Raw genomic sequence first — 47,638 nt, 5'->3', positions numbered from 1 at the left:
TCAATTTTTGTTTTTGTTTTTTTTTTTTTTTTTTTTTCTCCCTTTCCAACACTTCCACCGTTAAAACCGTAAATTTTCTCCCGCGGGGCGCCCCACATTGGGGGGCCCCCCGGCGCCACAAACGTACGTCCGGTCAGGCCGGAACGATGTTGACCAGTTTAGGTGCCCGCACGATCACCGTGCGGAGGGCCCGCCCGTCGAGGGCCCGCTGAACGTTTTCCGAGGCCAGCGCCAGTTCGCGCAGTTCATCCTCGGAGACGTCCGGGGAAACCTCCAGGCGGTCCCGCACCTTGCCTTGCACCTGGACCACGGCAATAACCGTGTCCTCCACCAGCAGCGCATCGTCGTGCGTGGGCCAACCGGCGTTCGCGACCGATGCGGGGTGTCCCAGAACGTTCCACAGGTCCTCGGCGGTGTAGGGCGCAAACAGGCTCAGGATGACGGCGACGGCTTCCACGGCTTCGCGCACCGCTGGGTCGGCTCCGCCGGCACCGGCGGCTGCGTCAATGGTTTTGCGGGTCGCGTTGACCAGCTCCATCAGTTTGGCCACCACCACGTTGAACTTGTTGTGGTCGAGCAGTGACTGCGCGTCGGCAATGGTGCGGTGGGTCACCGTGCGCAGGGCACGGTCACCGGTCGAGAAGTCGACGCCGGGTTCGCTCGTCACGTCCTGGCCAAGCCGCCACGCGCGGGCGAGGAACTTCGCAGAGCCCGACGGCGAGACGTCCGCCCAGTCGACGTCGTCCTCCGGCGGCGAAGCGAAGATCATCGTCAGGCGTACGGCGTCCACGCCGAACTTGTCCAACTGCTCGCCAAGGTCCACGCCGTTCCCAAGAGACTTGCTCATGGCCTTGCCGCCGTTGAGCACCTGCCCCTGGTTCAGCAGCGCCCGGAACGGCTCATCAGCGTCGATCATCCCGAGGTCGTGGATGACCTTGGTGAAGAACCGTGCGTAGAGCAGGTGCAGGATTGCGTGCTCGACGCCTCCGACGTACTGGCCTACCGGCATCCAGTCGTTGATCTTGGCCGGATCAAACGGGCCTTCGGTGAACTGCGGGGAGACAAAGCGCAGGAAATACCAGGACGAGTCCACGAAGGTGTCCATGGTGTCCGTGTCGCGCTTAGCCGGGCCGTGGCACTTCGGGCACTCGACGTTGACCCAGTCAGCGGCGGCGGCAAGCGGAGACGTGCCCTTCGGGGACAGGTCCTCGCCGCGCAGGTCCGCCGGCAGGGTCACGGGCAGTTGCTCGTCCGGGACGGGCACTTCACCGCAGGCGGGGCAGTGGATGATGGGGATCGGTGTGCCCCAGAACCGTTGCCGGCTCAGCAGCCAGTCACGCAGGCGGAAGTTCACGAACTTCTCGCCGGTGCCCTGCTGCTCCAGGATTGCGATGGCGGCCGGGATGGCCTCGGCTTTCGGCAGCCCGTCCAGTGTTCCGGAGTTGATCAGGGTGCCCTCACCGGCCGTCGCCCTGCCTGAGAGTGCGGGGTCTTCCTCGCCGGTGTCGAGCACGGCCCGGACCGGCAGGTCAAAGGTCCTTGCGAAGTCGAGGTCGCGCTGGTCATGGGCCGGAACGGCCATAATGGCGCCCGTGCCGTAGTCGGCCAGGACGTAGTCCGCAGCCCAGACGGGCAGCTTCTCGCCATTGAGCGGATTGACCGCGTAGCGGCCGGTGAAGACGCCGGTCTTTTCGCGTTCGGTGGACTGGCGCTCGATCTCGGACAGGGCCTTGACCTGTTCACGGTAGGCGTCCAGGGCGCCCGCGTGCTCTTCGGTGACGAGTTCGACGGCGAGCGGGGCATCCGCCGCGACAACGAAGAACGTGGCGCCGTAAAGGGTGTCCGGGCGGGTGGTGAAGACGGTGACGTCCTTGGCGGGCTTGCCGCCGTCGGCCTCAATCACGAAGTTGACGTGCGCACCCTCGGAGCGGCCGATCCAGTTCTTCTGCATTGCCAGGACGCGTTCGGGCCAGTGGCCGCGCAGTTCATCCATGTCATCGAGCAGCCGGTCCGCGTAGTCGGTGATCTTGAAGTACCACTGGTTTAGCGACTTCTTGGTGACGGGCGTGCCGCAACGCTCGCAGGCGCCGTTGACGACCTGCTCGTTGGCCAGCACCGTCTGGTCCTTGGGGCACCAGTTGACCGGCGAATCCTTGCGGTAAGCCAGTCCACGCTCGTAGAAACGCTTGAACAGCCACTGGGTCCAGCGGTAGTACTCCGGATCCGAGGTGTGCAGCCGGCGGGACCAGTCGGCTGAGATCGCGTAGCGCTTGAACGACGCCGCCTGGGTGTCGATGTTGGCGTAGGTCCATTCGCTGGGGTGTACGTTGCGCTTGATCGCGGCGTTTTCCGCCGGCAGGCCGAAGGAGTCCCAGCCGATCGGGTGCAGCACGTCGTACCCCTGCTGGCGCAGGTATCGGGCCACGACGTCGCCCATCGCGAACGCCTCCGCGTGGCCCATGTGAAGATCACCGGACGGGTACGGGAACATGTCCAGCACGTAGCGGCGTTCCTTGGTGCCGTCGTCGAGCGGTGTGAAGACCTTCAGGTCTTCCCAGACCTGCGGCCACTTGGCTTCCATCGCCGCGAAGCTGTAGGCACCTTCCTCGGGCGCCTCCGCCGCGGCTCCTGGTGATCCGGTCTGTGTTTCCGGCTGAACGCTCACTGCTGGCCTCTTCTGTTCTATACGGCCTGTTATCCCAAGCCTGTCTACCATCAGGCCCGCCTGCCGCCAGGCCTGTTTACCTTCAAGTCTGCACTGTCCGGGCCGGCTGCCCGGCACTGATTGGTTGCCGCTGCCGCCACACAGCCCCAGACACACAAAAGCCCCTCGACATGGAGGGGCCGCCGCTCGGCAATCCGAAGTCTTCGGGATCAAGGTCTTCGGGGTCAAGGCGTCGGGATGCCGGGCGGCTAGCTAAGCAGGAGCACAGCGCGCATAGCACCACTTTAGCCCCTCGGGCCCGATTGCGCTGAACCCCAGCCCGGACGGGCCCCGAACGTGCCGGACACATAGGGCCGGCCCGCGGCCCAGGCTCCCGTACTCGAAATCGTTACAAATGCCGCCGCCGCCCGTCCGCGGTATCCACCTGTCCATAGCGGAAGGCACCGCGCGGGTGTTTGCGGCCGGATTCAGGTAGCCCTCCCGGCGAAAGCACGCAGGTCACACTTCACTACCCGCGCAGGTCCGGGGGCGGCCTGGACAGTTCCGCGAAGCCCCAAGTGACACGGCGCATTATGAGCCCCCTAGCTGGGAATTTACCGGGAGCGGACTAGCAATTCGCACAAAATTTTGTCCTTGCCAAACGGTTCAGGGCCGGAGCACTATTCGAAGAAGACCAGCAAGTGGGGTCTCTTGGGGGGATTCGCAATTGGTCTCGGGTTGAGGAGCCTGTCATGAATCACTTGCGCCATTCTTCCTTGCAACTACCAAGAACCACCGCTGCCCGCCGGTACGACGTCGGCGCCCTGGAAAAGGGCTAGTCATGTTCGGCTGGATTACCCGGTTCAGTATGCAGTTCCGCATTCTGGTTCTCGCCGTGGCCGCCGGACTTCTTGCCTTCGGACTGGTGAACGTCCCGCGGATCGCCGTCGACAGCATGCCCGAGTTCGCGCCCGCGCACGTTGAGATCCAGACCGAGGCCCTGGGCCTCTCAGCAGCCGAAGTCGAGCAGCTCATCACATCTCCGATGGAAGCCGACCTCCTCAACGGGGTGGCCTGGCTCGATGAAATCCGATCCAAGTCTGTTCCCGGCCTGTCCTCCATTGAGCTCGTGTTCGAGCCGGGAACGGATCTACTGCGCGCGCGCCAGCTTGTGGCCGAACGCATGACCCAGGCGCACGCTTTGCCGAACGTCTCGGCGCCGCCGCTGATCATGCAGCCGCTGTCCTCAACCAGCCGCGTGCTCATGGTCCGGATGAGCTCCCAGCAGCTCTCCGGCATCGAAATGTCGGTGCTGGCGCGGTGGAAGATCAAACCGCGGCTGATCGGCATTCCCGGTGTGGCTAATGTTTCCATCTGGGGCCAGCGCGAGCAGCAGCTCCAGGTCGAGGTCACCCCGACGCAGCTGCGGGACAAGGGCATCACCCTCGAACAGGTCATTAAGACCACTGGCAACGCCGTCTGGGTGTCCCCCTTGAGCTTCCTTGAGGCGTCAACCCCCGGTACCGGCGGATTCGTCGAGTCGCCGAGCCAGCGTCTGGGTATCCAACACGTCCTTCCAATCCGGACCCCCGCGGATCTATCCAAGGTCAGCGTCGAAGAGGCCGCATCTCCCATGCTCCTGGGCGACGTCGCCCAGGTGAAGGAGGACCACCAGCCACTGATCGGCGACGCCGTCGTCGGACAGGATGCAGGCCTTCTCCTCGTCGTGGAGAAGTTCCCCGGAACCAGTGCCCTGCAGGTCACCAAGGACATCGAGGCCGCCCTGAACGACATGCAGCCGGGGCTTTCCGGTATTCAGATGGACACGTCCGTCTTCCGGCCCGCGTCGTTCCTGCAAGATGCCGTCGACGGCCTGGGGGTGGCCCTGTTGGTGAGCCTCCTGATCACAGTCCTGCTCTTCTGGGTGCTTTTCCGCTCCTGGCGGGTGGCCGTGATCGCCCTCGCGGCCATCACCACCACGGTCATGTCGGCGGGTGTGGTCCTCTATCTGCTCGACTCCACGCTGAATATCTCGATCCTGGCCGGCATTGTGCTGGCTGTTTCCGTGATCGTGGGTGACATCGTGGAGGACGTCCAGGCGCAGCGGCGCCGGCCCCTGCGGACCTCGGAGACGGAGACTGATGTCACCATCAGGTTCCGCATGGTCCGGCTCGTCCGCAGCGTCCGCACGCCGCTGTTCCATGGCACCCTCATCATGGTCCTGGCGCTCGTTCCGACGCTGTTCGTCACGGGAGTCGGCGGTGCGTTCTTCCAGCCACTGTTCTGGTCCATGGCGCTCACCCTCGCCGTGGCACTGCTGGTGGGCTTGTCCGTGACGCCGGTCCTGGCGTATCTCCTGCTTCCCCGTGAGACGTCGCGGCGGGCAGAGTCGCCCGCTGTTGTCCGGGCAAGGCAGTTCTATGACCGGGCGCTCGAGGGTTCACGCTCCCGCACGGCGCTGGGAGTCGTAGCCGTCGCCGTCGTGGGCCTGCTGGGCCTCGCGGCCGCATCCCAGCTGGTTGGCAACCGGCCGGTCGTTCCGACAGTCCCGGACCGTACACTCCTGGTGCAGTGGGACTCCATGGCGGGCACGTCCACCGACGAGGTCCGCCGGGTCGCCGCGAAGGCGTCCGATGAGCTCCGGGCCCTGCCGGGCGTGTCCGGCGTCGGCGGCCACATCGGCCGGGCCATCTCCTCCGACCAGGTTGTCGGGAACAGCTCCGCGGAACTCTGGGTGTCCATCACACCTGATGCGAACTTCAGCGAGACTGAAAAGGCAGTCCGCGACGTCGTCCAAGGCTACCCGGGCATTGCTCACAACGTGGTGAACTACTCCCAGCAGAAGATCGGCCAACAGCGCGACAGCATGGACCCGGGCTTCGCAGTCCGTGTCTACGGCACTGACATGCCGGTCCTGCGCGAGAAGGCCGAAGAGGTCCGCAAGGCCATCGAAAAGGTCGACGGCGTGCAGAACCCCACCATCAACGCCAGCGCCATGACGCCGATCGTCGAAGTCGAGGTCAACCTCGAAGCGGCGCAAAAGGTCGGTATCAAACCCGGCGACGCACGCCGTGCCGCCGCGGCCCTGATGCAGGGCATTGTGGTCGGCAACCTCTTCGAACAGCAAAAGGTCTTTGAAGTGGTGGTCCGCGGCGCCGTGGACGTCAGGGATGACCTGACCAGCATCCGCGAGCTTCTGCTCGACACGCCAAACGGCGGCCAGGTCCAGCTGGGCCAGATCGCCGATGTCCGGCTCGTTCCCAATGAAGTCATCATCATGCACGACGACACTTCGCGCAGGATCGACGTCGTGGCCGATGTCAGCGGACGGCCGCTGGCGGATATCCAGCGCGACATCACCGCGGCGGTGAAGCAGATCCAGTTCCCGCTGGAGTACCACGCCGAAATCCCTACCAAGTACAGCGAACAGCTGGCCGGGGACAACCTCGTTCTGTGGATCGGCGCAGCGGCCCTCATCGCGATCCTGCTACTTTTCCAGACCGCCGTACGAAGCTGGAAGCTGGCGCTCGCCGTCTTCCTGTCCCTGCCGGCGGCACTGGCCGGCTCAGCGATAGCGGCGTGGCTCGCAGGAGGCGCCGTAACGGTGCTGGCGCTTACGGCTTTTGTTGTGGTGCTGGCCATCGCCAGCCGCAATGCGGCGCTGCTTTCGGCCCGCGCGGACGAGCTGTGGAGGACGGCCCCGCAGGAGCCCCCTGGAAAGGTCATCATGATGGCGGCCCGGGACCGGATATCGCCCATCCTGAAGTCCACCCTGATCACTGTGGCGATCCTGATCCCGCCGGGACTGTTCGGCGGCGCAGTCGGCGAGGCCCTCTTGGGGCCAATGGCCCTGATCATCATCGGTGGACTCATCACCACAACCCTTATCGGGATCTTCGTGCTCCCCCTGCTCGCGCTTTGGTTCGGACCCCGGTCCGCTCCCGAAGAGTGGGCTGATGTCTACGAAGCCGAAGCCCCCGTCCAGTCCGTTATGCAGGAAAAGGTGGAAACAAAATGACCAGCCAACAGCCCCCGCGGCGCCTGCCTCTGGCGGCCGCTGCCTGCGCAGCAATCCTGTTCGCACTGCCCGCGTGTGCCCAGACGACGGCGGCGACTCCCGCCGCGGTCTCGGCTAACGAACCCGCCAAGGTGGAGAAGAACGCCGCAACAGGCATTGCGAAACTGACCCTGACCGAAAAGGGACTGGAACGCCTGGACCTGAAGACCGATACCGTCAAGGCGGCCACAGGGACGTCCGTCACTCTGCCGTACGCGGCGCTGCTCTATGACTCCAGCGGAAAGACCTGGGTTTACACCAACCCGGCCCCGCAGGTCTACCAGCGCCAGCCGGTCACAGTATCCAAGGTGGAGTCCGGGGTGGTCACCGCCTCGGCCGGCCCAGCGGCGGGCACCGTCGTCGTCACCGTCGGCGCGGCTGAACTGTTCGGCGCTGAATTCGATACGGCCCATTGATATGCGCCGGATTGTCGCTGCAAGCCTGAGGTTCCGGTCGATCATCATTGCGATGGCGGCCGCCCTCATGATCGTGGGCGGCGCGCAACTGAGCAGTGCTTCGGTGGATGTTTTCCCGGAGTTCGCACCGCCCCGTGTCGAGGTCCAGACGGCGTGCCTGGGCCTCACAGCCTCGGAAGTTGAGGAACTCGTCACGGTTCCGATGGAGGAGGCCTTCAACGGCATTGACGGCCTGGACCAGATGCGGTCGAAGTCCGTGTCCCAGCTGTCCGCCATTGTCATGGAATTCAAGCCGGGAACCGACCTGCTCACCGCCCGGCAGCTGGTCTCGGAGCGCATGGCGACGGTTATCCCGACCCTGCCCACGTGGGCGGCCCCGCCGGTGATGCTCCAGCCGTTGTCCTCCACGAGCCGTGTCATGAAGATCGGGCTCTCCTCCGATACCCGGTCCCTGATTGAGATGTCCATGATCTCCTACTGGAACATCAGGGCACATCTGCTGCGGGTGCCGGGCGTGGCAAATGTGGCGATCTGGGGCGAGCGCCTTCAGATGCTCCAGGTCCAGGTGGACCCGGCCAAACTGGCGGCCAACGACGTCACGCTGGATAACGTCATGAACACCACGTCCGATGCTTTGGACGCGGGCCTGCTCAAGTACTCCCCCGGCGCCCTGATCGGGACCGGCGGAGCGCTCGAAACGCCAAACCAAAGCCTGGGCATCAGGCACGTCCAGCCCATCACCTCGCCGGCGGAGCTCGCCCAAGTGGCATTGGAGGAGCGGGAGGGAAAACCGCCACTGCGGCTTGCCGACGTGGCCAACGTAGTGGAAGACCACCAGCAGCTCATCGGCGATGCGGTGATCAACGGCGGCCCCGGCCTCATGCTGATCGTCGAAAAGCTGCCGTGGGGCAACACGCTCGAAGTGACGCGCGGGGTTGAGGAGGCCCTCAACGAACTGCAGTCGGGCCTGACCGGCATCGAAGTGGACACGACGTTGTTCCGTCCGGCCTCGTTCATCGAGGAATCCCTCGGCAACCTGAGCGTCGCGCTCCTGCTGGGCTGCTTCCTGGTGGTCCTGGTGCTGAGCGTGTTCCTGTTCCAGTGGCGGACTGCGCTGGTCAGCGTGATGGCCATCCCGCTGTCCCTCACTGCCGCGGCCCTGGTGCTGTACTGGACCGGAGGAACGATTAACACGATGGTGCTTGCCGGGCTGGTGATCGCCGTCGGGGTGGTAGTCGACGATGCCATCATCGACGTCGAAAACATCGTCCGGCGATTGCGGCACCACCGCGCCAGCGGGGGAACCGAAAGCACCGCCAGGGTGGTCGTCAATGCCTCCCTGGAGGTTCGGGGCCCGATTGTCTACGCCACGTTGATCATCGTTGCAGCCACTGTGCCGATCTTCTTCCTGGACGGACTGACGGGCGCCTTCTTCCGTCCACTGGCCATCTCCTACACCCTTGCCGTGATGGCCTCCATGCTGGTGGCCCTCACCGTCACACCCGCCATGGCGTACATCTTCCTGCGCAATGCCAAGCTGGAAGACCGGGATCCGCCCGTGGTCCGGGTGCTGAAACGCTGGTACGGCGCCGCTCTGCGGCCTATTGTGAGGCGGCCGCTCCCCGGCTACCTAGCAGTGGCGGCGTTAGGCGTCGTGGGAATCCTGGCGGCCCCGCTCCTGGGCCAGTCGCTACTGCCCTCGTTCAAGGAACGCGACTTCCTCATGCACTGGGTCACGCAACCAGGCACCTCCAACGCCGAGGAAGTGCGCGTAAGCCAGCTGGCCTGCAAGGAACTGATGACCGTCCCCGGCGTCAACAACTGCGGGTCCCATATCGGCCAGGCCTTTGCCGCCGACGAGGTGGTGGGCGTTAACTTCGGTGAGAACTGGATCAGCGTCGACCCTTCGGTCGACTACGACAAGACCCTGGCCTCCATCCAGCAGATCGTCGACGGCTACCCGGGCATCCACCGGGATGTCCAGACGTACCTCAAGGAACGTGTCCGCGAGGTGCTGACCGGCACGGGCTACTCGATCGTCGTCCGCGTCTATGGAGATGACCTGGACACCCTGAAGAAGCAGGCGGATAAGGTCAAGGCCGTTCTGGGCGGCATCGAAGGGGCAATCGGCGCCAAGGTTGCCCTCCAGGTCAACGTGCCTCAGGTGGACGTCGAGGTGGATCTGGACGCGGCCAACCGTTACGGACTGAAGCCTGGCGACGTCCGGCGTGCCGCGGCAACCCTGGTGTCCGGTGAGGAGGTCGGGGACGTCTACCGGGACGGCAAGGCCTACGACGTCCAGGTCTGGAGCGCACCGGAGCTCAGGACCAGCGTCACCAGCATCCAGAACCTCCCCCTGGACACCCCCAGCGGACAGAGGATCCGGGTGGCCGACGTCGCCAAGATCTCAGTGAAGCCAACGCCGAATGTCATTGAGCGGTCAGAAGGGTCCAGGCGTCTCGACGTCAGCGCCAACGTCAAGGAAGGCGATCTCGCCAAAGTCGTTGAAAAGCTCGAGGCCGACCTCCAATCGGTGGAGTTCCCCACCGGCTACAGCGCCGACATCCTGGGCGAATACGCCGAGCGGCAGGCTGCCTCGCAGCGGCTGCTCCTCTTCGCGATCGGCGCCGTCATTGTGGTGTTCCTCCTGCTGCAGGCGGCATTCCGCAGCTGGCGGCTGGCCATCCTGGCCATGCTGACGTTGCCGGTTGCCCTCGTGGGCGGGGTGATCGCCGCGCACATGAGCGGCGGAATCCTGTCCCTCGGCTCACTGGTCGGATTCCTGACAGTGATGGGCATCGCCGCCCGCAACGGCATCCTGCTCATCAACCACTGCCAGCATCTGGAGCAGTTCGAGGGCATGCCGTTCGGCCGGGACCTGGTCCTGCGGGGCGCAGCCGAGCGCTTGTCACCGATCCTGATGACGACGCTTGCCACCGCGCTCGCCCTGGTCCCGCTGGTCGTGATGGGCGCCCGGCCCGGCCATGAGATCGAGCACCCGATGGCTGTGGTGATCCTCGGCGGGCTGGTGACCTCGACACAGGTCAACCTGTTCATCGTTCCGTCGCTCTACTTGCGGTTCGCCAAGAAGGGTCCGGACCGTGAGCGCGGGCCCCGCCAGCCCGAAACCGCAACCGCCGTGTAAGGGCAAGAACCGTACGGGGGCAAGAAAAAGCTCCGGCCAGCATGGCTGGCCGGAGCTCTTCCTCGCCTGTCCAGACGCCCAGAAAGGCTACCTGACGTCGTCGTCCACCCACCCCATGGACTTGGTAACGGCCTTCTTCCAGAGGCGGAGCTGGCGATCCCGCTCGCCGGCTTCCATGGCGGGCTCCCACCGCTTGTCCTCCGCCCAGTACTGGCCGACCTCCTCGGTGTCCTTCCAGAAACCCACTGCCAGGCCGGCCGCGTAGGCAGCACCCAGCGCGGTGGTTTCAACGATCTTCGGGCGGATGACCGGGATGCCCAGGATGTCCGCCTGGAACTGCATCAGCGCGTCGTTGGCGACCATCCCGCCGTCGACCCTCAGGTCCTCCATATCCACCCCTGAATCGGCGTTGGCGGCGTCCAGGACCTCGCGGGTCTGGAATGCCGTAGCTTCCAGGGCGGCCCGGGCAATGTGCCCCTTGTTGACGTAGCGAGTCAGTCCCACGATGACGCCGCGGGCATCGCCCTGCCAGTAGGGGGCGAACAGGCCGGAGAAGGCAGGGACGATATAGACGCCGCCATTGTCTTCGACCGTCTTCGCCAGCGTCTCCACCTCGGGGGCGCTGCTGATCATGCCGAGGTTGTCCCGAAGCCACTGGACCAGGGAGCCGGTGACCGCGATGGAGCCTTCCAGGGCGTAGATCGGTTTAGCGTCGCCGATCTTGTAGCAGACGGTGGTCAGCAGACCGTTCTTGGAGTGCACGATCTCCTCACCGGTGTTGACGATCATGAAGTTGCCCGTGCCGTAGGTGTTCTTGGCCCCGCCCTTCGCGAAGGCGGCCTGGCCGAACGTCGCCGCCTGCTGGTCGCCCAGGATGCCGGCGACCGGAACTTCACGCAGCAGCTGGGACGTGTGCACGGTGCCGTAGACCTCGGAGGAGGACTTGATGGCCGGCATCATGGAGGCCGGGACCCCGAAGGCATCCAGGATTTCCTGGTCCCAGGACAGCGTTTCGAGGTCCATGAACATGGTCCTCGAGGCGTTTGTGACATCCGTGACGTGGACGCCGCCGTCGGTCCCGCCGGTCAGGTTCCAGAGCACCCAGCAGTCGGTGTTGCCGAACACCAGGTCCCCGGCCTCGGCTTTGGCGCGGGCGCCCTCGACATTGTCCAGGATCCACTTGATCTTGGTGCCGGAGAAGTAGGTGGCCAGCGGCAGGCCGACTTTCTGCTTAAACCGCTCCGGCCCCCCGTCCTTGGCAAGCTCGTCCACGATCGGCTGGGTGCGGGTGTCCTGCCACACAATCGCGTTGTAGACGGGTTTGCCGGTGGTCTTGTCCCACACGACTGCGGTTTCGCGCTGATTGGTAATGCCGACGGCCGCGATGTCGTGGCGGGTCAGGTTCGCCTTGGACAGGGCGGAGGCGATGACCTCGCGGGTGTTGTTCCAGATTTCGGCGGGGTCGTGCTCCACCCAGCCGGCTTGCGGGAAGATCTGCTCGTGCTCCATCTGGCCCGAGGAGACGATGCTGCTGCTGTGGTCGAACACGATGGCGCGCGTGCTGGTGGTGCCCTGGTCAATTGCTATTACGTACTGGTTCATGTTGACGTCCTTGTCTGTTTGGCGTGGCAGGTGAATTGGCGGTTACTGAGGGATTACAGGGACGATGATCGGGACGACGGCTGCCACAAGGCCGCCGAGTGCGCCGCCGATGAGGGGGCCCACCACCGGGATCCAGGAGTAGCTCCAGTCGCTGGAGCCCTTGCCCTTGATGGGAAGCAAGGCGTGCGCGATGCGGGGGCCGAGGTCACGGGCGGGGTTGATGGCGTATCCGGTGGGGCCGCCGAGCGAAACACCGATGCCGACCACCAGCAGCGCCACGGACAGCGGGCCGAGTCCGGAAGGCGTCCCGCCGAAGGTCAGGATGACAAACACGAGGACGAAGGTGCCGACGATTTCGGTGATCAGGTTCCACTGGTTGGAGCGGATCGCCGGGCCGGTGGAGAACACGGCCAGCTTGCTGGCGGGCTCGGGCTCGAGATCAAAGTGCTGCTTGTGGGCGAGCCACATGACGACGGCACCCAGGAAGGCACCGGTCAGTTCACCGCCGAAGTAGGTCAGGGTCGAGGCGACGTCGACCGGAACGCCGGGAGCGTACAACCTCTTCCCATTGACCAGCAGGCCAAAGGTCACGGCCGGGTTCAGGTGCGAACCTGAGATGGCAGCAACATAGACACCGGCGAAGACGGCGATGCCCCATCCCCAAGTCACCATCAAGAACCCGCCGTTATTGCCCTTAGTGCCTTTAAGCGCAACGTTGGCCACCACACCGCAACCCAGCAGGGTCAGCATTGCGGTGCCGAATACTTCGGACAAGAAAACTATTCCAAGAGACATCTTTGACTCCTCCATTTTCTGTTGTCGGCCTCCGCGAGTTTTGGGGCCGTGGGGCCTGCGGCATCTTCATGCTGCCGGCCAGCCACTGCGCCGGCCGCCGGGGCGGACCGCGCAGTGCTTGCACCCGGACTTCCCTTCCCGGGCACGCAAGTTTGTATCAGGCGACCAGACTGTGGACCCGGACACCGTGGAACCGCTTTAGCACCTCCTGCGCGTGGCTGATTTCCGTGGCGCGGCGCGCCGCGTCCCAGCCGAGAGGGCCGGAAAGGATGTCGGCGACTTCGTTGAGCAGTTCCCCGGTCACGAGGCCCCGGAACGCCAGGGACGTGCGCCGGATGAGCACGTCCACGAGGTGCCCGATCTGCTCATGCCCCGCCATGTACTCCAATTCCCGGGTGCTCAGCTCGCGCGTGGAGTGCAGGAGCCGGTCCGGGTTGGCGGTCCCCGCGCCGTCCAGGAAGCGGATGACCTCCTCGGCACGGGTTCCGTAACGGGTCAGCAGCCCGGTGGCCCGGGCGGCGTCGCGGCCGGCCGACATGTGGGCCTTGATCCAGCGCTGGACCCCGTCCTCGCTGTCCGGGAAACCGGCGCCGCCGCCGATGGCCAGCTTCGAGGTCGAGACCTTACGTTCTCTGCCGAGCTCGGCCAGAACGTCGTTGCTCAGGTGCTCGGCAAGGGCACGGAACGTGGTCCATTTGCCGCCCACGAGGCTCAGCACTGCCCCGCCCGTTGCAGGGCGGCGTTCGATCCGGTAGTCCCGGCTGACAAAGCCCGGCTGGGTGGCGTCATGCTTCGGCAGCGGCCGCACACCGGAGAACGTATAGACGATCTGTTCCCGGCCCACCTCGATGTCCGGGAACACATGGCCGATCAGGTCAAAGAAGTAGTCGATTTCCGCCTCGGTGCAGACGGCGTCCTCAGCCATGTCGGCGTCGACGTCGGTGGTGCCGACCAGGACGCGGTCCCCCATCGGATAAATCAGCACAATCCTGCCGTCAGTATGTTCGAAGAAGATCTCCCGGCCGCCGCACGCAGCCAACAGCTCCGGGTGGTCCAGCACAATGTGCGAACCCTTCGTTCCGCCCATGAACGACGACGCCGCCCCCATGGCCCCGTTGGTCAGGTCGACCCAGGCGCCGGTGGTGTTCACGATGACGTCGGCGGTGAAGTCGAACATCTCGCCGGTCAGCTCGTCGCGCAGCTGGACAGTGGTTCCGGTAGATGTACCGGGGGTATCTGCCGAAACGAGGGAAACGTAGTTGCTGGCCCGTGCCCGGTGGCTGACCGCCCCGCCGGCTCCGGCCTTTTCACCGTCCTGGAGCACATCGAGGGTGAGGCGCTCGGGGTTGTGGACGGAGGCGTCGAAATAGGTGGCCGCATACTTGATCCCCGGGTGCAGGCGGGGCAGCTCGGCCAGCGCCCGCTTGCGGCCGCGGAACTGGTGGCGCGGGACTGTGCCGCCGTCGCGGGAGAAGAAGTCGTACATGCTCAGGCCAAGCTTGATCAGGAACGCCCCGCGCTCCGTGGGCTTGCCCTGTTTGTGGGTCAGGAAACGCACGGGGGCGGCCAAGACCCCGGAGAACGTGCTGAAGATCGGGATGGTGGTCTGCAGCGGCTTGACGTAGTGCGGTGCGATCCGCAGGAGCCTGTTGCGTTCGACAACGGACTCCCGGACGAGGCGGAACTCGCCGTTTTCGAGGTACCGGATGCCGCCGTGGATCATGTGGGAGGAAGCCCCGCTGGCGCCCTGGCAGTAGTCGCCGCGCTCCACGAGCGCGACGTCGACGCCCTGAAGGGCGAGGTCCCGGAACGTGCCCACCCCGTTGATGCCGCCCCCGATGATCAGAACCTGGGCGTGCCGGCGTGTGCGCAGCTTCTGCACCGAAGCGCGCTCGTTGGCCGGTTTACGGGCTGAGTCCTTCTGTCCCAAAATTGCTCCCTTGGGTGTGTTGTCGTGCGGAACGCCCCGGGGCGCGGCACCGTTTCAACTCTATTGTTTGGAATAATGGAAAATGGAGTCAAGCACTATGCACAAACGTGCAGACGGGAAATTTATTGATGCCTTCTCGCCAGTCCGACGCCCTCCGCGCGGCCCAGTTGTATTACCTTCAAGACCTGACCATGGACGCCATCGCGCGCGAGCTCCGCACGTCCCGGTCCACGGTTTCGCGGCTGCTCTCGGCGGCGCGTGATTCCGGCCTGGTGCAGATCCAAATCCGCAGCCCGTTGGATACCGGGCCCGAACTTGAAAGCATGATCCGGGCCGAGTACAAGGTGGATGTGCACGTGGTGCCCGTGGTGGACACGCTCAATGAGGCGGAAACACTGGACCGTGTGGCCATGCAGGCCGCCCGGACGATCGGGCCGCTGGTGGACTCCAATGCCATCATCGGTGTCGCCTGGGGCTCGACCTTGAGCGCCGTGAGCCGGCACCTGACCCGCAAGATCACCCATGACAGCGTGATCGTCCAGCTCAACGGTGCCGGGAACATGCAGACCACCGGCATCACGTACGCCTCGGACATCATGCGCCGGTTCGGTAGCGCCTACGGGGCGCGGGTTGAACAGTTCCCGGTGCCGGCGTTCTTCGACCACGCGCCGACCAAAACGGCCATGTGGAATGAGCGCAGTGTTCAGCGCATTCTCGACCTGCAGTCCCGGATGAGCATCGCCATCTTCGGGGTCGGATCGGTCGACGCCGACTACCCCAGCCACGTCTATGCCGGCGGCTACCTTGATGAGGACGACCTGAGCGTCCTCGCGAGTTCCGATGTGGTGGGTGACGTCGCGACGGTGTTCTTCCGCGCCGACGGGTCCTCGGACGGCATAACGCTCAATGAGCGGTCCACCGGCCCGGACCTCGCCCAGCTCCGACTGGTGCGGCGCCGCATCTGCGTGGTGTCCGGCGCCTCCAAGATCAACGGGCTCCGCGGGGCGCTCGCGGCGGGGCTGGCCACTGACCTGATCCTCGACGAAGCCAGCGCCCGGAGGCTTGTCCGGTACGACGGGCTGGCCTGAGCCGCGGCGGCGCAGGAGGACCCGCGGCGCCGGAACCCCTGTCCGGCGCCCGGGAGCGCCAGTGGGTAAAGTCAGTGTCATGAGAATCTCCCCCCGGCTGACCCTGAATAACGGTGTGAAGATCAACCGGCTGGGATTCGGACTGTATAAAGTGCCTCCTGCGGACGCCGCGAATCTGGTGACAATGGCCGTCGAGGCCGGCTATCGCCATTTCGACACCGCCGCCATGTACGAGAATGAAACCGGCGTCGGCAAGGGCATCGGCGCCCTTGCCGGATTCGAGGGCACCGGCGGAGAACCTGGGGAAACTGCGCCCTACGTGCCGCGCGAGGATCTTTTCGTCACCACCAAGGTCTGGAATGACGACCACGGCTACGACGCCACGATGCGGGCGTTCGACACGTCGATGTCGAACCTCGGCCTGGAATACATCGACCTTTACCTGATCCACTGGCCGTGCGCCCGGCGTGGCCTCTTCCGGGAAACATACCGCGCCCTGGAGACCCTCTACCGCGAGGGCAAGGTGCGTGCCATCGGCGTCTCCAACTTCCAGCCGGAGCACCTGGACCGGCTCCTGGATACCGCGGAGGTCGTGCCCGCCGTCAACCAGATCGAACTGCATCCCTGGCTGCAGCAGGAACAGCTGCGGGAAAAGCACGAGGTGCTGGGCATCCGCACGGAGGCGTGGAGCCCGCTGGGCCGCGGCCAGGTCCTGAAGGACCCGGTGATCCTGGCCCTCGCTGCCGAACACGACCGGACGCCGGCGCAGGTGATCCTCCGCTGGCACCTGCAATTGGGGAACATCGTCATCCCCAAGGCCAGTTCTTCCGGGCGGATCAATGAAAACCGCGACGTCTTTGATTTTGAGCTTTCCCCGCCGGACATGACGGAGATCGCCGCCCTTGAGCGCGGCTTCCGCACCGGCTCACACCCCGACAACGTTAACTAGGATTCGAACGCATGGAACAAGTGGATACCGGCGCCTCACGCGCGCCCCTGCTCAGCACCGGGCTCGCCGCCCGCACACGGGCCGCCTCCGTGACGGTCGGCGGCACGGCAATTTCCTACTGGGTCTACGAACCCGTCCGGGTCACGCCCGGGACCCGCACCATCCTGGTGGTGCACGGCTTCCGCGGCGACCACCACGGACTGCTCCGCGTTGCCGACCAGCTGACGGACATGCGCCTGATCATGCCGGACCTCCCGGGCTTCGGCGCGTCGGCCGCCCTCGAGGGCACTGAGCACACTGTGGACGCCTACGGCGGATTCGTCGGCGGGTTCATGGCCGCGCTGGGCCTGGGCACGGACACGGTCCTGCTGGGGCATTCATTCGGTTCGATCGTGGCGAGCCACTTCGTGGCGGCCAACCCCGGTGCCGTCGCCGAACTGATCCTGGTCAATCCCATCGCGGCGCCCGCCCTTGAGGGACCCAAGGGCTTGATGACCAAACTTGCGGTGTTCTACTACGAGGCCGCGGCGCGGCTGCCCCAGCGGCTCGGACTGGCCCTGCTGCGCAGCCAGGCGATCGTGCGGGTGATGAGCGAGGCCATGGCCAAGACCAGGGACAAGGAGATCCGCCGGTTCGTGCACGCGCAGCACAGCGCCTACTTCTCCGCCTTCGCGGACCGGGACAGCCTGCTCCAGGCCTTCAAGGCCTCGGTCGGCAGCAACGTCTCCGAGGTGGCCGGCCAGCTGACGCTGCCCGTGCTGCTGATTGCGGGTGAAAAGGACGAGATCGCCTTGCTGGCGGACCAGCACAAACTCGCGGCGCTCCTGCCGGACGGGACACTGGAGGTCATTCCCGGCGTCGGGCACCTGATCCACTACGAGACCCCCGAACCCGCCGCCCGCTACATCCGACGATTCCTGAAGGACCACGCCGCGTGAAGATCCTCATTGATGCCCGCTTCACCCGGCTGGACCACCACGACGGCATCAGCCGTTACGGCGCCAGCCTGATCGCGGCGGCCGCCAAGATCGCCGACGTCTCGATGCTGGTCAGCGATCCCCGGCAGCTCGCGCTGCTGCCGGACGTTCCCTACACGGTGATCAACAGCCCGCTGTCCCCGGCGGAACTCTTCGTCGCCGCAAAGGTCAACCGGCTCGGTGCGGACGTGGTGGTCTGCCCCATGCAGACGATGGGCAGCTGGGGCCGCAAGTATGCCCTGGTACTGACCCTGCACGACCTCATCTACTACGAACACCCCGCGCCTCCAGGCTTCCTCCCGGCCCCGGTCCGGGTTCTGTGGCGCCTCTACCACAAGGCTTTCTGGCCGCAGCGGCTCCTCCTGAACCGGGCAGACATCGTCGCCACCATCAGCTCCACCACCGAGGCCTTGATGGCGAAGTACCGGCTCACCCGGCGTCCCGTTCGGATCGTGGGCAACGCCCCGCAGCGTGGCCACACCCCGCGGAACCCCGAGGCGGGCGCGGACAAGACGCTGCTCTACATGGGCTCCTTCATGCCCTACAAGAACGTGGAAACCATGATCCGCGGCATGGCGGAGCTGCCGGACATGACATTGCACCTGCTGAGCCGCATCACTGCGGAGCGCCGGGCCGAACTCGAGGCACTGGCTCCGGCGGGGGCCAACATTGTCTTCCACAGCGGCGTGACCGACGCCGAATACGAGGCCCTCCTGGCCCGCACCACCGCCCTGATCAGCCTGTCCCGCGCCGAGGGCTACGGGTTGCCCCTCGTCGAGGCCATGTCCCACGGCACACCGGTGATCGCCAGCGACATCCCCATTTTCCGGGAGGTCGGCGACGACGCCGTCAGCTACGTGCACCCGGACTCGCCGGCGGAGTTTGCCGAGGCGGTGCGCAAGCTCGAGGACCCGGCGGTGTGGCAAGACCGTGCACGCCGTTCACTGGAGCGGGCCTCGGACTTCAGCTGGGACGAGTCGGCACGCCGGCTGGTGGCGGTCGCCGAAGAGGCCGTGGCGATCCGCAGTCGGCGTAAGGGCAACTGGCACAAAGGCTAAGTCACCGCCCCGGCCGCGCTACAGGACGTCCACACCGTCAAGACGCAGTTGTACCGGGTAGTCGCTGCGTTTGGCTGCGGCCGCCGCTTTGACGGCCCGCAGCGCTGCAGTGACGCCGGCGGCCTGCGCGTAGGGGACGAACAGCAACGTCCTGACCTCATCGCCATACTCCCTGGGCCCTGGGGTCCGTGCATTGCGGCCGGTTCCGGCCGCCGCCAGCACCAACGGCGCGGGCCCGGCCACCCGCAGGACGGTTCCCTGCGCCGCCAGGCGCTGTTGCACGGCTTCGGTGAAGTGCCCGACGGCGGTCCGGCCGCCGGTGATGGAAGCGACCCGCACGGCGGGCGGCAGCTGCAGCTCCTGGCGCAGGGCCAGTTCACGGCCGGCGTAGCCGGCAGGATCCCAGCGCAGCAGGGCACCGACTCCAGCCGCGTCGTCGGCGGTAATAACCACGAGGCCGCCCTCCGGTGCCGGCCGCACCAGGGCCGCGGCGTTGAACCACCGCCGGACGGCGTCCTCCCCCGCACGCAGGTTTTCCCGGCGCAGCAGCGAGTCGCCATCGAGCAGCAGGGCCGCGGCGTAGCCGCCCGGAGCGACGGGCTCGGCCCCGACCGTGGCAACAACCAACGCCTTCGCATCCGGAACAGTGGCCTTGACCTGGTCCCCGGACGAGGTGATCACGGGCTTGCCCGGGAAGGCCCGGCCCAGCTCCTCCGCCGTGCGGAGGGCTCCGGTGGCGCCACGCCGGAGCCGGACCCCGTTGCACGTGCCGCAGCGCCATGCCGGGGCCTGGGCCGAACACCAACGGCACTGCGGGACGGGGGTGCCGGCCGAGGGACCGGCGATGGCCAGCGGCCCACTGCAGACCGGGCAGCGCGCCGGCTCCCGGCAGCTCTCGCACACCAGCGAGGGGGCGTAGCCGGCCCGCGCCACCTGGACCAGGACCGGTCCCCGTTCCAGGCCTTCCTTGGCGGCCCGCCAGGCCGCGCCCGGGAGGCGGGCAATGCGGGCCAGCGGGTCACGCTCCAGTTCAAAACTGTCCGCCGTGTTCAGCACCCGCGCCACCGTCCGGCGGACGACGCTCCGTTCCGCCTCCACCGGCCGCGCCCAACCCGACCCGACCAGGCGTTCAGCTTCGGTGCTGCGGGAATGCGCCGCGAGCAGGCACCCGGCACCTTCCAGCCCTGCACGGAGCAGAAGCACTTCGCGCGAGTGCGCATACGGGGAGCGTTGCTCGATGTGGAGGTCGTCGCCGTCGTCCCAGCAGACCACGAGACCGAGGTTCCGCACGGGTGCGTAGGCTGCCGACCGGGTGCCCACCGCGACCCCGGCGGCGCCGCTGAGCAGGCGGAGGAAACTGCGGTACCGGGGTGTCGGCCCGTCGTCCGCGGTGAGCCGGGCGACGTCGTCGGGCGGCAGGAGTTCCAGGAGGGCGGACTCCACGCGGTCGAGGTCCCGGTAGTCGGGCACCACCACAACGGCGCCCCGGCCGGAGAGCCGCACCGCCGCCACGGCTTCGGCGACCATCCGCGGCCAGCCGCCGGGACCGTAGCCCTGCAGGGCCGTCAGGACGGCGCGCGGGCACTCCCCCGCCCCGAGGTGCGACAGGAACGCGGGACCGTTGCGGTAGGCGGCCCAGGCGCTGGCCGTCCCGGGCCGCGGAAGGGCCCAGGCAGAATCGGACCCAAACAGCCCCGGGTCGAGCAGGCCATCCGGAGCGAATTCCTTTTCCAGCCTCGCCATGCGCGGCGGCACTGCGACCCGCAGGACGTCACTGACGGTCCCGGCGTACCGGGCGGCTACCCGGCCGGCGAGGTCGGCAACCGCGGGGGTCAGGACCGGGACGGACGAGACCACTTTGTGCAGAGGCACGAGAGGGTGGCCGGCGTCGGACACGTCGGTGCGCTCCAGAAGGTATCCCGGCAGCTCCTGGCCGTTGAACTTGACCTTGAGCCGGACGCCGGGCCGGGCCGCGGCGTCGAGGGTTGCGGGCACACTGTAATCGAAGGGCCGGTCGAGGTGCGGCAGGGACGATTCGATCAGGACGCGGGCCACGGGCAGGTGCGCGGCCAGGGCGGGTCCGGATGCCTGCGCAGTTTTGGATGCTTGCGCGGCGGAGGCCGGAAAGCCCTGGAGCAGGGAGAGCTGCTGCGGCTCACCGGAGTTGCGCCCGGCCGAATGGGGACTCACTGCTGGCACCTCCCCTCCGGATCTTTCGTCTAACTACGCTGTAAACGCCCTGCGTCTGGATGCCCGACAGCTAAAGCTGTTCAGCCAAAAAGCCTGTAGCCAGGCCACCGTGAAGGCGGCCTGGCTACAGCAGATCACAGGGCACTGACAAAACAGGCTTCCGCCAGGGCGGACGCGGCTTTAGGCGTTGAAGAACGCCTTCAACTCGTCCACCCGGTCCAGGCGTTCCCACGTGAAATCCGGTTCTTCGCGGCCGAAGTGGCCGTGGGCTGCGGTCTTCGCGTAGATCGGGCGCTTGAGGTCGAGCGCGTCGATGATGGCCCGCGGGCGGAGGTCGAAAATCTCGGCGATCGCCGCGCTGATCCGCGCCGGGTCCACGGTTTCGGTTCCAAACGTCTCCACGTAGGTGCCCACCGGGCGGGCCTGTCCGATCGCGTAGGCGATCTGGATTTCGGCGCGCTTGGCCAGGCCTGCCGCCACCACGTTCTTGGCGACCCAGCGCATGGCGTAGGCGGCCGAGCGGTCCACCTTCGACGGGTCCTTGCCCGAGAACGCGCCGCCGCCGTGGCGGGCCATGCCGCCGTACGTGTCGACGATGATCTTGCGGCCGGTGAGGCCGGCATCGCCCACGGGTCCGCCAATGACGAACGCGCCCGCGGGGTTGAGGATGTTGCGGGTCCGGGAGATGTCCAGGTTGGACAGCGCCATCACCGGCTCCACCACGTGCGTGGCGAGATCGGCGCGGAGTTGCTCCAGGCTGGCGCCTTCGGCGTGCTGGCTCGAGATGACGACCGTCTCGACCGAGACCGGCCGGTCGCCGTCGTAGCCCACCGTGACCTGGGTTTTGCCGTCCGGGCGCAGGTACGCGAGTTCGCCGTTCTTCCGGACCTCGGTCAGGCGCTCGGAGAGCCGGTGCGCGAGCCAGATCGGCACGGGCATGTAGGACGGGGTCTCGTCGCTGGCGTAGCCGAACATGAGTCCCTGGTCGCCGGCACCCTGGAGGTCGTAGTCGTCTTCCTGGCGGCCTTCGCGGGCCTCGAGGGAGTTGAACACGCCACCGGCGATATCGTTGGACTGCTGGCCGATGGACACCGAGACGCCGCACCGCGCCCCGTCAAAGCCGTTGGCGGAAGAGTCGTACCCGATGCCCAGGATGGTCTCGCGGACGATCTGCGGGATTTCGACGTAGGCGTCGGTGGTGACCTCGCCGGCCACGTGCACCAGCCCGGTGGTGGCCAGCGTCTCCACAGCCACCCGGGATTCCGGGTCTTTGTCCAGCAGGGCGTCGAGGATCGCATCGCTGATCTGGTCGCAGATCTTGTCAGGGTGCCCTTCGGTCACCGACTCGGACGTGAAGAGCCGGAGCGCGGCGGGCGTGGACCCATGGAAGTCAGGGATGTGCAGCGGTAAAGTCACTCAACTACCTTACTGGTTGGAAAACGGACGTCCGGCGGCGTGTGTCCCCATGCTAAGGAGACCTTGGTTACGCCGGGCTTAGACCGGCGGCACAACCCGGGCCAGCTCTGCGCTGATCCGGTCGATCACGGCAGCCGCGACGTCGGATTTGGAACCCGACGCCTCTTGGGGTTCGGCGCCGGCGCGGGAAAGGATGACCACGGAGTTCGTGTCTTCGCCGAAGACTTTGTCCCGGCCCACCTGGTTGACCACCAGCAGGTCGCAGGCCTTCCGGCGCAGCTTGGCCCGGGCGTACTCCAGAACGTCACCGCCGGCATCACCGGTTTCGGCGGCAAATCCGACGACCAGCTGATTCCGGGCCGCGGCGTCGCGGACCTCGACGAGTTCGCGCAGGATGTCGGGGTTCCGCACGAGGTTGATCACGGGGTCCGCGACGTCGTCGCGCTTTTTGATTTTGGTGTCGGAGACGTCCGCCGGGCGGAAGTCCGCGACGGCAGCTGCCATGATGACGACGTCGGAGTCGGCGGCGGCGTGCAGCGCCGCCTTCCGCAGTTCCAGGGCGGTTTCGACCTGGATGAGCTCGACGCCGTCGGGTGCGGGGACCTCCATGTGCGCGGCCAGCAGGCGGACCCGGGCGCCAGCGTCGCGGGCGGCCGCGGCCAGGGCTGCGCCCTGTTTCCCGGAGGAGCGGTTGCCGAGGAACCGGACGGGGTCCAGCGGTTCGCGGGTGCCTCCGGCGCTGACGGTGACGGTGAGACCGGCCAAAGGCCCGGCCGCAGATGCTCCGGCGGCCGCATCTTCGGTGTTCGGGTGGGGCTGGCTGCCAGGACCGGCAGGCTGGCCTGCCGGGGCGGCGGATGCGCCGGCGAGAGTCATGGCGGCGGTGAAGATCGCCCCGGGCTCGGGCAGCCGGCCGGGACCGGAGTCGGCGCCGGTCAGCCTGCCACTCGCGGGTTCCAGGACAGTGACGCCCCGGCTGCGCAGGGATTCGACGTTGGCCTGGGTGGCCGGGTGCTGCCACATTTCGGTGTGCATGGCCGGGGCCATCAGCACGGGGCAGTCGCCGGCCATCAGGAGCGTGTTGGTGAGCAGGTCATCGGCCTGCCCCGTGGCCGCACGGGCCAGGAGATCGGCCGTGGCCGGGGCCACGACGATCAGCTCGGCCTGATGGCCGAGGCGGACATGGTTGACGGTGTCGACGGCGTCGAACACGCTGTTGCTGACCGGGTGCCCGGAAAGGGCCTCCCAGGTGGCTACGCCGACGAAGCGGGTGGCGGCCTCGGTGGGAATGACGGTGACGTCATGGCCGGCTTCAGTAAAAAGCCGGAGGAGCGACGCCACCTTATAGGCGGCAATCCCTCCCCCGACTCCGAGGACTATGCGCACGTGATCTCCGTCACCCAGCAGCCTGTTTACTTTGCTCTTCCCGCAGGGGACTTTACTCTGCGGCTTCGATCGGCGTGGAAACGAGCTTGCCTTCGTTGATCTCACGCAGGGCGATCGAGAGGGACTTCTCGTTCAGCTTGGTGTCAACCAGCGGACCGACGTACTCGAACAGGCCCTCGTGCAGCTGGGCGTAGTACGCATTGATCTGGCGTGCGCGCTTGGCACCGAAAATCACCAGTCCGTACTTCGAGTCGGCGGCCTTCAGCAGCTCGTCGATCGGCGGGTTGATGATGCCTTCAAGGTTCGTGGACACGAATTCTCCAAATTCTAACGGGCCGATCCGACCCGGCGGCTAGTGCGGGTGCGGGGTGAGCCCCATGAGTGAAACAAGCTCGTCCGCTGCGCGTCGAACGTCATCATTGATGACAGTGTGGTCGAACTCCGGCTCAGCGGCAAGTTCTACTTTACCGGTTTCCAGCCGTCGCTGCTGTTCCTCGGCTGATTCCGTGCCACGGCCCACCAGCCGGCGGACCAATTCTTCCCAGCTGGGCGGGGCCAGGAAGACGAACTGCGCGTCCGGAACGGCCTGCTTGACCTGCCGTGCGCCCTGCAGATCGATCTCCAGCAGCACCGAGCGGCCCTCGGCGATGGCCTGGTTTACGGTGCTCTTCAGCGTCCCGTAGGTGTTTTGCCCATGCACCACGGCCCATTCCAGGAGTTCGCCGGCGGCCACCAGGGACTCGAACTCCTCCTTGGACTTGAAGAAGTAGTGCACCCCGTCGATCTCGCCGGGCCGCGGGGCGCGTGTTGTGGCTGAGACGGAAAGCCAGACTTCGGGGTAGTTGTCCCGGATGTAAGTGGACACGGTGCCTTTACCAACAGCCGTCGGACCGGCGAGGACTGTCAGTCCCGGTTTCTTGCTCACATATTCCTTTGGGCAGTGGAGGGGCAGCTCGGCGGACCGAACTATTTGTCGTCAATAAAATCTACCAGCGCCCGGCGCTGGTGGACTCCCAGGCCGCGGACCCGCCGCGACTGCGCGATGCCGAGCTGGTCCATGATGGCTGCCGCGCGGACCCGGCCGATTCCCGGGAGGGCTTCGAGCAGCTCCACGATCCTCATGCGGGCTATGGCGTCGTCGGTTTCCGCGGAACTGATGACCTTGGCGATGGTCAGCTCCCCCGTCTTGAGGCGCTCCTTGGCCTCCGCCCTGGTGGCCCGTGCGGCGGCAGCCTTATGTAGGGCGTCGGAACGCTCCTGCGGAGTGAGGGGTCTCAAAGTCATTGAAGTCCTCCCTGCATGGCCGGACGGGGCACCCGTGCCCTTGCCCTGAACCTACTTCCGGCGACGGCAGAAATCAATGGAAATCTGCGCAGTCGGGCTGTAGTCCGGCAACTGTGCGGCGAGAGCCTGCCTGCCCGGGACCAGCCCATGCGGTCCCGGGCCGGCAGGCGCCCGCGCTGCCTGTTTGGCTAGGCCGAGAGGAGCTCGTCGAGCGTGCGCCGTGCCGCGTCCTGAAGGGCCTTCGGCTCCGGTCCGGCGCTGAGGATGTCCCGGCTGGACGTGCCCAGGACCTGGGAGTACGCCGCACCGAAAGTGCGCCGCAGGTCCGCGGCAGTGGCCCCCTGGGCACCCAGGCCCGGGGCAAGGATGGGCCCGCGGACTGCCGCCAGGTCCAGCTTCAGCTCGGTGAGCGCGGAGCCGACCGTCGCGCCGACCACGAGGCCCACGGAACCGAGGGAACCGTCATATCGGCTGTTCTCCGCCGCAGCCGCCGCCGTGATGCGCCGGGCCACGGAGTCCGCCCCGCCGACGTGCTGGACCGAGGCGCCCTCCGGGTTGGAGGTTAGGGCCAGCACGAACACGCCGCGCCCGGTATCTGCCGCAAGGTCGAGGGCGGGACGCAGCGACTCAAAGCCCAAATACGGGCTCAGCGTCACCGAATCGGCGGCCAGCGCGGAGCCGTCCCGCAGCCAAGCGTCGGCATACGCCGCCATCGTGGATCCGATGTCGCCGCGTTTGGCGTCCGCGATGGTCAACACCGAGGCCTCCGCCGCGGCGGCCAGTGTGCGCTCGAGCACGGCCATGCCTGCAGAACCGTGCCGTTCGTAGAGCGCCACTTGCGGCTTGACCGCGGCAGCGAGGGACGCCACGGCCTCCAGCACCGTCAGCGAAAAGCGCTCCAGTCCGGCGGCGTCGTCCCCCAAGCCCCAGCGCTGCAGCAGTGCCGGGTGCGGGTCGATGCCGACGCACAGGGGCCCGCGATCAGCCATGGCCCGGCCCAGCCGGGAGCCGAAAGACTCCCGGCCGGCCGTCTTGCCCGCGCCCGCCCCGTCAGGCATTCTGCGGGGCGGCATTCTGCGGGGCGGTGTTCTGCGGGGCCGCGTTCTGTGCGGCCGCGAGGGCTGCGGCGTGCTCCTGCAGGCTGGTCACCGACCACGCGTAGGTACGCAGCGCCTCGATGGCCTGGACGGCCGCGTTGAACTCCGCCACGGTGGTGATGCACGGGATGCCGATCGACGTCGCGGCAGCGCGCAGTTCGTAGCCGTCGCTGCGGGCTTCGCCGCCTGAGGGCGTGTTGAAGACCATGTCGATATCGCCGGCGACAATCAGGTCCGCGATGGTGCCCTCGCCTTCGGCGCTGGAACCTTCGGCGACCTTGCGGACCGGGGTTGCCTGGATGCCGTTGCGGCGCAGGACGTCGGCTGTGCCGCCGGTGGAGACGATCTCGAAGCCCAGGTCGGAGAGCCGTTTGACGCCCATGATCACCGAGCGCTTGTCGCGGTTCGCCACGGACACGAAGACCTTGCCCTCGGTGGGCAGGGCGTTGTTGGCCGCCGCCTGGCTCTTGGCGAAGGCGGTGTCGAAATGCTTGTCGATGCCCATGACCTCACCGGTGGAGCGCATTTCCGGTCCCAGCAGGGAGTCCACGACCTTGCCCTCGGGGGTGCGGAAGCGGCTGAAGGGCAGCACTGCCTCCTTGACCGAAACAGGGGCGTCCAGCGGCAGGGAGGAGCCGTCGCCGGCCTCCGGCAGCATCTTGTAGGCGCTGCGGAGCTGGTTGATGGTGACGCCGGTGCCGATCAGGGCCGCGGCCTTCGCCATCTGGACGCCCGTGGCCTTGGAGACGAACGGGACCGTCCGGGAGGCACGCGGGTTGGCTTCGAGCACGTACAGGACGTCGGAGGCCAGGGCGAACTGGATGTTGATCAGGCCGCGGACGCCGACGCCCTCGGCGATCGCGCGGGTTGCGGTCCGGACGCGCTCCAGGACGTTGTTCCCGAGCGTGATCGGCGGCAGGACGCACGCGGAGTCGCCGGAGTGGATGCCGGCCTCTTCGATGTGCTCCATGATGCCGCCAAGATACATGTCGGTTCCGTCGTAGAGGGCGTCGACGTCGATTTCGACGGCGTCCTCGAGGAAGCGGTCGATCAGGACCGGGTGGTCCGGGGTGATCTCGGTGGCGTTGGCGATGTAGCGGGACAGGTTCGGCTCGTCATAGACGATTTCCATGCCGCGGCCGCCAAGCACGTAGGAGGGGCGGACCAGCACCGGATAGCCGATTTCGTCGGCGATCTTCTTGGCGTCCTCGAACGACACGGCCGTGCCGTTCTTCGGCGAGACCAGGCCGGCCTCGTCCAGGACCCGGGCGAAGGCGCCGCGGTGCTCCGCGAGGTCGATCGCTTCCGGGGACGTGCCGAGGATCGGCACGCCGGCGTCGGCGAGCTGCTGGGCAAGCTTGAGCGGAGTCTGGCCGCCGAGCTGGACGAACACGCCCATCACGCCGCCGGTGCGCTCCTCGGCCGCGATGATCTCCAGGACGTCCTCGAGCGTGAGCGGTTCGAAGTACAGCCGGGTGGACACGTCGTAGTCGGTGGAGACGGTTTCCGGGTTGCAGTTGACCATCACCGTCTCGTAGCCGGCCTTGCGCAGGGCCATCGAGGCGTGCACGCAGGAGTAGTCGAACTCGATGCCCTGGCCGATCCGGTTGGGCCCGGAGCCGAGGATGATCACCGAGGGCTTGGCGTGCAGCGCGACCTCGTCCTCCTCGTCGTAGGACGAGTAGTGGTATGGGGTGTACGCGGCGAACTCGGCGGCGCACGTGTCCACCGTCTTGTAGACGGGGCGGATGCCGAGGGCCTGCCGGACGCCGCGGACAACGTCCTCGGAATTGTTCGTCAGGGCGCCGATCTGCGCATCCGAGAAACCGTGGCGCTTGGCGCGCTGCAGCATCTCCGGGGTCAGGGCACTGGCGGAGCGGATTTCGCGGGAGATCTCGTTGAGCAGCTGCAGCTGGTCCAGGTACCAGGGGTCGATCTTGGTCGCCTCGAAGAGCTGCTCCACGGTGGCGCCGCCGAGCAGGGCCCGCTGGACCTGGTGCAGCCGGTCCGTGGTGGGCCGCTTGGACTTTTCGATCAGCTCCGGGACCTCCCATTCGGGAACGGGGCTGAAGTCCAGCTGCGAGCCCTTCTGCTCCAGGGAGCGGAGGGCCTTCTGCAGGGCTTCGGTGAAGTTGCGGCCCATCGCCATGGCCTCGCCGACCGACTTCATGGTGGTGGTCAGGGTGGGGTCCGCGGCCGGGAACTTTTCGAACGCGAAGCGCGGGACCTTCACCACGACGTAGTCCAGTGTGGGCTCGAACGAGGCCGGAGTCTTCTGCGTGATGTCGTTGGGGATCTCGTCCAGGGTGTAGCCGAGCGAGAGCTTGGTGGCGATCTTCGCGATCGCGAAACCGGTGGCCTTCGACGCCAGCGCGGAGGACCGGGAGACGCGCGGGTTCATTTCGATGACGACGACGCGGCCGGTGTCCGGTTCGACGGCGAACTGGATGTTGCAGCCGCCGGTGTCGACGCCGACTTCGCGGATGACGGCGATGGAGATGTCGCGCAGCCGCTGGTATTCCCGGTCGGTCAGGGTCAGGGCCGGGGCGACCGTGATCGAGTCGCCGGTGTGGACGCCCACGGGGTCGAAGTTCTCGATGGAGCAGACCACCACGACGTTGTCGTTCTTGTCGCGCATCATCTCAAGCTCGTATTCCTTCCAGCCGAGGATGCTCTCTTCGAGCAACACTTCGCTGGTGGGGCTGTACTGCAGGCCCTGGCCGACGATCCGGCGCAGGTCCGACTCGTCGTAGGCGAGGCCGGAACCCAGGCCGCCCATGGTGAAGGAGGGCCGGACCACCATCGGGTAGCCGAGGTCCTCGGCGGCCTTGAGGGCCTCGTCGATGGTGTGGATGATGTGGCTGCGGGCCGATTCGGCGCCGCAGCGCTCCACGACGCCCTTGAACTTTTCCCGGTCCTCGCCAAGTTCGATCGCGGCGATGTTGGCGCCGATCAGTTCCACGTTGTACTTCTCCAGCACACCGTTCTTGTCCAGCGCGATCGCGGTGTTGAGCGCGGTCTGGCCGCCCAGGGTGGGCAGGACGGCGTCCGGGCGTTCCTTGGCGATGATCTTTTCAACCACCTCGGGGGTGATCGGCTCGATGTAGGTGGCGTCGGCGAATTCCGGATCGGTCATGATCGTGGCCGGGTTGGAGTTCACGAGGATGACGCGCAGGCCTTCCTCCTTGAGGACGCGCAGTGCCTGGGTGCCGGAGTAGTCGAATTCGGCTGCCTGCCCGATCACGATCGGGCCGGAACCGATGACCAGGACGCTCTTAAGGTCAGTTCTCTTGGGCATTACTTCTTGTCCTCAGTCTTGGAATCGGTGGCATTCTTGGTCTCGGTTGCAGACGCGGCGGCCTGCTTGGTCCGGTCCATCAGCTCGATGAAGCGGTCGAAGAGGTAGGCGGCGTCGTGCGGGCCGGACGCGGCTTCGGGGTGGTACTGCACCGAGAACGCCGGGATGTCCAGGCAGGACAGGCCTTCGACGACGTCGTCGTTGAGGCTGACGTGGCTGACCTCGACCCGGCCGAAACGCTCTTCGGGGGCCTGGGTGGCGCCGTCGAGCGGGGCGTCGACGGCGAAGCCGTGGTTTTGCGAGGTGATCTCGACCTTGCCGGTGCGGCGGTCCATCACGGGCTGGTTGATGCCGCGGTGCCCGTAGCGGAGCTTGTAGGTGCCAAAGCCCAGGGCGCGGCCCAGGATCTGGTTGCCGAAGCAGATGCCGAAGTACGGGAGCTTCTCGTCGAGCACCGAGCGCAGCAGCTTCACCTGGTTGTCGGCGGTGGCCGGGTCGCCCGGGCCGTTGGACATGAAGACGCCGTCGGGGTTGACGGCCTTGACGTCTTCAATGCTGGCCGTTGCCGGCAGGACGTGCACGCGGACGCCGCGTTCGGCCAGGCGGATCGGGGTCATCCGCTTGATGCCGAGGTCGATTGCAGCGATGCTGAATGCCGGCTCGCCCTCCCAGCCCCAGTCCTTGGGCTCGATGGTGTAGGCCTCGTCGACGCTGACTTCCTCGGCCAGGCGCGAGCCTTCCATGGGGGCGCTGGCCCGGACCTGGTCCAGCAGTTCCTTGTCCGTCGCGCGGGCGTCGGCGCCGGAGAAGATGCCGGCGCGCATGGTCTTGTGTTCGCGCAGGTGGCGGGTGATGGCGCGGGTGTCGACGCCCTGGATGCCGACGACGCCCTGGTCGACGAGTTCGTCGTCGAGGGAGCGTTCGGAGCGCCAGTTGGAGGGACGGCGGGCGGCGTCGCGGACGATGTAGCCGGCCACCCAGATGCGGCGGGACTCGGCGTCGTCCTTGTTCACGCCCGTGTTGCCGATGTGCGGCGCGGTCTGGACCACGAGCTGGCGGGCGTAGGACGGGTCGGTGATGGTCTCCTGGTAGCCGGTCATGCCGGTCGCGAAGACGGCCTCGCCGAGGGCAGTGCCGGTGGCGCCGTAGCTGGTGCCGCGGAAGATCCGGCCGTCTTCGAGCACGAGGACGGCGGGGGTCGCGGCTTTGTCGCTCACGTCGGGTTCATTAACTGCGTTGGTGTCCGTCACGTTGTTACTTTCCACTATCGGTATCCGCCTGGGTGGCTGCGGAGATGAGGTTCTGCAGGGCGTTGAAGAGAATTGTCTTGTCGTCGGCGCGCCGGGTCCGGAAGCCGGTGTCCAGCTCGCGGGAGCCCAGCATCCAGCTGAGCACCAGCAGCCCGTCCTTCTCGACGAATTTGCCGGCCATGCCGCTTTCCTGCCGGACGCCGGTCAGCTGCCCGGCGGGGATGTAGACCGGTCCGGCGCCGGCCCGGTCGAACAGCACGCCGTCAGGGTGGACGCTCAGTTCGGCGTTGGTGCGGATGCCGAGCTGATGAACGGCGATGCGGTCCAGCCAGTCCCCTGCGGTGGTGGACGCGACGTACTGGCCGTCGGCTGAAGCCAGCGCGGCGCCGAGTCCGGCTGGGACCTCCGGAAGGGGCTCGACGTCGTTCTGGCGGCGCAGCCGGTTGCGCCAGCCGACCGCGATCAGAGTCAGCGCCGCGCCGATCAGGACCAGCGTGAAGATCAGGGAGAGCTCCTTGACCATCAGCGGCGGCCTGCCCGTCCGGCGTCGACGGCGTCGGCCGGGTATCGGTACGGGGTGTTCAGTTCGCCGCCGAGAACGGTGGGGTGGCCCTTGAAGAACGTCGCCACCACTTTGCCGGGAAGCTCCCGGCCGGCAAACGGAGAGTTGCGGCCCATGGTTGCCATCTTAGAAGGGTCCACGGTCCAGCGGGCAGCGGGGTCCACAAGTGTGACGTTGGCCGGCTCGCCGACCTCGAGCGGGCGGCCCTGGTCCTGGACCCGTCCGATCGCGGCGGGCGCGGTGGAGGTGACGCGGGCGAAGTCGGCCCAGCCCATCAGCCCGGTCTCGATCATGGTGTGCTGGACCACGGAGAGCGCGGTTTCGAGCCCGGTCATGCCCATGGCCGCCTGGGCCCACTCGCATTCCTTGTGTTCGCTCGGGTGCGGGGCGTGGTCGGTGCCGACGACGTCGATCGTGCCGTCGGCCAGGCCGGCACGCAGCGCCTGGACGTCGGCGTCGGTGCGCAGCGGCGGGTTCACCTTGTACACGGGGTCGTAGCTGCGGGCGAGGTCGTCCGTGAGCCAGAGGTGGTGGGGGGTGACTTCGGCCGTGACATCGACCCCGCGGGACTTGGCCCAGCGGATGATTTCCACGGATCCGGCCGTGGAGACGTGGCAGACGTGCAGGCGGGAGCCGACGTGCTGGGCGAGCAGGACGTCGCGGGCGATGATGCTTTCCTCGGCGACCGCGGGCCAGCCAGCGAGGCCGAGGACCGCGGAAACTTCGCCCTCGTTCATCTGGGCGCCGGCGGTGAGGCGCGGCTCCTGGGCGTGCTGGGCCACGACGCCGTCGAACGCCTTGACGTATTCGAGGGCCCGGCGCATGAGCACCGGGTCGTGGACGCAGATGCCGTCGTCGGAGAAGACGCGGACGTGGGCGCGGGAGTCGGCCATGGCGCCGAGTTCGGCGAGTTGCTCCCCCGCCAGCCCCACGGTGACTGCACCGACGGGCCGGACATCGACCCAGCCGGCGGTGCGGCCCAGGGTAAGGACCTGTTCGACGACGCCGGCGGTGTCCGCGACCGGAGTGCTGTTGGCCATGGCGTGCACAGCGGTGTAACCGCCCAGGGCGGCGGCGCGGGTGCCGGTTTCCACGGTTTCGGCGTCTTCGCGGCCGGGTTCGCGCAGGTGGGTGTGGATGTCCACCATGCCCGGCAGCGCCACGAGGCCGTGGGCATCAATGACCGTTGCGTCCCTCACCCCGGCGGCGTCGGCGTCGAGGTCCTGGCCGCGGCCGGCGATGAGCCCGTCGCGGATCAGGAGGTCTTCGGCCGCGCCGCCGAGGATCGCGGCGCCGCGGATGAGGTAGGCGCCGGTGTTGCTGGCGTTCTGCTGCTGTTCGGCCATCAGTGGCTCTCCTGGTGGGAATAGGTGGCGGCCATGTCGGCGGCGCTGGCTTGGGTTGCGGGGGCTGCGGCGGCAGCACTGAAGTGCGTTGCGGGGGCTGCCGGTTCGCGGCTGTCTCCGGCGAGCAGCAGGTACAGGGCCGCCATCCGGATGGAGACGCCGTTGCGGACCTGGTCAAGGACGGTGGAACGGTGTGAGTCGGCGGCGGCGGACGAGATCTCCAGGCCGCGGTTCATGGGCCCGGGGTGCATGACGATGGTGTCCTTGAGCCCTAGGCTGTCCAGCGCGCGGAGCCGGTTGTCGTCGAAGCCCCAGCGGCGGGAGTACTCACGCGTGGTCGGGAAGAACGAGGCGTTCATCCGTTCGCCCTGGACGCGGAGCATCATCATCGCGTCCACGCCCTTTTCGAGTGTTTCGTCCAGGTCGTAGCTGACGGCGCAGGGCCATTTTTCGACGCCGATGGGCAGCAGCGTGGGCGGCGCTACGAGGGTGACCTCGGCGCCGAGGGTGCGCAGCAGCCAGACGTTGGAGCGGGCCACGCGGGAGTGCAGGACGTCCCCGGCGATCGCGACGCGCATCCCGGCCAGGTCGGCTCCGGCCGACGGTGTGCCGGCCAGCCTGGACCAGTGCCGGCGCATCGTGAAGGCATCCAGCAGGGCCTGGGTGGGGTGTTCGTGGGTGCCGTCGCCGGCGTTGATGACGGCGGCGTCGATCCAGTCCGTGGCGGCCAGCCGGTGCGGCGCGCCGGAGGCCCAGTGCCGGATGACGACGGCGTCGGCCCCCATGGCGGCAAGTGTCTGGGCGGTGTCCTTCAACGATTCGCCCTTCGACACGGACGAGCCCTTGGCGGCGAAGTTGATGACGTCGGCGGAGAGCCGTTTGGCGGCGGCCTCAAAGGAAATCCGCGTGCGGGTGGAGTCCTCGAAGAAGAGGTTGACCACTGTGCGGCCGCGCAGGGCCGGCAGTTTTTTGACCTCGCGGTCCCCGACGGCGGCCATTTCCTCGGCGGTGTCGAGGATGCGGATGGCGTTCGCCCGGCTCAGGTCCTCGGTGGAGAGCAGGTGCCTCATGCGGTGGCCTCGATGACCACTTCGTTGACGGGGGCGGCGCTATTTTCCCCGCCGGCGGCGGAATCGGTTTCCTCAAGCCGGACCCGGACCTTTTCCGCGGAGGAGGTGGGGAGGTTCTTTCCCACGTGGTCGGCGCGGATGGGCAGTTCCCGGTGGCCCCGGTCGATGAGTACGGCGAGGCGAACGATCCTGGGCCGGCCGAGGTCGACCAGGGCGTCCAGGGCCGCGCGGATGGTCCGGCCGGAATACAGGACGTCGTCGATCAGCACGACGACCTTGTTGTCGATCCCGGTGCGGGGCAGCTGCGTGGGATAGGGCGGCCGTGTGGGCTGGTGGGAGAGGTCATCACGGAACATGGTGACGTCGAGCTGGCCGACGATCGCGGCGGCGTCGACGGACGGGTCCGCGGCGGCGATCTTGGCGGCGAGGCGCACGGCCAGCGGGTATCCGCGGCGCGGAATGCCGAGCAGGACGAGGTCGCGGGAGCCCTTGTTGGCCTCGAGAATTTCATGGGCGATACGAGTAAGCGCGCGGTCGATGTCAGCCTGGTTGAGGACAACCCTGGTGAGTACAACCTTCGCCGGACCCGGTGCTGATGGCACAGAAGTCAAAGCTCGTCTCCCCTTTCCCCGCCTCACGGGACGGAATTAAAAAAGGATCATTTGCCCTTTCAAATTACCACAGCAGAACTGGCGCCCCGTCGCCCCGGAATGCGTTTAACCTCACACGCACATAGGCTCGGGTCCATGACGATGAACGAGCCGCCGCCGGGGCCCGACCCCCTCGGCTACCGGGCCCCCGGCAAGCTGCCGCTGCCCCAGCAGGCCAACCCGACGTGGCTGGGACATGTCCAGCCGGAGCACTACCGGCGGGCCCCGGCCAACAGCCAGTCCCGGTTCCAGCCGGCACTCCCGGCCGCCCTCCCGGCGGTCGCGAACGGCCGCAGGTCCGCCGGCGTCGTGGGCCTCGCGCTGGCCGGCGGATTCCTCGCGTTCTTCAGCCTCTTCCTGGTCCTGCCGTTCCTTCTGGGCCGGACCGGAATCGCCGGGTTCGCGATTGGCTTCATGGCCTCCCTGGTTCCGCTGGGGACCGTGCTGCTTGCGGTGCGGTTCATCGACCGCTGGGAGCCCGAGCCCAGGCCGCTGCTGGTATTCGCCTTCGTCTGGGGATCCGTCGTCTCGATCGCGGTGACGATGCTCATCCAGCCGTATTTTTCCCTGGTGGCGGGACCGGCCTCGGGACTGGACTACGCGACGTTCGCCGTGACGGTTCAGGCGCCCGTGGTGGAAGAGTTCGCAAAATCGCTGGGGCTGCTGATGCTTCTGCTCTTCGCTCCGAAGCACTTCGACGGACCGGTCGACGGCGTCGTGTTCGCCTTCACCATCGCGGCCGGCTTCGCGTTCACCGAGAACATCCTCTACTTCGGCCGCGCCATCGCCGAATCGTCCGACGCCGGCACGGGCTTCGCGGTGGTGTTCTTCCTCCGCGGGGTCATGTCGCCCTTCGCGCATGCGATTTTCACGGGCACCACCGGCCTGATCATGGGCCTGGCCGCGCGCCGCGGAGGCACCGGGCTGGCCGTGCTGGCATTCGCCGTGGGCCTCGTCCCCGCGATTCTGCTGCACAGCGGCTGGAACAGGATGGGCCCGGATTTCCTGGCCCAGTACGTGCTGGTGCAGGTGCCGATCTTCCTGCTGGCCGTGCTGGTCATCGTGCTCCTGCGGGTGGCGGAGCGCAGACTCACCCGCCAGCGGCTCCGGGAATACGCGGCCGCGGGCTGGTTCACCGCTGCGGAAGTAGAAGCTTTCGCCACCACCGGCGGCCGCCGCGCCGCGCTCCGCTGGGCCAGGTCGGTGGGCCGGGCGGCGCAGATGCAGGCTTTGCTTCACGCAGCCACCCGGCTTGCCTTCACCCGGCAGCGGATCCTCAGCGGCCGGGACGTGCCGGCGCACCAGCGTGATGAGCAGTACCAGCTCGCCGAAATCGCCGCCCTCCGGGCCGCCGTCGTCGGCTAGGACGAAAGAACCCCGCCCGGCAACCGGGCGGGGTTCTTCCTACTCTGTGGCTTAGGCCAGCAGCGAAGGCTTCAGCTGTTGCAGCCGGCCGAGCAGGCCGTTGATGAATGCAGGCGACTCGTCGGTGGAGAGCGTCTTGGCCAGCGCCACTGCTTCGCTGACCGCCACGCCGTCCGGGACGTCGTCGTTGTAGAGCAGCTCCCAGGTGCCGATCCGCAGGATGATGCGGTCCACCGAGGGCATGCGCTCCAGCGTCCAGCCCTGCGAATAGGTTTCCAGGAATTCGTCGATGGCGGCCTGGTGGGAGACCACGCCCTCGACGATTTCGAGGGTATACGGGTTGACGATCTGGTCTGTCTTTTCGCGGCGGGACTTCAGTACGTCAAACGCCGAGGCGGAGCGCTGCTCGGCCTCAAAGAGGACATCGAGGGCCCGGTTGCGGGCCTTACCGCGGGCGCTCACTAGTCGTTGACCCGGCCGAGGTAGCTGCCGTCACGGGTGTCGACCTTGACCCTGGTGTTGTTCTCGACGAAGAGCGGCACCTGGATCTCGTAGCCGGTTTCGAGGGTGGCGGGCTTGGTGCCGGCCGAGGAGCGGTCGCCCTGCAGGCCCGGCTCCGTGTAGGTGATCTCGAGGACGACGCTCGGGGGCAGTTCGATGTAGAGCGGGTTGCCCTCGTGGATGGCGATGTTCACCATCTGGTTCTCGAGCATGAAGTTGGTGGCGTCGCCGACGGTGGCGGCCGGGACGGTGAGCTGGTCGAAGTCCGAGGTGTCCATGAAGACGAAGTCGGCGCCGTCCTGGTACAGGTACTGGTAATCGCGGCGGTCCACGGTCGCGGTCTCGATCTTGAGTCCGGCGTTGAAGGTCTTGTCGACGACCTTGCCGGACATCACGTTGCGCATCTTGGTGCGCACGAACGCGCCACCCTTGCCGGGCTTGACGTGCTGGAACTCGATGATGTTCCAAAGCTGGCCCTCAAGCTTCAGGACGGTGCCGTTCTTGATGTCGTTAGTGGTTGCCACTGTATCCTCTTAGTCTTTGTCTCGTTCCGCCAGACCGGTGCTGTCGGCCGGACGTCCTATGCCGGGCAGGCATGCCATGCGGCCCGCCAGCGCGTATTTGTCAAAAATCCAAAACCTATTCTACCGGTTCCCGCGCGCAGCTGCCGGACGGGGTGCGGCGCAGCGGCTCAGGACTGCTCGTCCAGCACTTCCCGGGCGCGCTGCAGGGCCACCGTGGAGGCGTAGATCAAAGCGGCGTCGGCGGAGCCGGCTACGCGCAAGTCCAAGGCCCTGGCGAAGGACTCCACGGCGGCGGCGGCATTGCCGGCTGCGAAGTAGGACCGGCCCAAGTGCTGGCGGACCGCGGCCTCCTCCAGGGTCTCGTGGTGTTCCGCCAGGAGCTGGCGGAACACCTCGATGGCCCGGTCGAACCGGTTGGAAACGCGGAGTACGTCCGCTTCGAAGATCCGCAGCCGGAGCGAGCCCGGGTCCTTGTAGCGTGCCTCGGCGAGGAGCTCGGCGGCTTCGGCCGGGTGCCCTTCGACGAGCCGGATGAAGATCAGGTCCCCGGGGTCGGTGGAGGCCGTCCGGGCCTCAGCGAGGACTTCCTCGTTGACGATCTCCGGCATCAGGGTCTCCGGATTGATCCGGATTCCAGGGAATCCGGCGTCCGGCCAGTCGCTCGTGTCGCCCTTGGACATGAGCATCAGGAGGCAATCTCCTGGTACGCGGCGAACAGCAGCGATGTGTCCGGGACGTCGAGGATGCCCGGGCGGCCGACGCCGTCGAGCACCACGAACCGCAGCAGGTCGCCGCGGGACTTCTTGTCCCGCCGCATGCCGTCGAGCAGTGCCTGCCAGCGGTCGCGGCGGTAGGTGATGGGAAGGCCGAGGCTTTCGAGGACGTCACGGTGCCTGTCGGCGTCGGCGTCGCTGAGCCGGCCGACGCTGCGGGCGAGCTCGGCGGCGAACATCATGCCCACGGAAACCGCGGCGCCGTGCCGCCACGAGTAGCGTTCGGCGAGTTCGATGGCGTGGCCGAGGGTGTGGCCGTAGTTCAGGAACTCGCGCCGGCCGGTTTCCTTGAGGTCCTCGGAGACGACCCGGGCCTTGACGCTGATGGCGCGTTCGATGAGTTCGCGCAGCACGTCCGAGCGGGGATCGGCCACCGCGGACGGGTCTTTTTCGATCAGGTCGAGGATCGCCGGGTCTGCGATGAAGCCGCATTTGATGACTTCGGCCATGCCGGAAATGATCTCGTTCTTCGGCAGCGTCTCAAGCGTGTCGAGGTCTGCGAGGACCCCGGCGGGCGGGTGGAACGCGCCCACCAGGTTCTTGCCCTCGGCGGTGTTGATGCCGGTCTTGCCGCCCACGGAGGCGTCCACCATGCCCAGCAGGCTCGTGGGCATGTGGATGACCTTGACGCCGCGCAGCCAGGTCGCGGCCACGAAGCCGGCAAGGTCGGTCACCGCGCCGCCGCCTACGGCGACGATGGCGTCGGAGCGGGTGAAGTCGTTCTGCCCCAGCACCTGCCAGCAGAAGGAGGCCACCTCAATGTGTTTGCCTTCTTCGGCGTCCGGGATCTCGGCGGTCAGCGCGGTGAAACCGGCGGCGGAGAGCTCTTCCCGCACGGTGTCGCCGGTGAGCCGCAGCGCGCGCGGGTGGATGACCAGGACGCGTTTGACGCGCTCACCCAGCAGACCCGGCACGCTGGCCAGGAGCCCGCGGCCCACTACGACGTCGTAGTTTTCGCCGGGCGTTTGGCCGGTGACTTTGATGACGGTTGATTCGGTACTCACTATTCAACTTCCTTTGTTGACGCTGGTGCGGGCACGGCGGTGGCTTTCGCCGCCGCGTACTCCCCCAGCGCGTCTTCCAGCCGGCGGGCCAGTTCCGGAACGCTGCCGCTGCGGACGTCGAGAACCAGATCGGCGAGCCGTTCGTAAACGGGTTGCCGGGTGGCGAACAAGGTCCGCCAGCGTCCCATGGCGTCGCCGGCCAGGAGCGGCCGGCCCGAGTTCCTGGCAATGCGCTCCGCCACGGTCTCGGCATCGCATTCGAGGTACACCACGGTACAGCGGCCCAGGAGCTGCTGCGTACCGGAGTCAAGGACGGCCCCGCCGCCCAGCGAAATGACGGTGCTGCTGCCTCCCGCTTCCTCGATCGCCCGGGAGACGGCCCGGGCTTCGAGTTCGCGGAAGGCGTGCTCCCCCCGGCTGGCGAAAATCTCGGCAATCGATCCGTGCTGGGCCACCACGACGGCGTCGGTGTCCACGAAGGCGGAGCCCAGGTGCTGCGCGAGCTGGTGTCCGATCGCCGATTTTCCCACCGCCATCGGTCCGATCAGGACGATCGGGCCGCGGTGCTCCGTCGCGGGTTTTGCTGCGGCGGAGGGCGCGTCGGTATTCCAGGCTGGCACTAGTGGCCGATCGAGTCCAGGGACGCCGGAATGCTGTCCAGGTAACCCTTGATGTTGCGGGCGGTCTCCTGCACGGAGTCACCGCCGAATTTCTCCGCGACGGCCTCGGCGATCACCAGGGCCACCATGGCCTCGGCCACGACGCCCGCGGCCGGGACGGCACAGACGTCAGAGCGCTGGTGGTGGGCCTTGGCGGCCTCACCGGTGCTGACGTCGACAGTCTTGAGGGCGCGCGGCACCGTGGCGATCGGTTTCATGGCGGCGCGGACGCGCAGGACGTCGCCGATGCTCATGCCGCCTTCAATGCCGCCGGCGCGGTTGGACGTCCGGATGATCTTTCCGTCCGCGTCCTTGACGATCTCGTCGTGGGCGGCCGAGCCGCGGCGGGCGGCTGTGAGGAAGCCGTCGCCAACCTCGACGCCCTTGATGGCCTGAATGCCCATGAGGGCCGCGGCCAGGCGCGAGTCGAGGCGCCGGTCCCAATGGACGTAGCTGCCGAGTCCCGGCGGGAGCCCGTAGGCCAGCACTTCCACGACGCCGCCGAGGGTTTCGCCTTCCTTGTGCGCGACGTCGACCTCGGCCACCATGGCGTCCGACGTTTCACGGTCGAAGCAGCGCAGCGGATCGGCGTCGAGCGCCAGCACGTTGCCCGGAACGGGCAGCGGGCGGCCTTCGGGCACGGCAACACTGGCGATGGACACCGTGTGGGAGACGAGCTCGATGCCGAGCTGCTTGAGGAACGCCGCGGCGACGGCGCCGAGCGCAACCCTGGTGGCGGTTTCACGGGCGCTGGCGCGCTCCAGCACGGGCCTGGCCTCGTCGAAGCCGTATTTCTGCATGCCGGTGAAGTCGGCGTGGCCCGGGCGGGGCCGGGTGAGGGGGGCGTTCCGGGCCTGGTCGGCCAGGACGTCGGGGTCCACGGGATCCGAGGACATGATCTGTTCCCACTTGGGCCACTCGGTGTTCCCGACCTGGATGGCGACCGGGCCGCCCTGGGTCAGGCCGTGACGGACGCCGCCGAGGATGGCGACCACGTCCTGCTCGAATTTCATCCGTGCGCCGCGGCCGTAGCCGAGCCGCCTGCGGGCCAGGGCCGCACTGATGTGCTCGCTGGTGAGTTCCACACCGGCGGGCACGCCTTCAATAATTCCGACCAGTGCCGGGCCATGGGATTCTCCGGCAGTCAACCAACGCAACATGCTTCCATCCTGCCATGTCGGGTGCTTAGAACACCCGTCGGGGCGCCCCCACTGCGTCACACATCACATCTATGACCCCGGCCGGCATGGTCTCGCCCAACCCAGTGAAGTGCCGCACTTGTTCCACCGCCTGGTAGATGAGCATTTCAAGGCCGGGAACCACAAATCCGCCCGACTCCTGCCAGGCTGCAGCGATCCGGCTGGGCCACGGGTCGTAGGCGACATCCAGGAGGACGCCCGGCCGGGCCGAGCTTTCTTCGCCCAGTTCCGCTGCCAGCTCCCCGGCCAGCGCGTCTGCTGCCCGGGGCGGAAGCGAGGAGATAACGACGTCGGCGGCGGCGACAGCCGCGGCCGCCCCGGCAAGGGGAAGCACCTGCACAGGGAGGCCCACGGCGGCAGACGCGGCGCGCGCCTCGGCGGCGCGGCCGACGTCGCGCACGAACACGTCGGCGGAGACCGCCCCCAGCTCCTTGAGCGCGGCGATGGCAGCCGCCGCGGTCCCGCCGCCGCCGAGGACCGCCGCCGTGGGTGCGGAGGCCGCCCCCGCGTGCCGGAGCGCGTTGACGATACCGGCAACGTCGGTGTTGTACCCCACCAGCCGGGTTTGACCACCAGAATCAGGGCCGGCGGGTTCGAAAGCAACGGTATTGACGACGCCAAGCACGCGGGCCACGCCGCGGACCTCGTCCACTTCCGCCACCATGGCCGATTTGAGCGGCATGGTCACCGAGAGCCCCCGCCAGCCGCCGCCCGCTTCGTCCCTGACCTGCCGCATGAACCCCGGCAGGGCAGCCTCCGTCACGTCGATGGCTGTGTAGGTGAAGTCCACGCCCAGGTAGGCGTACGCGGCCCGGTGCAGCGCCGGCGACTTTGAATGGCTGATGGGATGCCCGAGGACGGCCGCCCGCAGCGTCATACGCAACGTCCCGGGTTGGCCGCGCACCAAGCGTTGTACTGCTCCACGTAGCCGTTGTGTTCAGCCAGGGTTTTGGAGAACTTAGTCTCCTTGGTGTCCAAGTTGATGGTGACCCAGTAGAGGTAATTGTTGGACTTGGGCTTCGCGGCGGCATCGATGGCCGTCTTGCCGGGTGATCCGATCGGCCCGGCAGGCAGGCCCTGGTTGGCGTACGTGTTGTACGGGTTCGACTTGTCCGCCTTCTGGTCTTCGTCGATGTGGAAGCTGCGGATGCCGAGTCCGTACGTGACCGTGGCGTCGGACTGGATGAGCCCATTGGTCTCGGTGTTGTTGGGCTTGAGGCGGTTGTAGATGGCGCCGGCGACGTCGCCGTACTCGGCCTGGCCGCCTTCGGCCTGGACGATGCTGGCGACAGTAAGGACATCGTATTGCTTGGCGGGATTGGTGACGCCTTGGGCCTTGAGTTCAGCCAGGGTGTTGCCGACCAGCTTTTGGAAAATGTCCTTGGCGGAGGTGCCCAGCGGGAAGCGGTACTCCCCCGGCGCCAGGAAGCCTTCGAGATTTTTCGCCTTGGACGGGACGCCGAACTGCGCCGGCGCATCGCTGAGCGCCTTCAAGTCCGCGACCGGAATTCCGGTGCCCTCGGAAATTGCCTGCAGGGACTCGCTGACCCGCAATCCGGCACTGAGGGCAAAGTACATGACCTTGCCCTGCTCGTTGTTGAGCAGCACGGACACGGCATCGGAATTCTTCATTTCCTGGCGCATTGAGAAGGTACCGGGGCTCAAGGCACCGCCGGATGCTGCGAACTCCTTCATGAACGCGTCGGCGTTCGCCACGACTTTTTTCTCCTGCAGCTCGGTCGCGACCGACTTCGGTCCCGCGCCGGGCTCGACGGTGATGGTGACCTGGCCGGTGCCGGGCCCGGGGTAGTCCGCCAGGGTGTCGCCGCCCAAGAGCGGCTTGAGGAACTGCGCTCCGACGGCGATGGCAATGACGAACACGGTCAGGGTCAGCACGAGGGCCAGGAAGCGCCGCCGCCGGCGGACTTTCTTGGACGGAACCTTGTCGTAACGGACGGCTCCGGCCATCAGGTCGTGGCCGGATTCGCCGTGGTACTCGGCTTCCGGATGCGCGCCCGCATGGTGGTAGGCGCCGGTGTCGCCGTCCTCGTAATCATGGGGCGCCTCATCGTGGGGGTACAGCGCGAAGCTGCCGCTGCGGCCGCCGCCGTGGGTAGCCGTTCTGTGGTGGGCCGCGTGGCCTGCCGCCGCATAGACGGCGTCGTCGCGGGCAGCATCATCGCCGGCAGCATTGCCGCCGTTAGCATCGGCAGAGTCGGGGACCTGGCGCACCGGGATGAGCTGCGTGAAGTCGTGACGGGCTGCCTCTTCGTCAGCTCCGGCTGAGCTTGCGGGGGGGTGTTCGGCGGGGACGTCGTGCACGGCTTCTTCATGCACTGCCGTTTCATGCACGGCTTCTTCATGCACGGCTTCTTCATGCACTGTTGGTGCTTCGCCGGGAAGTTCCGGGGCTCCGCTGGCCAGTTCAGGCGCCGCCTCGGGCAATTGCGGGGACGCGGTCCGGCCGCTCTCCGGGGGCAGGGTGGACGGCTCGGGGTCGCGGTCCGGAACGTCCTGCCCTGTCTCGAAGGCCTGCGGCGGGATCCTGCTGAACCCCTGCGTTGCCAGGAGTTTTTCGCGGGCCCTGATCTCTTTACGCGTCAGCGGCAGGCCGGCACCGCTAGGGGCACCACCGGAGGAGTCGTCATTGTTGACCGGGCTCACTGTAGCCTTCCATGTTCTGAAGAGTGCGTCTGTACTCCCGGGCCGGCCTGTGCGCCGCCTCCGGTCGGCCCCGGCGCAGACTCCGCGTACACGCGGTTTCCGACCTCCGTTCCCCTGGCCTTTTGCATATCAATCGCATGTTGCAGAATACCTGCCGCCGCAACCTGATCAACCACTGTACGGTGATTTCTGCTGCTCATGCCAGCCTCGTGCAGGTTGCGGTGGGCGGTCACGGTGCTCAGCCGCTCATCGACCAGGCGCACCGGAATGTCGCTTCCGGCGTCCTGCAAGGTACCGGCCAGCAACTGCGCGTACTCCGTGGCCATCCTTGCCGAGGCGTGCTCCTCGCCCTTCATGGTGCGTGGCAGTCCTACGAAAATCTCCACGGCGTCCAGCTCACCGGCCAAACCGGCCAAGATGCGCACGTCGGTGTTCTTTTTCACATTCCGCTGCAGCGTGCGCAGCGGGGTGGCCAGGATTCCGTCACGGTCGCAGATGGCGACGCCCACGCGGACGGTGCCGACGTCCACCCCAAGTTTCACGCCCCGGGGGTAGACGCCGGCAGCAGCACCTTCAGACATAGACGGATCCGCTATCGCCGCGTAATGGCGTCCACGACGGCGCTGAGGGCAGCCCCGACCTTGCCGGCGTCCGTACCGCCGCCCTGGGCGACGTCGTCCTTGCCGCCGCCGCCGCCACCAAGCACACCGGCGGCCAGGCGCACCAGGGCGCCGGCCTTCACGCCGGCGGTCCGGGCGGCTTCGTTCGTGGCGATCAGGATCACGGGACGGTCGTTGCTGACGCCAGCGACGGCGACGGCGGCGGCCTCGGAGCCGAGACGGGTCCGCAGGTCCAGCGCCAGGCCGCGCAGGTCATCCGCTCCGCCGATCTGGCCGGCGTCGTGCGCAATGACCTTGACGCCGGCAGCGTCCCGGGCGGTGCCCACCAGCTGGGCCGCGGCGGCTGTCAGCTGCTCCTTGCGCAGCCGCTCAAGTTCCTTCTCGGCGGTCTTGAGCTTGGTCAGCGTGGTGGCGATCCGGTCCGCGAGAAGTCCGGAGGGGACCTTCAGCATTTCCGTGAGCTCGGTGACAAGGGCGCGTTCGGCGGCGAGGTGCCGGAAGGCGTCCATGCCCACGAAGGCTTCGACGCGGCGGTTTCCCGAGCCCACGGACTGCTCACCGAGCAGGGACAGGCTGCCGATCAGAGAGGTGTTGTCGACGTGGGTGCCGCCGCAGAGCTCGCGGGACCAGGCGCCGTCGATCTCCACGACCCGGACCTCGTTGCCGTAGTTCTCGCCGAACAATGCCATGGCGCCGAGCGCCTTGGCCTCGGCGAGCCCCATGACCTTGGTCTCCACCTGGAAGTTGTTCCGGATGGCGAGGTTGGAGACTTCCTCGATTTCGGACCGGGTGGCGGCGCTCAGGCCTTCGCCCCAGGCGAAGTCGAAACGCAGGTAGCCGGCCTTGTTGAACGAGCCGCGCTGCAGGGCTTCCGGGCCGAGGATCTGGTGCAGGGCCGCGTGCACGATGTGCGTACCCGTGTGCGCCTGCTCGGCGGCGTGGCGCCGTTCCCGGTCGACGGCGGCCTGGACGAGGGAATCCGCGCCGATTTCGCCTTCACGGACGATCGCCTTGTGCACGCTGAGTCCCTTGACCGGACGCTGGACGTCCAGCACCTCGACGACGAAGCCGTCGCCGGTGATGAGGCCGGTGTCGGCGGCCTGCCCGCCGGCCTCGGCGTAGAACGGAGTCTCGGCCAGGACCAGTTCGATCTCGTCGCCCGTGGAGGCCTGCGCGACCTTCTGCCCGCCGGAGAGGATGCCGCGGACCTTGGACTCGCCCGTCAGGTCCGTGTAGCCGGTGAAGACAGTCTCGCCCTGGGCCAGGAGCTCCTGGAAGGCGCTGAGGTCCGCGTGGGCGCCCTTCTTGCCCTTGGCGTCGGCCTGGGCGCGCTGGCGCTGTTCGAGCATGAGTTTGCGGAACTCGGGTTCGTCGACCTTCAGCCCGGCTTCCTCGGCCATTTCGAGGGTGAGGTCGATGGGGAAGCCGTAGGTGTCGTGCAGGGCGAAGGCGTCGGCGCCGGAGAGCGGCCGGCCGGCGGACTTGGACTCCTTGACGGCGTCCTCAAGCCGGGCGGTACCGGAAGCGATGGTGCGCAGGAAGGCCTTTTCCTCGGCGTAGGCGATCCGGCTGATGCGCTCGAAGTCGGTCTCCACGACCGGGTAGACACCCTTCATGGCGTCCCTTGAGGCCGGCAGCAGCTCCGGAAGGCAGGCCCGGTCGACGCCGAGCAGGCGCATGGAGCGCACGGCGCGGCGGATCAGGCGGCGCAGCACGTAACCGCGTCCCTCGTTGGAGGGGGTCACGCCGTCGGCGATCAGCATGAGGGCGGAGCGGATGTGGTCGGCGACGACGCGCATGCGGACGTCGTCGGCGTGGTGCGGGTCCTCGTCGGTCTCGGCAGAGGTGTATTCCTTGCCGGACAGCTCGGCCGCCCTGTCGATCACCGGCCGGACCTGGTCGGTCTCGTACATGTTCTCGACACCCTGCAGGATCATCGCGAGGCGCTCCATGCCGAGGCCGGTGTCGATGTTCTTCTTGGGCAGCTCGCCCGTGATGTCGAAGTCCACCTTCGAGCGGACATTGTCGATCTGGTACTGCATGAAGACCAGGTTCCAGATCTCGATGTACCGGGTCTCGTCAGCGAGCGGGCCGCCTTCGACGCCGTAGGCGGGGCCCCGGTCGTAGTAGATCTCCGAGCAGGGACCGGCGGGGCCGGGCTGGCCGGTGGACCAGTAGTTGTCGGCCTTGCCCATCCGCTGGATGCGTTCAGCCGGCACTCCGGTGTTCTTCAGCCACAGCTCCTTGGCTTCGTCGTCCTCCTCATAGACGGTGACCCAGAGCCGCTCCGGCGCCAGGCCGTAGCCGCCGTCGTCGACGCTGGTGGTAAGCAGCTCCCACGCGAACTTGATGGCGTCTTCCTTGAAGTAGTCGCCAAAGGAGAAGTTGCCGCACATCTGGAAGAACGTGCCGTGGCGGGCGGTCTTGCCGACCTCTTCGATGTCACCGGTGCGGATGCACTTCTGCACGCTGGTGGCCCGCTGGTAGGGCGCCTCCTCACGCGCGGTCAAGTACGGGATGAACGGCACCATGCCGGCCACAGTGAACAGCAGGGAGGGGTCGCTGGAGACCAGGGATGCGGAGGGCACTGCGGTGTGTCCCTTGCTGACGAAAAAGTCGATCCAGCGCTTGGTGATCTCCTGCGACTTCATGAGCTGATTTCTTACCCTTCAATATTCACTGCGTGGTGTGGCCCGCGTCTGTGCTGCGCGGGACAAGCTGAGTCCCGGCACCCGTCCGGGCCTGACAGTGCAGGTCCCGGGGTCCGTGCCGGCGCGCCCTTGGCGGGCGCCGTATCTACTAATTCTCTCCCGGCTAGCGCCGGACTGCATCCCGGCGGGCCGCGATGCCGCCCGCGAGGGCCGCGTCCACGCCTCCCCCAATGGCGGTGTCGACGCCGAGCGCGGAACGGAGTTCCGCTTCCCGCTCGCCCATGCCTTCACGGACGGCATCCGCGAAATCGTAGAGGCCGTCCGCCAGCCGTCCCACGGCCCGGTTCAGGCCCTCGGGGCTCAGGGCGGACTGGGTTGCACTGATCTTGCGGAACGCGATGACGCCGATCGCGACGCCGATTCCCATCCAGATGATTCGGTTCATGTCAGGAACTCCTAGAGGGCTTAGCGGCTGCGGCGGCCGGTAGCGGGCTTTTTGCGGGTGGTGAAGGCCGAGCGCACGCCGTAGCTGAAGGAAGCCACCTTGATGAGCGGCGAGCCCACGGTGGCGGCCATGAGCGAGGACAGCGCCGAGATGTTGGCGGAGGCGTCCGAGACGTTGTTGGAGATGCCGTCGACCTTCTTCAGCTGCTGGTTGGTGGTGGAGACCGTGGCGGTGACTTCGTCCATCAGCGGGGTGGCGCCGTCGCTGATGGAGCGGATGGTGGTTCGCATTTCGTCAAATACTCCGCCGAGCTTCAGGATCGGCACTGCGAGCAGCAAGACCAGCAGTGCAAACACCCCAGCCGCGATCAGGCCGGCAATATCGCCACCAGACATAGACACTCATCTCCTTGAACTTCAGTGGAAAACTGCTCGTTGCGTCCGGTCCCGGACGGTTCCAGCCGGCTGTTGCAACCTGCAGCCAGAACCGGCTCCCGGGGAACTCCCCCAAGTACCTTACATACAAAGAAGCCCGCGGCGCTTGCCACGGGCTTCTTTGTAGGTGTTGCCTTGAATTTAGCGTGCGTAGAATTCCACGACGAGCTGCTCTTCGCAGGTCACGGGGATCTCGGAACGCTTCGGGCGGCGCACCAGGCGGGCCTGCAGGGCGTCAAGCTTGACGTCCAGGTAAGCCGGAACGATCGGCAGGACGTCGCGGTGGGCGCCGGCTGCTGCGACCTGGAACGGAGGCATGGTCTCGCTGCGGCTGTGAACGTGGACCAGCTGGCCCTCGCCGACGCGGAAAGACGGACGGTCAACGCGGATGCCGTCAACGAGGATGTGGCGGTGCACAACCAGCTGGCGGGCCTGGGCGATGGTGCGGGCGAAGCCGGCACGCAGCACGAGGGCGTCGAGACGCATTTCGAGCAGTTCGATCAGGTTTTCACCGGTCAGGCCCTTGGTGCGACGTGCTTCTTCGAAGGCACGGGTCATCTGGGCTTCGCGGATGCCGTACTGGGCGCGC

At 67.2% G+C, this 47,638-nt stretch carries 38 protein-coding genes (1 of these 38 running past the window's edge); 8 read left to right on the top strand and 30 right to left on the bottom strand.

All coding sequences use genetic code 11. From position 1 onward, the window contains the following. Window positions 1–133: 133 nt before the first annotated feature. On the bottom strand, window positions 134–2,665 hold the full coding sequence (gene leuS / locus ACFVVK_RS14375; protein WP_390268059.1) for a leucine--tRNA ligase: 2,532 nt from the start codon (window positions 2,663–2,665) through the stop codon (window positions 134–136). An 847-nt stretch (window positions 2,666–3,512) separates the two neighbouring features. Here leuS and ACFVVK_RS14370 point away from each other — a divergent pair. Genes ACFVVK_RS14370 through ACFVVK_RS14360 form a run of 3 tightly spaced genes read left to right on the top strand, consistent with a single transcriptional unit; the run spans window position 3,513 to window position 10,262 of the window. Then, window positions 3,513–6,662, top strand: a complete 3,150-nt coding sequence (locus ACFVVK_RS14370; protein ID WP_390268055.1) for an efflux RND transporter permease subunit — start codon at window positions 3,513–3,515, stop codon at window positions 6,660–6,662. Further along, window positions 6,659–7,117 carry a hypothetical protein gene (locus ACFVVK_RS14365; RefSeq protein ID WP_390268052.1) on the top strand — a complete coding sequence of 153 codons (459 nt, stop codon included), beginning with the start codon at window positions 6,659–6,661 and terminating at the stop codon, window positions 7,115–7,117. The genes ACFVVK_RS14370 and ACFVVK_RS14365 overlap by 4 nt, the downstream gene beginning before the upstream one ends. A 1-nt stretch (window position 7,118) precedes the next feature. After that, window positions 7,119–10,262: an efflux RND transporter permease subunit gene (locus ACFVVK_RS14360; protein ID WP_390268049.1), complete on the top strand. Its 3,144-nt coding sequence runs from the start codon at window positions 7,119–7,121 to the stop codon at window positions 10,260–10,262. Window positions 10,263–10,349: 87 nt separating this feature from the next. On the opposite strand, the gene glpK is transcribed toward ACFVVK_RS14360, so the two are convergent. The 3 genes from glpK to ACFVVK_RS14345 all read right to left on the bottom strand — a co-directional run bounded on the left by glpK (window position 10,350) and on the right by ACFVVK_RS14345 (window position 14,589). Continuing rightward, entirely contained in the window at window positions 10,350–11,864 is a 1,515-nt protein-coding gene (glpK, locus tag ACFVVK_RS14355; RefSeq protein ID WP_390268046.1) for a glycerol kinase GlpK, read from the bottom strand. 42 nt (window positions 11,865–11,906) lie between these two features. Then, a complete protein-coding gene (locus tag ACFVVK_RS14350; RefSeq protein ID WP_390268043.1) occupies window positions 11,907–12,659 on the bottom strand; it encodes an MIP/aquaporin family protein in 753 nt (250 codons plus the stop codon). Between the two features lie 157 nt (window positions 12,660–12,816). Beyond that, the gene (locus ACFVVK_RS14345; protein WP_390268040.1) at window positions 12,817–14,589 is read right to left on the bottom strand and encodes a glycerol-3-phosphate dehydrogenase/oxidase; all 1,773 of its coding nucleotides are present in this window, start codon (window positions 14,587–14,589) and stop codon (window positions 12,817–12,819) included. Between the two features lie 128 nt (window positions 14,590–14,717). Between ACFVVK_RS14345 and ACFVVK_RS14340 the strand changes: the two genes are divergently transcribed. The 4 genes from ACFVVK_RS14340 (at window position 14,718) to ACFVVK_RS14325 (ending at window position 18,661) form a co-directional block, all read left to right on the top strand. Continuing rightward, window positions 14,718–15,677 (top strand): sugar-binding transcriptional regulator, encoded by a 960-nt coding sequence (locus ACFVVK_RS14340; protein WP_390268037.1) that lies wholly within the window; start codon window positions 14,718–14,720, stop codon window positions 15,675–15,677. 79 nt (window positions 15,678–15,756) lie between these two features. Further along, window positions 15,757–16,626 carry an aldo/keto reductase gene (locus ACFVVK_RS14335; RefSeq protein WP_390268034.1) on the top strand — a complete coding sequence of 290 codons (870 nt, stop codon included), beginning with the start codon at window positions 15,757–15,759 and terminating at the stop codon, window positions 16,624–16,626. Window positions 16,627–16,637: 11 nt separating this feature from the next. Then, the gene (locus ACFVVK_RS14330; protein ID WP_390268031.1) at window positions 16,638–17,564 is read left to right on the top strand and encodes an alpha/beta fold hydrolase; all 927 of its coding nucleotides are present in this window, start codon (window positions 16,638–16,640) and stop codon (window positions 17,562–17,564) included. After that, a complete protein-coding gene (locus ACFVVK_RS14325) occupies window positions 17,561–18,661 on the top strand; it encodes a glycosyltransferase family 4 protein (protein WP_390268028.1) in 1,101 nt (366 codons plus the stop codon). The genes ACFVVK_RS14330 and ACFVVK_RS14325 overlap by 4 nt, the downstream gene beginning before the upstream one ends. 18 nt (window positions 18,662–18,679) lie before the next feature. Here the strand turns inward: ACFVVK_RS14325 and ACFVVK_RS14320 are convergent, their stop codons facing one another. From ACFVVK_RS14320 to pyrR, 13 genes are all read right to left on the bottom strand, one after another. Beyond that, window positions 18,680–20,851 carry a primosomal protein N' gene (locus tag ACFVVK_RS14320; protein WP_390268026.1) on the bottom strand — a complete coding sequence of 724 codons (2,172 nt, stop codon included), beginning with the start codon at window positions 20,849–20,851 and terminating at the stop codon, window positions 18,680–18,682. 180 nt (window positions 20,852–21,031) lie between these two features. Then, on the bottom strand, window positions 21,032–22,267 hold the full coding sequence (gene metK, locus ACFVVK_RS14315) for a methionine adenosyltransferase (RefSeq protein WP_390268024.1): 1,236 nt from the start codon (window positions 22,265–22,267) through the stop codon (window positions 21,032–21,034). 78 nt (window positions 22,268–22,345) lie between these two features. Continuing rightward, entirely contained in the window at window positions 22,346–23,653 is a 1,308-nt protein-coding gene (locus ACFVVK_RS14310) for a bifunctional phosphopantothenoylcysteine decarboxylase/phosphopantothenate synthase (protein ID WP_390268021.1), read from the bottom strand. A 52-nt stretch (window positions 23,654–23,705) separates the two neighbouring features. Then, window positions 23,706–23,966 (bottom strand): DNA-directed RNA polymerase subunit omega, encoded by a 261-nt coding sequence (gene rpoZ, locus ACFVVK_RS14305; protein ID WP_090581074.1) that lies wholly within the window; start codon window positions 23,964–23,966, stop codon window positions 23,706–23,708. A gap of 39 nt (window positions 23,967–24,005) precedes the next feature. Further along, on the bottom strand, window positions 24,006–24,578 hold the full coding sequence (gmk, locus tag ACFVVK_RS14300; protein WP_390268018.1) for a guanylate kinase: 573 nt from the start codon (window positions 24,576–24,578) through the stop codon (window positions 24,006–24,008). 41 nt (window positions 24,579–24,619) lie between these two features. Continuing rightward, complete coding sequence (gene mihF, locus ACFVVK_RS14295) at window positions 24,620–24,937, bottom strand: integration host factor, actinobacterial type (protein WP_390268015.1); 318 nt, start codon at window positions 24,935–24,937, stop codon at window positions 24,620–24,622. Between the two features lie 188 nt (window positions 24,938–25,125). Beyond that, window positions 25,126–25,995, bottom strand: a complete 870-nt coding sequence (pyrF, locus tag ACFVVK_RS14290; RefSeq protein ID WP_390268012.1) for an orotidine-5'-phosphate decarboxylase — start codon at window positions 25,993–25,995, stop codon at window positions 25,126–25,128. Next, on the bottom strand, window positions 25,988–29,332 hold the full coding sequence (gene carB / locus ACFVVK_RS14285; RefSeq protein WP_390268009.1) for a carbamoyl-phosphate synthase large subunit: 3,345 nt from the start codon (window positions 29,330–29,332) through the stop codon (window positions 25,988–25,990). The genes pyrF and carB overlap by 8 nt, the downstream gene beginning before the upstream one ends. After that, on the bottom strand, window positions 29,332–30,582 hold the full coding sequence (gene carA / locus ACFVVK_RS14280; protein WP_390268006.1) for a glutamine-hydrolyzing carbamoyl-phosphate synthase small subunit: 1,251 nt from the start codon (window positions 30,580–30,582) through the stop codon (window positions 29,332–29,334). The genes carB and carA overlap by 1 nt, the downstream gene beginning before the upstream one ends. Window positions 30,583–30,586: 4 nt before the next feature. After that, the gene (locus tag ACFVVK_RS14275; RefSeq protein WP_390268003.1) at window positions 30,587–31,105 is read right to left on the bottom strand and encodes a hypothetical protein; all 519 of its coding nucleotides are present in this window, start codon (window positions 31,103–31,105) and stop codon (window positions 30,587–30,589) included. After that, a complete protein-coding gene (locus tag ACFVVK_RS14270) occupies window positions 31,105–32,490 on the bottom strand; it encodes a dihydroorotase (protein ID WP_390268001.1) in 1,386 nt (461 codons plus the stop codon). The genes ACFVVK_RS14275 and ACFVVK_RS14270 overlap by 1 nt, the downstream gene beginning before the upstream one ends. Then, window positions 32,490–33,560: an aspartate carbamoyltransferase catalytic subunit gene (locus ACFVVK_RS14265; protein WP_390267998.1), complete on the bottom strand. Its 1,071-nt coding sequence runs from the start codon at window positions 33,558–33,560 to the stop codon at window positions 32,490–32,492. Before ACFVVK_RS14265 ends, ACFVVK_RS14270 begins: the two co-directional genes overlap by 1 nt. Further along, window positions 33,557–34,171, bottom strand: coding sequence for a bifunctional pyr operon transcriptional regulator/uracil phosphoribosyltransferase PyrR (gene pyrR, locus ACFVVK_RS14260; protein ID WP_390267996.1), 615 nt, complete (start codon window positions 34,169–34,171; stop codon window positions 33,557–33,559). Before pyrR ends, ACFVVK_RS14265 begins: the two co-directional genes overlap by 4 nt. A 135-nt stretch (window positions 34,172–34,306) precedes the next feature. On the opposite strand from pyrR, the gene ACFVVK_RS14255 reads away from it, so the two are divergent. Next, window positions 34,307–35,575 (top strand): PrsW family intramembrane metalloprotease, encoded by a 1,269-nt coding sequence (locus ACFVVK_RS14255; protein ID WP_390267993.1) that lies wholly within the window; start codon window positions 34,307–34,309, stop codon window positions 35,573–35,575. A gap of 51 nt (window positions 35,576–35,626) precedes the next feature. Here ACFVVK_RS14255 and nusB read toward each other — a convergent pair whose 3' ends face one another. The 13 genes from nusB to rpsD all read right to left on the bottom strand — a co-directional run. Beyond that, complete coding sequence (gene nusB, locus ACFVVK_RS14250) at window positions 35,627–36,037, bottom strand: transcription antitermination factor NusB (RefSeq protein WP_390267990.1); 411 nt, start codon at window positions 36,035–36,037, stop codon at window positions 35,627–35,629. Then, complete coding sequence (efp, locus tag ACFVVK_RS14245) at window positions 36,037–36,600, bottom strand: elongation factor P (RefSeq protein ID WP_090953600.1); 564 nt, start codon at window positions 36,598–36,600, stop codon at window positions 36,037–36,039. The genes nusB and efp overlap by 1 nt, the downstream gene beginning before the upstream one ends. A 167-nt stretch (window positions 36,601–36,767) precedes the next feature. After that, window positions 36,768–37,286, bottom strand: coding sequence for a tetratricopeptide repeat protein (locus tag ACFVVK_RS14240; RefSeq protein ID WP_390267987.1), 519 nt, complete (start codon window positions 37,284–37,286; stop codon window positions 36,768–36,770). Beyond that, a complete protein-coding gene (gene aroB / locus ACFVVK_RS14235) occupies window positions 37,286–38,377 on the bottom strand; it encodes a 3-dehydroquinate synthase (protein WP_090953596.1) in 1,092 nt (363 codons plus the stop codon). The genes ACFVVK_RS14240 and aroB overlap by 1 nt, the downstream gene beginning before the upstream one ends. After that, entirely contained in the window at window positions 38,377–38,931 is a 555-nt protein-coding gene (locus tag ACFVVK_RS14230) for a shikimate kinase (protein ID WP_390268073.1), read from the bottom strand. The genes aroB and ACFVVK_RS14230 overlap by 1 nt, the downstream gene beginning before the upstream one ends. Window positions 38,932–38,996: 65 nt before the next feature. Then, window positions 38,997–40,196 (bottom strand): chorismate synthase, encoded by a 1,200-nt coding sequence (aroC, locus tag ACFVVK_RS14225; RefSeq protein ID WP_390267984.1) that lies wholly within the window; start codon window positions 40,194–40,196, stop codon window positions 38,997–38,999. A 25-nt stretch (window positions 40,197–40,221) separates the two neighbouring features. Beyond that, window positions 40,222–41,112 (bottom strand): shikimate dehydrogenase, encoded by an 891-nt coding sequence (locus ACFVVK_RS14220; protein ID WP_390267981.1) that lies wholly within the window; start codon window positions 41,110–41,112, stop codon window positions 40,222–40,224. Next, window positions 41,109–42,899: an endolytic transglycosylase MltG gene (mltG, locus tag ACFVVK_RS14215; RefSeq protein ID WP_390267978.1), complete on the bottom strand. Its 1,791-nt coding sequence runs from the start codon at window positions 42,897–42,899 to the stop codon at window positions 41,109–41,111. The genes ACFVVK_RS14220 and mltG overlap by 4 nt, the downstream gene beginning before the upstream one ends. After that, window positions 42,896–43,480 carry a Holliday junction resolvase RuvX gene (gene ruvX, locus ACFVVK_RS14210; protein WP_390267975.1) on the bottom strand — a complete coding sequence of 195 codons (585 nt, stop codon included), beginning with the start codon at window positions 43,478–43,480 and terminating at the stop codon, window positions 42,896–42,898. The genes mltG and ruvX overlap by 4 nt, the downstream gene beginning before the upstream one ends. Window positions 43,481–43,491: 11 nt before the next feature. Then, window positions 43,492–46,170, bottom strand: coding sequence for an alanine--tRNA ligase (gene alaS, locus ACFVVK_RS14205; RefSeq protein ID WP_390267972.1), 2,679 nt, complete (start codon window positions 46,168–46,170; stop codon window positions 43,492–43,494). A gap of 163 nt (window positions 46,171–46,333) precedes the next feature. Beyond that, window positions 46,334–46,615: a DUF6167 family protein gene (locus ACFVVK_RS14200; RefSeq protein WP_390267969.1), complete on the bottom strand. Its 282-nt coding sequence runs from the start codon at window positions 46,613–46,615 to the stop codon at window positions 46,334–46,336. 20 nt (window positions 46,616–46,635) lie between these two features. Then, window positions 46,636–47,010, bottom strand: a complete 375-nt coding sequence (locus ACFVVK_RS14195; RefSeq protein ID WP_090953584.1) for a DUF948 domain-containing protein — start codon at window positions 47,008–47,010, stop codon at window positions 46,636–46,638. 180 nt (window positions 47,011–47,190) lie between these two features. Continuing rightward, window positions 47,191–47,638, bottom strand: partial view of a 30S ribosomal protein S4 gene (gene rpsD, locus ACFVVK_RS14190; RefSeq protein WP_018773157.1) — the 3' portion only. The gene runs 179 nt beyond the window's last position; only the last 448 of its 627 coding nucleotides appear in the window; its start codon lies off the right edge, out of view; the stop codon is at window positions 47,191–47,193.

This window comes from Arthrobacter sp. NPDC058192 (genome assembly GCF_042883665.1).
Taxonomy (GTDB): Bacteria; Actinomycetota; Actinomycetes; order Actinomycetales; family Micrococcaceae; genus Arthrobacter.
The sequence above is the reverse complement of the archived record's forward strand: the minus strand, read 5'-3'. Positions and strand labels throughout refer to the sequence as shown.

What these genes read in the sequence shown, in the direction of transcription:
- ACFVVK_RS14370 (WP_390268055.1), top strand. Translation starts at nt 3,513, where the DNA reads ATGCAGTTCCGCATTCTGGTTCTCGCCGTGGCCGCCGGACTTCTTGCC.
- ACFVVK_RS14365 (WP_390268052.1), top strand. Translation starts at nt 6,659, where the DNA reads ATGACCAGCCAACAGCCCCCGCGGCGCCTGCCTCTGGCGGCCGCTGCC.
- ACFVVK_RS14360 (WP_390268049.1), top strand. Translation starts at nt 7,119, where the DNA reads ATGCGCCGGATTGTCGCTGCAAGCCTGAGGTTCCGGTCGATCATCATT.
- glpK (WP_390268046.1), bottom strand. Translation starts at nt 11,864, where the DNA reads ATGAACCAGTACGTAATAGCAATTGACCAGGGCACCACCAGCACGCGC.
- ACFVVK_RS14350 (WP_390268043.1), bottom strand. Translation starts at nt 12,659, where the DNA reads ATGTCTCTTGGAATAGTTTTCTTGTCCGAAGTATTCGGCACCGCAATG.
- ACFVVK_RS14340 (WP_390268037.1), top strand. Translation starts at nt 14,718, where the DNA reads ATGCCTTCTCGCCAGTCCGACGCCCTCCGCGCGGCCCAGTTGTATTAC.
- ACFVVK_RS14335 (WP_390268034.1), top strand. Translation starts at nt 15,757, where the DNA reads ATGAGAATCTCCCCCCGGCTGACCCTGAATAACGGTGTGAAGATCAAC.
- ACFVVK_RS14330 (WP_390268031.1), top strand. Translation starts at nt 16,638, where the DNA reads ATGGAACAAGTGGATACCGGCGCCTCACGCGCGCCCCTGCTCAGCACC.
- mihF (WP_390268015.1), bottom strand. Translation starts at nt 24,937, where the DNA reads ATGACTTTGAGACCCCTCACTCCGCAGGAGCGTTCCGACGCCCTACAT.
- pyrF (WP_390268012.1), bottom strand. Translation starts at nt 25,995, where the DNA reads ATGCCTGACGGGGCGGGCGCGGGCAAGACGGCCGGCCGGGAGTCTTTC.
- carB (WP_390268009.1), bottom strand. Translation starts at nt 29,332, where the DNA reads ATGCCCAAGAGAACTGACCTTAAGAGCGTCCTGGTCATCGGTTCCGGC.
- ACFVVK_RS14275 (WP_390268003.1), bottom strand. Translation starts at nt 31,105, where the DNA reads ATGGTCAAGGAGCTCTCCCTGATCTTCACGCTGGTCCTGATCGGCGCG.
- ACFVVK_RS14270 (WP_390268001.1), bottom strand. Translation starts at nt 32,490, where the DNA reads ATGGCCGAACAGCAGCAGAACGCCAGCAACACCGGCGCCTACCTCATC.
- ACFVVK_RS14265 (WP_390267998.1), bottom strand. Translation starts at nt 33,560, where the DNA reads ATGAGGCACCTGCTCTCCACCGAGGACCTGAGCCGGGCGAACGCCATC.
- ACFVVK_RS14255 (WP_390267993.1), top strand. Translation starts at nt 34,307, where the DNA reads ATGACGATGAACGAGCCGCCGCCGGGGCCCGACCCCCTCGGCTACCGG.
- ACFVVK_RS14240 (WP_390267987.1), bottom strand. Translation starts at nt 37,286, where the DNA reads ATGCTCATGTCCAAGGGCGACACGAGCGACTGGCCGGACGCCGGATTC.
- aroC (WP_390267984.1), bottom strand. Translation starts at nt 40,196, where the DNA reads ATGTTGCGTTGGTTGACTGCCGGAGAATCCCATGGCCCGGCACTGGTC.
- ACFVVK_RS14220 (WP_390267981.1), bottom strand. Translation starts at nt 41,112, where the DNA reads ATGACGCTGCGGGCGGCCGTCCTCGGGCATCCCATCAGCCATTCAAAG.
- ruvX (WP_390267975.1), bottom strand. Translation starts at nt 43,480, where the DNA reads ATGTCTGAAGGTGCTGCTGCCGGCGTCTACCCCCGGGGCGTGAAACTT.
- alaS (WP_390267972.1), bottom strand. Translation starts at nt 46,170, where the DNA reads ATGAAGTCGCAGGAGATCACCAAGCGCTGGATCGACTTTTTCGTCAGC.
- ACFVVK_RS14200 (WP_390267969.1), bottom strand. Translation starts at nt 46,615, where the DNA reads ATGAACCGAATCATCTGGATGGGAATCGGCGTCGCGATCGGCGTCATC.
- ACFVVK_RS14195 (WP_090953584.1), bottom strand. Translation starts at nt 47,010, where the DNA reads ATGTCTGGTGGCGATATTGCCGGCCTGATCGCGGCTGGGGTGTTTGCA.